We start from the raw sequence: 40,954 nt of genomic DNA on the forward strand, positions 1-40,954 counted from the left end.
CGCCGCGCAGTTGAGGGCAACGAAGGGCTTGCCGGCGCGCGGGCCGAAGTCATGCAGGCAGCGTGCGACCTGCTCCTTGCCGCTGCCGGTTTCGCCACGAATCAGCACGTTGACCGGCAGGTTGGCCAGGTCCAGTACCTGCTTGCGCAAGTGCTGCATGCCCTGGGACACGCCCAGCAGGTTCGCCTCCAGGCGCGCCTTGAGGTCGGCCTGTTCATGCAGGCGGCGGTTCTCCAGCACCAGCTGGCGTTTTTCCAGGGCCCGGCGCAGGCTGCCGAGCAGCGCTTCGGGGCTGAAGGGTTTTTCCAGAAAGTCGTAGGCACCATTGCGCATGGCCTCGACTGCCATCGGCACATCGCCGTGACCGGTGAGCAGGATCACCGGCAGGTCGGCATCACTGGCCTGCAGTCGCTCGAGCAACTGCAGGCCGTCCATGCCGGGCATGCGCACGTCACTGAGGATCACCCCGGGGAAGTGCATCGGCAGTTGCTGCAGGCAGTCTTCGGCACGGCTGAACAGTTGCACGTTGAAGCCGGACAGGCTCAGCCATTGCTCCACGGCTGTGCGGATGCTGGCTTCATCGTCGACGACCATCACTGAGTTCAACATGCGGGTTCCGGGTCCATAGGCAAGGTCAGGCTGAAACGGGCGCCGCCGGGCTGGTTTTCGACCTGCAGGCGGCCGCCGGCTTCGTGAATGATGCCATAGGAAATCGCCAGGCCCAGGCCCAAGCCTTCGCCCACCGGCTTGGTGGTGAAGAACGGGTCGAAGACACTGGCCAGGTGTTCGGCAGGGATACCGCCGCCGCTGTCGAGCACGCTCAGGCGCCAGTGCTCCTGTTCGGCATCGATGCGCACCTCAAGGCGTTTGTAGCTCTTTTCGGCCATGGCATCCAGGGCGTTGCGCAGCAGGTTGATCAGCACTTGCTCAAGGCGTATTGCATCGCCGCGTACCCAGGCCGGGCGGGCCAGGTACAGGGCGACGCTGACGTCCTCGGCGCGAATGCGCGCCTCGAGCAGTTGCAGCGCCTGGTCGACCACGGTGGCCAGGTCCAGGCGTTCGCGCAGGCCGCTGGGGCTGTTGCGGGCGAAGGTTTTCAGGTGCCCGGTGAGGGCCGCCATGCGCGTGAGCATCTGCTCCAGCGGCTCCAGGGCCTGGCGTGCTTCATCCAGGCGTTGGTTATCGAGCAGCAGGCGCAGGGTTGCCAGCTGCATGCGCTGGGTGGTCAGCGGCTGGTTGATCTCGTGGGCCAGCGCCGCGGACATCTGCCCAAGCGCCGCCAGCTTGGCCGATTGCACCAGGCCCTCCTGGGCGGTGCGCAGGTCGCGGGTGCGGGCTTCGACCAGGCGTTCGAGTTCTTCACGGCTGCGCTGGCGCAAGCGTGCCAGGCGCAAGCGCTGGCTGATGAACAACAAGGCGAAGACCAGGCTCAACCACACTGCGGCGGCAGCCAGCGCGGCGTTGCGACCGTCTTCGCTGACCTGCGGCTTGCGCAGCAGGTGCAGGGTCCAGCCCTCGGCCTCCAGTGGCAGGCTTTCCCACAAGTAGTCGGTGTTGCCCTCCGGGCCCTGCACACGCATCAGGTGGCTGTTGGTGTCGAAGCTGCTGAGGATATGGTGCTGTAGCGGCACCAGCGGTTGCTTGTCGTACTGGCGGGTGGCGGCAAGCTCGGCGCGGTCGGCGCTGGTCAGCGGTTGCAGCTCGCGGTAGCGCCAGCCGTCCTGGTTGGCGATGAAGATGATCCCGCGGGCGTCGCTGACCAACAGGATATCGCTGCCCTGGCGCCACTCGCGCTCAAGCTCGGGGAACTCCAGCTTGACCACCATGGCACCGAGGAAGCGGCTGTTTTCATCCTGCACCGCGCTGGACAAGAAATACCCCGGCACGCCGCTGGTCACGCCGACCGCATAGAAGCGGCCGCTGCCCTGGCTGCGGGTTTGTTTGAAATACGGCCGGAAACCATAGTTGGAGCCAACATAGGTGCTGGGCAGGCGCCAGTTGCTGGCGGCCACGGCCAGGCCGGTGCGGTCGAGCAGCTCGAGGGTCGAGGAATTGGCCGCACCGTTGATGCGCTCCAGCTTGCGGTTCAGGGCATCCTGCACCGGGCCTGCAACCGGGCCGCGCAAGGCGCTGATCAGTTCCGGGTCGAGGGCCAGCACCGCCGGCAGGGCGCGGTAACGTTCGATCAGGGTGTGCAGCGAGTTGGCATACAGCCCCAACTGCTCACTGGCCCGACGGGCATCCTCGACCATCGACTGACGCTTGGCGTGGTGCATGGCCCAGCCTGCGGTCAACAGCGTGCCGGCGAGGATGAAGAACAGAATCAGGCCCAGACGCAGGGCGCGAAAGGAAGAAGGCATGGTGCAAGTCCCGGCAGTGGGGAAGGCCTCCTGGCCTTCCCTTGGAGCATGGCAACGTTGTTACAGCAGCTCGAAGCTCTGTTGTTGCACGGCCTGCGAGTCGAGGCCGACCTGGACCCGGAACTCACCCGGCTCGGCTGCCCATTGCAGTTGGCCGTTGTAGAACTTCAGGTCGTCGGCCTTGATGGTGAAGTGCAGGGTGCGTTCCTCGCCGGCCTTGAGCATGACTTTGTGGAAGTTCTTCAGCTCCTTGATCGGGCGGCTCATGGACGCTGTCACATCCTGCAGGTACAGCTGCACCACGGTCTCGCCGTCACGCTTGCCGGTGTTCTTGACCACGATGCTGGCGTCCAGGTCCTGGCCCTGTTTCACGGTTTTGCTCGACAGGCTCAGGTTCGAGAGGCTGAAGTCGCTGTAGCTCAGGCCGTAGCCGAAGGGGTACAGCGGGCCGTTCGGCTCTTCAAAGTACTGCGAGGTGTAGTTGCCTGGCTTGCCCGGGGTGAAGGGGCGGCCGATGCTCAGGTGGTTGTAGTACATCGGGATCTGCCCGACCGAACGCGGGAAGGTGATGGCCAGCTTGCCCGACGGGTTGTAGTCGCCGAACAGCACATCGGCGATGGCGTTGCCGCCTTCGGTGCCGCTGAACCAGGTCTCCAGGATGGCATCGGCCTGTTCGCGCTCCCAGGCCAGCGACAGCGGCCGGCCGTTCATCAGCACCAGCACCAGCGGTTTGCCGGTGGCTTTCAGGGCCTTGATCAGCTCGCGCTGGGCTGCGGGGATTTCCAGGGTGGTGCGGCTGGACGATTCGTGGGACATGCCACGCGACTCGCCGATCACCGCGACCACCACGTCGGACTGCTTGGCGGCCTTGACCGCTTCGTCGATCAGCACCGCGGCAGGGCGTGGGTCGTCGACGATTTCCGGGGCATCGAAGTTGAGGAAGTTCAGGTAATCGAGGATGGCCTTGTCGTGGGTGACGTTGGAGCCCTTGGCGTAGATGACCTTGGCCTTGTCACCGAGGACCTGGCGCATGCCTTCGCGCACGGTGATCGACTGATGCGGGCGGCCGGCGGCGGCCCAACTGCCCATCATGTCGATCGGGGCATCGGCCAGCGGGCCGACCAGGGCGATGGTGCCGGCTTTTTTCAGTGGCAGGGTCTGCTTGCGGTTTTCCAGCAGGACCAGGCTGCGGCGTGCCACGTCACGGGCTTCGGCACGGTGCAGGCGGCTGTCGGCATAGGTATCGGCCGGGTCGTCGCTGGCCTTGCCGATACGCCGGTACGGGTCTTCGAACAGGCCCATGTCGTATTTGGCACCGAGCACTTCGCGCACGGCGTTGTCGATATCGGCCTGGTCGACTTCACCGGCCTTGAGCAGGCTGGCCAGTTCTTCGCCGTACAGCGAGTCGTTCATGCTCAGGTCGATGCCGGCCTTGATTGCAAGCTTGGCGGCTTCGCGGCCATCGCGGGCAACGCCGTGGCGCACCAGTTCGGTGATTGCCCCGTGGTCGCTGACGGTCACGCCCTTGAAGCCCCAGTCCTTGCGCAGCAGGTCGTTCATCAACCAGGTGTTGGAGGTGGCCGGCACGCCGTTGATCGAGTTCAGCGCAACCATCACTCCGCCGGCACCGGCATCGATGGCGGCGCGGTAGGGCGGCAGGTAGTCGTTGAACATCTTGGTCGGGCTCATGTCGACCGTGTTGTAGTCGCGGCCGCCTTCCACCGCGCCGTACAGGGCGAAGTGCTTGACCGCGGCCATCAGGCTGGTCGGTGCGGCCGGGCTCTGGCCCTGGAAGGACTCGACCATCACTTTGGAAATGCGCGAGACCAGGTAGGTGTCTTCGCCAAAGCCTTCGCTGGTGCGGCCCCAGCGTGGGTCACGGGCGATGTCGACCATCGGCGCGAAGGTCATGTCGATGCCGTCTGAGGCCGCTTCAAGGGCGGACACCCGGCCGACCTTGGCAATCGCGTCCATGTCCCAGCTGGCGGCCAGGCCCAGGCTGATCGGGAAGATCGTGCGGTGGCCGTGGATCACGTCGTAGGCGAAGAACATCGGGATCTTCAGCCGGCTCTTGGCGGCGGCGTCCTGCATCGGCCGGTTTTCCGCACGGGTGATCGAGTTGAAGGTACCGCCGATACGTCCGGCGGCAATTTCCTTGCGGATCATTTCGCGGGGCATTTCCGGGCCGATGCTGATCAGGCGCAACTGACCGATCTTTTCATCCAGGGTCATCTGCTTGATCAGGTTGGCGATGAACGCCTGCTTGTCCTGCAGCGGGGCGGCAGAGGTATCGGCATAGGCCGACTGACTGGCCAGGCTGACAACCAGACCCAGCAAACACAGCTTGTTCATGAATTCTGTTCTCAAGGCTTACGGCAGTGTTCACGGTGATACTGCCCAGCCGAAGTTGGGGAAGCGGCTATTGTTGTAGTTTGCTGGGGCATCTTTTAGCCGATTGGGCGATTCCGATCCAGCGGCGACGACGGATTATGCCTCAAGTCCGGTGCATCACGGCGATCGAGGAGCGTAGCAACATGCAGGTAATTCATTACAAGGGCGTACGCCTGTGGTTGCTGCTGATGCTTGGCAGCCTGCTGGCCGGTTGCGGGATCAACAACATCCCCAACTATGACGAGCAGGTAAAAGCCGCCTGGGCCCAGGTGCAGAACCAGTATCAGCGCCGCGCCGACCTGATTCCCAATCTGGTCGAAACGGTCAAAGGCTACGCCAAGCAGGAGCAGGAAACCCTGACCGCGGTCATAGAAGCCCGGGCCAAGGCGACCTCGATCCAGGTCGATGCCAGCACCCTGGACGATCCCGAGAAGTTGCGCCAGTTCCAGCAGGCCCAGTCGCAGCTGACCGGGGCGCTGAGCCGCTTGATGGTGGTGTCCGAGCGCTACCCGGACCTCAAGTCCAACCAGAACTTCCTCGCCCTGCAGTCGCAGCTTGAAGGTACCGAGAACCGTATCGCCGTGGCGCGCAAGGACTTCATCGCCGCCGTGCAGCGCTACAACACCGAGATCCGTACCTTCCCTGGGCGCATCTGGCACAGCGTGATGTACAGCGACATGCCGATCCGGGAGAACTTCGAGGCCACTAGCGCCGATGCCGACAAAGCGCCTGAAGTGAAATTCTGATGCGGCTGTTCACGCTCGGGCTGTTGTTGGCGCTGTTGTTGACTACGCCGCTGCGCGCCGAGTTGAGCTTTCCGGCGCTGAGCGGGCGGGTGGTGGACAACGCCGGCCTGCTCGACGGTGCCAGCCGCAGCCAGCTCGACAGCATGCTCAAGGCCCATGAACAGGGCACTGGCGAGCAGGTCGTGGTGGTGACCCTGGCGGATTTGCAGGGGCAGAGCATCGAAGACTACGGCTATCAGCTCGGCCGCCACTGGGGCATCGGCCAGAAGGGCAAGGACAACGGCGCACTGTTGATCGTCGCCCCTCAGGAACGCAAGCTGCGCATCGAAGTCGGCTACGGCCTGGAAGAGCGCCTGACGGATGCGCAGTCCTCGGTGATCATCAATCGCATCATCACCCCGGCGTTTCGCCGTGGCGAATACAGCCAGGGCATTGTCCAGGGTACGGCGGCGATCCTTCAGGTACTCGGCGGCAACCCGTTGGCCGAACCGTCACGGGCGTTGGGCAATGATGCCGAAGACGGGGCGCCGGCCTGGGCCATCGGCTTGTTCATCCTGTTGATCGTTGTCGTGTTCGCCCTGCAGTCGCTTGGTCTCGGTAGTAGCGGGCGCGGCGGCATGGGCGGCGGTTTCGGCGGTGGCTACGGCGGCGGTGGCTTTGGCGGCGGCGGGGGAGGCGGTGGGGGCTTCAGCGGTGGCGGGGGCGGCTTTGGCGGTGGTGGGTCGTCGGGTGGCTGGTAAATGATCAACAACGAGAACCGCAGCACATGACTTTGCTTACTGAACATCAACAGCACCAGGTCGCTGAAGCCATTGCCCGGGTCGAGCGTCACACCGACGCCGAACTGGTCACGGTGTTGGCCAGCCGTGCCGACGACTACGCCTATATCCCGTTGCTGTGGGCAAGCCTGCTGGCCCTGGTGGTGCCAGGCATCATTCATTACCTGAGCGGCTGGATGAGCGTGCACAGTTTGCTGATCGTGCAGTGGCTGACGTTTATTGCCCTGTGCCTGCTGTTCCGCATCCCGGCCCTGACCACCCGCCTGATCCCCCGTTCGGTGCGCCACTGGCGTGCGGCGAACCTGGCCCGGCGGCAGTTTCTCGAGCAGAACCTGCACCATACCGTGGGCGGTACCGGCATGCTGATCTTTGTCAGCGAGGCCGAGCGCTATGTCGAAATCCTCGTCGATGAGGGCATATCCCGGCACCTGGACAACCAGGTCTGGGAGGCCATCGTCAGGCGCTTTACCCAGCAGGTGCGCCAGGGCCAGACGTTGCAGGGCTTTGTCAGCTGTATCGAGGCCTGCGGCGAGCTGCTCAGTACCCACGTGCCGCTGACCCACGAGCGCAACGAGCTGCCCAATCGCCTGGTGGTGCTCGGTTAGCCGCGGCGGCGGTCGACAAAAGCTGTGCAGGGAAAGCGCATCCACGTAAAATTCCCGGCACTGCGCCTACCTGCGCCCCCTCCGCAACCCGAGGCACCCTTTCCCGATGTCCGATTCCTCCACCGCCCAGGCCGCGCCGGATGCGCGTGCGCAGTTTCTGAGCCTGCTCGCCACCAGCCTGGAACAGAACGCCCTGATCAAGCTGGTGCTGGCGCGCCCTGTCGGCAACGAAGAAACCCTGCAGCGCATCATCGCCAAGCCGCTGACGGTCAAGGGCCAGGCTTGCGTGTCGTTCGTCTACCGCTACAAGACCCGCGACATCACCCGCAACCTGGGCAACGACGAAGCGCTGGCGCTGGTCGACGAGTTGCTCCCGGCCTCGTTTCGCAACGCCCACCTGCTTAGCCTCAGCGACGAAGCGCAGCTGGAATTCAGCAAGAAGGGCAAGCCGATGCTCCACCGCAGCGCCGTGCAGCAGGCGCGCCAGGTGCCGGCCGGTGAGCATGACCGGGAGAAGAAGCGCTACCTGGAACTGAGCCGGCCGTTCTTGCAGGACCTGGGCGTGACCGACAAGCAACAAGCGTTGATCCCGGCGATGTCGCGCAAGTGGAAGCAGATCAACAAGTTCATCGAAGTGTTCTCCCACGCCCTGAATTCGGCGCCGCTGGCCGCCGACCAAGCGCTGCGGGTGGCCGACTTCGGCTCGGGCAAGGGCTACCTGACCTTCGCCATCCACGACTACCTGCGCCATACCCTGCAGCGTGAAGCGCAGGTGACCGGCGTCGAGCTGCGCGCGGACATGGTCGAGCTGTGCAATGCCGCGGCCTCGCGCCTGGAGCATCCGGGCCTGGTGTTCGAATGCGGTGATGTACGCAGCGTGGTGCCCAGCGCCATCGAGGTGATGATCGCCCTGCATGCCTGCGACATCGCCACCGATTACGCGATCCACACCGGCATCCGCTGCGGCGCGGCGATCATCATGTGCTCGCCGTGTTGCCACAAGCAGATTCGCCCGCAACTGCACAGCCCGGGCCTGCTCAAGCCGATGCTGCAGTACGGATTGCACCTGGGCCAGCAGGCCGAAATGCTCACCGACAGCTTGCGCGCGTTGTACCTGGAAGCCTGTGGCTACGAGACCAAGGTGTTCGAGTTCATTTCGTTGGAGCACACCAACAAGAACAAGATGATCCTGGCGGTCAAGCGCCAGGCGCCGGTTGAGGCGTCAGCGCTGCTGGAGAAGATCCAGCAGCTCAAGGCGTTCTATGGGGTCAAGGAGCATTGCCTGGAAACCTTGCTGCGGGCCGATGGCTTGATCCCTGCCTGATAGCATCGCGGGGCAAGCCCGCTCCCACAGAGATCATCACCATCCTGTGGGAGCGGGCTTGACCCGCGATAGCGTCAGCCCAGCCCCCGCACAGGCGCAGGATGCACCCGCGTCTTGCGCCCCAGCACCACTGTCGCAATCACCCCGGCGGCAAACACCCAGGTAATCGGCTCGACCTGTTCGCCAAAGAACAACGCCGACAAGGCGATGGTGAAGAAGATCTGCAGCAACTGGATCTGGCTCACCCGGGCAATGCCGCCCAAGGCCAGCCCGGCGTACCAGGCAAAGAAGCCGATGAACTGCGAGAACAGCGACACGTAGCCGAAGGCCCACCAGGCTTTTGCACTCACCGGCCCCTGATGCTGCAAGGCCAGGTAGAGCACCGGCCCGAGCAACAGCGGTGCCGACAGCACCAGCGCCCAGCAGATCACCTGCCAGCCGCCCATTTCCCGCGCCAGGCGGCCGCCTTCGGCATAACCCAGGCCGCCCACGGCAATCGCTGCGAGCATCAGCAGGTCACCGGCCTGGATCTGCCCGGCGCCCATGATCATCGCGTAGGCCAGCACCAGCGCACTGCCCAATGCCGCGCAGGCCCAGAAAGCCTTCGACGGTCGCTCATGGGACAGCCAGGCGGCGTACACCGCCACGCATAAGGGCTGCAGGCCGTTAACCAGCGCGCCGTGGGACGCCGGCACGCTTTGCATCGCCCAGGCCGAGAGCACCGGAAACCCCAGGATCACCCCCAGCGCCACCAGGCTCAGGCCCTTGATCTGTGCCCAGGTCGGCCATTTTTCCCGACGCCAGAGCAGCAGCGCCGCTGCCGGAATCGCCGCCAGCAACGCACGGCCCAGGCCATTGAGCAAGGGGTGCAGTTCCTGCACGACGATGCGGGTCATGGGCAGGGTCAGGCTGAAAATAATCACACCGAGAAGGCCAAGGACCATCCCGGTGTTTTCGCGGCTGGACATACAGGACGCCTGTGGCAGAGAAGTCCACTCATTGAGCCACAGGCGCGGCGGATGATCTTGTTACAGTTGCTAACAAGTTCATCCGTACAGTTGCGTCAGAAGAAACGGGTGATGCTGACCTTGGCATTCCGGCCCTGGCTGTAGGCATATTCGCCACTGAGCTCGGAGCGGTAGTCCTTGTTGAACAGGTTATCCACCGTCAGGTTGACCTCGGTGCCTTTGAGGTAAGGCTGCTGCGGCTTCCAGTTGGCGAACAGGCCGTGCAGCTGATAGTCGTCGTTGGCGTAGTGGTCGTAGTAGCGGTCACCCAGGGCACTGGCCGGGCCTTCACGGTAGTTGTCGCTCGGCAGGCGGTCGGTCTTGCGTACGAACTGCGCCTGCCAGCCGACCTTGGCGTCCCAGCCGGGGATCTTCACCCCCAGGGTGGTGATCCATTTCGGCGCCGGAATGTCCTTGGCCCAGACGTCCGGCCCCCAGGGGTTGGTGTAGGCGCCTTCATGGCGGCCGGTCATCCACGAGTAGGACACCGAGCCGAACAGGTAGGTCGAGTCGTAGAAGCTTTCGACCTCGAAGCCCTTGATGGTCACGCCCTTGAGGTTACGGTAATTGGACATCAAGCCTTTACCGCAGGCATCGGAGATGTTTTCGCCCTTGGCCAGTTGTGCTTCACAGCCGATACCGGTGGCCTTGAAGATCTCGTCCTTGATTTCATTGCGAAACAGCGTGGTGCGGATCTGCATGCTGTCGTCGGCAGTGAAAACGTTGGCAAAGTCGGTAACGTTACCGGCTCGCAGGGCGGTGATGCGTTCCGGGTCGAGGTTGCGGCTGCTGGCGGTGCGACTGCCCAGGCCCTGGACTTCGTACTGTTCATCCAGCACCGGTGCGCGCCAGGTCTTGCTGTAATCGGCAAAGAAGGCGGTGTTGGCGGTGGCTTTCCAGAACAGCGACAGGCGCGGTGACCAGCCGGTGTAGGTTTTCTCGCTGTAGTCGTGGCCGTTTGCGACAACGTTGTAATACGGCGCCTGGTTTGGCTTACCTTTGTTGGCGACATGGTCGTAGCGCAGCGACGGGGTGATGGTCACATCACCAAGGGTGATGGCGTCCTGGATGAAGTAACCCTGGCTGTCGACGGTGCCGCTGGGCATGAAGTACGGCTGGTAATGGCCGTTGTTGTATTTGGGGATCTCGTAGCTTTTGCCGGGCATCCACATCTGCGTGTCACGGTCGTGGTGACGGATCTGCAAGCCACTGGTGAAGGCGTGTTCCAGCGGGCCGGTGGCGAACAGGCTGGTGTTGCGTACATCGAGCATCTGGTCCTGGTACTCGGTGTCCATCTTGCGCCCGCCGGTGGACGGCTGGAAGAACGCGGTGGCGTCACGCTCGTCGGTCTGCAGGGTGTCGGACTCCGAATACTTAACCTGCAGGTCGATCAGCGGGTTGTTCACTGGCTGGTACTTGTAGGTGGTCGACCAGGTGGTGTCGGTGGTCGTGCGGTTGGCCAGGAAGCGCTTGAGGGCATTCTTGTAGCCGAACCGGTTGATGTCCGACTGGGTCGGCGGGGTCGGATAGGCGGTGGAGGAGAACGGCGCCCAGCGCTCACTCTCCGAGCGCGACCAGGAGAACCCCAGGCTGTGTTCGTCGTTGAAGTGCAGGTTGGCCTTGAGCAGCGCGCCGTCCAGGTCCAGGGCACTGTTGGGCAGGCGCTGGGGGTTGATCGGGTAGCGGCCTTCGGGGTCGGGCAGGGTGCCGGCCAGCTTCATGTCGTCGCCGTCGCGCTTGGTCAGGTACACCAGGGCGTCCATGCGGCCATCGTCGGTGCGGCCGAATAACGCCGAGCTGTAGACCTGCTGATGGTCGTTGCTGGCGTAACCATACTTGAGCATGGCGCCGCTGTTGCGCCCGTCCTGGAGCAGGTCGGGGGCGTCCTTGGTGGTCATGTTGACGCTGCCGCCGAAGCCGCCGTTGCCGGTGTAGATCGAGTGCGGGCCCTTTTCCACCTCGATGTTCTTGATCAGCTCCGGCTCGATGAAGACGGTGCCTTGCTGGTAGCGCTCGAAGCCGCTCTTGGTCGCGCCATCGACGGTCATCGGCACGTCTTCGGCATCACCCAGGCCCCAGATATTGATGGTCTGGCCGCCGGGTTTGGCCGAGCCGCCCATGTTCACCCCGGGCAGGGTCGAGAGCACGCTGGGGATGTTGCTCGGCTGGTAGCGGTCGATGTCTTCCTGGGTCAGGGTCGAGCGGCCGACGGTGCTCGGGTCGACCTGCTGGCCGTCGCCTACCACGCTTACCGCGCCGAGCTGGATGCTGTTGTCGGCGGTGGCGTCGTCTTCGCGCAGGCGCACCACATAGGTGTTGCCGACCTTGACCAGGGCAAAGCGGCTGTTGTGCAGCAACTGGCTGATCGCCTCGAGCGGTTCGTAAGCACCTTGCAGGGCCGGGGCCTGGACGCTGTTGAGCAAGGATTCGTCAAACAGCAGCTGCAGTTTGGCCTGCTGCGCCAGTTGGCTCAGCGACGCTGCCAGCGGCTGCGCCGGCAGGTTCAGTTGCAATGGTGCGGCCTGGGCCTGCAGGCTCAGGGCCAGGCACGCGGCCAGCAGTGAAGGACGAACAGACAACGGCTTGAACGGAGCAAACGCACGCAAGATGAAACCCCCCAATATGGCAACAAAGGCCAGAAAAGGCCTGCAGTGATTACGCAGACGGGAGGAAGACGCAGGGCTGCGGAAAACCCTCATATGCGAATGAAAAATATTCTCAAATTACTCTTTGCGTTCGATCCGCAGGCGGCCGTCGGCCAGGTTTACCGCCTTGATCGGCAGCAGCGCCGGCAGGGCGTTGAGCACGGCATCCGGGTCATTGACGTCGAGGTTGCCCGAGACTTTGTAGCGGCCCAGCGCCGGGTCGGCGAGCAGCACCGGCGCCGAGCGGTACAGCGACAGCTCATCGATCAGGCTGGCCAGCTCGCGGTTGCGAAAGCTCACATGGCCGCTGCGCCAGTCGGCCACCTCCTGAGTACTGAGGTTCTGGACGTTGAGGCTGCCGCGGGCCAGGTCGTAGATGGCCCGTTGGCCGGCGCTCAACAGCACTGGCGGGCGATTCTCGCCGGGGGTTTCCAGGGCCACCTGGCCGTGGGCGACGCTGAGCACCAGCTCCTGCTGGCCGCGGCGCAGATCGAACCCGGTGCCGACCACCCGTACCCGCGCATTGCCGGCATCGATGAACAGCGGGCGCTCCTTGTCGGCGGCCACGTCGATGTACAACTGGCCCTGGTCGAGGCGAATCAGCCGGCGCTCGTTGTCGAAGCTCAGGCTCAGCCGGGTGCGGGCGTTGACCTCCAGCTGGCTGCCATCCGGCAGGGCCAGGTGCTGCGGGCGTTCGCTTTGCACGGCCAGTTGTTGCTGATGATGGCGGCTCGGCAGGCCGAGGTTGGCCGCCAGCACGGCGCACACCAGCCCGGCGGCCACGGCCAGCGCCGGACGCCAGCGCAGCGGTTTGCGGCTGGGCAGGGCGACCGGTTTGTTCAGGCTCTTGAGCGCGGCCAGGTCATCCCAGAGTTGTTCGAACTGGGCATAGGCGCGGGCATGCTCGGGGTGCTGCAACCACTGGGCGAAGGCCCTGCGTGATTCGCGCGAGCGGTCGTTGCGGTTACGGGTAAACCAGCTGGCCGCCTGGGCATCGATGCTGCGCTTATCGATTTCAGGAGTGGGGGTCATTCTGGCTGCTCCATGCCGTTGTCACTGTCCAGACGTTGCTTGCAATGCAGCAGGGCCGCGGCGATGTGCTTTTCCACCATGCTCACGGAAATGCCCATGCGCGCGCTGATCTGCGCCTGCGTCAAACCTTCGAAGCGGTGCAGCATAAGGGCTTCGCGGCGGCGCGGCGAGAGTTCGGCGAGGACAAGTTTCAATTGTTCCAGGTGTTGTTGCTGCTGGGCATGCTTGAGCGGGTCGCTGCTGGTGTCGGCCGGTGTCTGTTCGCTGGCCTGGGCTTGTTCGTCGAGCACACTGTGACGCACCTTCTGCCGGCGCCAGTGATCGCTGAGCAGGTTGCGTGCCATCTGGAACAGGAACGCCCGTGGTTGCTCGACCTGCGCGCGGTCGCGATAGCCCAGCCACTGGGTGAACACGTCCTGGGTCATGTCTGCGGCATCGTTGGCATTGTCCATGCGCTTGCGCAAAAAATGCAGGATATCGGCATAGAACCCGCGACAGGTTTCGTGGGTAAAAGGGTCGGGTTTGGGGCGCGGCATGCAAGCTTTCCAGGACGGACCGGAGAGAAAGGTTGCAAATGGTATCGATAATAATTGCTATTTACCATGCCTGTTTTTGTCGCCCATCAACGCCGCTTGCGGATTGGAACCGGTACCGGGACGTCCAGCCCGGGCGCGCCCAGCGGGTGGCTGCTGGCGTCGAAAAAGTACAGTGGCAGCTCGGGCATGTCGGCAAAACGCTGCAGGTAGTGCTGCTTCTGGCTGATGATCGAGGCGTCGCTCAACGGCCGGATGGCGATGGCCAGGTGCGTCGGGCGCGCCTGCTTGAGCGCCTCCAGCAGATGGCGGTCAGTGCTGTCCAGGTGCTGGCCGAAGATGCACAGCCCGCCCCGGTGCCCCGCCAGCTCACCGAGGGCCCAACTGAGGTAGTCGGAACTGCGGATGGCCTTGAGCTTGTCGTCGCTGCTGCTCTCGTTGACGAACAGCGGCACATCGCCCGGGGTGTTGACGGCAAAGCCATCGAGCAACTGGCTGTCGGTGGCACTGCGCTGGCGGGTGCTGCCATCCTGCTGCTTGAGCAAGTGCAGGCCGCCGTGCAGGTACAGCAGGCGTGTGCCGGGGCTGCGGGTGCGGCGGATATCGAAGTCGCCGTCTTCATCGAACAACTGCTGAAAGCCTTCCGGTGCCTGGCTGGCGGCCCAATGGCAGATCAGGTCGTAGTTGCTTGAGTAGACGCTCTGGTAATTGCCCAGCTCGCGGTTGATCAGCAGTAACGTCTGGCTCGGCAGCATGCGCCAAGGGATGTGCACACTGCGAATGGCATGGATCAGCGCTTCCTTGATCGCGTAGTAGCGGTTCAGCGGCGCCGACGCGCTGATCGCCAGCGCGGCGTTGATCCGTACCGTAGTGTTCAGGGCACTGAGCACCGGTTCGAACAGCTCGCTGCCCAGCGACTTGAACAGCGCCTGGTCAGTCAGGCTCAGGGGTTTGTGCCGCACCCGCTGGGCTTCTTCGAACAGCGAAAAATACGTGAAGGGTCGCCACAGCGCACGGCTGGCGCCGTTGCCCAGCAGCAGGCCGCTGCACGGCTGACTGGCGTTCAGGTCTGGCCAGGGGTGGAGGCTGGCGTCGAGGTCGGCGTGGGGCATCGGGCATCTCTGTGGCAGGGCAGGCAATCGCCGGCGACTTTAGCATGCAACCGGTCTGTCATCAGCGTTGGCGACTATGCTGGATTCGCTGTGCACCAAAGGAAGGCTGAAAATGTTGAACGCAATTGGACGTGTGTGTTGCCTGGCGTTGTTGCCGCTGGCGGGGCTTGCCGAAGCCGGGCAGGGCGCCGAGTTGGCCAGGGCTCAGGATATTCCCTACCCGGCGGTGATCGCCCATCGCGGCGCGTCTTATGATGCGCCGGAGTCCACGGCACCGGCCTACCGGCTGGCGCGCGAGTTGGGCGCCGACTACCTGGAGCTGGACCTGCAGCGCTCCAGCGATGGTGTACTGGTTGCCGTGCACGATGACAACCTGCTGCGTACCAGTGATGTTGCCGAGCGCTTTCCCGAGCGCAAGAACAGCCCGGTCAGCGCCTTCACCCTGGCCGAACTCAAGTCGCTGGATGTCGGCAGCTGGTTCAACAAGGCTTACCCCGAACGTGCCCGAGCAAGCTTCAAGGGCCTGAAGATCCAGACCCTCGATGAGGTCATGGCCATCGCCGCGGCTAACCCGCAACACCAGCCGGGCTTGTACATCGAGACCAAGGTGCCAGGCCTGTTTCCCGGCATCGAAGCTGACCTGAAGAACAGCTTGCAGGCCAAGGGCTGGCTCGCGCGGCCGGGCAAGGTGGTATTGCAGAGCTTCGACCGTAGCAGCCTGGCGCTGCTGCACCAGCACATGCCCCAGGTGCCCAAGGTGCTGTTGCTGTGGATCGGCAAGGGCAGCATGGAACCGGCCTCGCAGCAGACCTTTGCCGAGTCCGGCGAGCGCGACAAGGCGGCGTTCTATGCGCGCCAACAACCCAAAGACAAGGCCGAATTCGAGCGCTGGCTGGATTACGCCAAGGCCGATGGGGCCATCGGCACCGGACCTTCAGCAGCGCTGACCGAGGGCGGTGCCCAGAGTTACGCCGACCTGGTGCAGCCGTGGATGAACCAGCTGACGCACGACAAGGGCCTGTTGGTGCACGTGTACACCGTCGATGAGCCGGTGGATTTTCGCAAGGTGCTGGACGCGGGCGTGGACGGCATCTTCAGCAATCGCAGCGGCCAACTGCTGCGTTACCTGGCCCGGCCCAGTGCCCGCAGCGAGGCGCAGATTCTGCGCGCCGAGGGTTATTGACAGGCGGGCTGGCGCTGCGCGCCTGCCGTAGACTTCGCGCCTTGCACGGACTTTCAGGACACTGCCTCGATGACCTTTTCACTGCTGCTGGCGGTAATCGCTTCCGGTTTTATCTACGGCATTACTCCGGGGCCCGGCGTGCTGGCGGTACTCGGCATTGGCGCTGCGCGCGGCCGACGCGCCGGGGCGGGGTTTCTCTGCGGTCATTTGCTGGGGGATGTGCTGTGGTGCAGCACGGCATTGGTGGCCATCGTCGGCGCACGGCAGATCGGCAACTCGGTGTTCGACATTCTCGGCGTGCTCAGTGGCCTGTACCTGTTCTGGCTGGGCATGCGTGCCCTGCGTAGCCGCCCGGGCAATGGCGAGGGCGAGCAGGGGCCGGTACGCAAACCGTTCTGGCACGGTGTGGTGTTCGGCCTGACCAATCCCAAGGCCTATCCGGTGGCCGTGGCCACGTTCACCGCCTTGCTTTCCAGTCGCGCCGAAACGCTGGACTGGTCAATGCTGCCGGCGCTGATCGCCTTGAGTTTTGTCGGTGGCCTGCTGGCTTATGCGATTCTCGTCGGTGTGGTCGGTGCCCGCCATGTGCGTACCCTGTACACCCGTTACGAGCTGTGGATCACCCGGGCGTGCGGGGTGATGTTCATCGGCTTTGCCGTCAATGCCCTGGCCCACGCCTTGCCTGGCCTGTTGCCGCGCAACAGCTGAGGGCTGGCAGAAGGCTATACCGATATGTGAGAATGATATGAATTCCTATTCATGTCATTCTCGCACGCCGGACCTTCATGACTTCGCTCTCCACGCCCTGGACCGCTGCTGCCCCGGCCTTGCAGGCGGTCGTCCACGATCTGCTGGCCAACTATAGCGACCTGCGCCGCTACCTGAGTGGGCGCTTGCGCAATCCGGATGATGCCGCCGACATTGCCCAGTCAAGCTTTGCCCAGGCCTACGCCCATGCCTTGAACGCCCCGGTGCTCAACGCCCGGGCCCTGCTGTTTCAGGCGGCGCGTAACCTGTGCATCGATCAGTACCGGCGACGCAGCAACGAGCTGGCGGCGCTGGAAGACTGGCTGACCCGGGCCGATGCGCTGAGCCCGAGCGTTGAAGAAATCATCATCGCCCGCGAGCAGCTGCAGCAGTTGATCGAGCGTATCGAACGCATGCCGCGCCTGCGCCGTGAAGTGTTCGTCCGCGTGCGCCTGCACGGCCAGCCCCATCGCCAGGTGTGTGCCGAGCTGGAACTGTCGGCCAAGGCAGTGGAGCTGCACATCGCCCGGGCGGTGTTCGATTTGTCCGAACTGAGCCTGGCGGCGCGGCATGCCTGAGTCTTCGCCGGTATCAACGCGCAAGGTGCAGCAGGCCCTGACCTACCTGGCCGCACTCAATAGTGACGACCCCGGACGGGTACAGCAGGCGCGTGGGCAACTGGAGCGCTGGCGCGGTAAAAGCAACGAGCACGAAAAGGCCTGGCAAGAGGCCGAACAACGCTGGCAACTGGTGCATCGGTTGACCCCGCAACTGCGCCCGGCAGTGGCGCCGGAGCCGCTCAACCTCAGCCGTCGGCGCCTGCTGCGTCAGGGCGGCGGCCTGCTGCTGGCGGTGGTGGGGGCCAGTTGGCTGGGCTGGTTGTGGCGGCGTACGCCGCAGTTCGATCGCCTGCTGCAAACCGTGCATGCCGAACCGCCACGCGGCGAAACCCTGCCCGATGGTAGCCAGTTGCTGCTGGCCGCCGAAACCAGCCTGCGCGTCGAGTACAGCAACGGTCTGCGCCAGGTGCGCCTGCTGCATGGCCACGTCTATTTCGACGTGGCGCGCGAGCGCTTGCGACCGTTTGTGATCAGCACCCGGCTGGGCGAAGTGCAGGTGCTGGGCACGGCGTTCAGTGTCAGCGATCGCGGTGCTGAGATTCAGGTCGCGGTGGCGCGCGGGCGGGTCGAGGTGCGTGGCTTGCGTGACGGCTCGCAGGTGTTGCAGGCCGGTGAGCGGATCAGCCTCGATGCGCAAGGCCGATTGCTCCGGCTCAGGTCCGATCCGCATGCCGCGCCGGATATCCAGCATTGGCAGCGCGGTTGGTGGTCGTTCACCGAGACGCCGCTGGCCGAGGTGATTGCCGAGGTCAACGCATATGCGCTGCAACCGGTAGTGCTGGAGCCCGCCGCGGCACGCCTGCAACTGACCGGCAGCTTCCCCAGCGACCAGCCGGAACTGCTGCTGCAGACGCTGCCGAAAGTCCTTCCGGTGAGCCTGGTTCAGCAGGGGCAGCAGCGCACCCTGCGATTGCGCTGAAAAAGTTTTGAGGGGTAACGGCGAAGTGGCCCGTCTTCATCGCTGAACTCACCTCTGCAAGGACAGATCATGTCGCTTCCCCATGCCCGCCCGGCACCCCCTGCGGCTTTCCCCGGTACCCTGCGTCGGCTGGTGCTGGCCTGTGCCCTGGGCAGCGCCAGCCTGTTGCCACTGACTGGCGTTCACGCCGCCGCCCTGGCTGCTGACGCGCCGGCCCTGAGCTTGAACCTGCCGGGTCAGTCCCTGGAAGCCGCAGTGCATGCCCTGGCCCGTGAAGCCGGGGTGGCTATCGCTGCCGACAGCCAATTGCTGGCGGGTCGCAGCGCACCGGCATTGCAGGGCCAGTTCACCTTGCAGCAGGCCTTGCAGCGCGTGCTGGCCAACACTGGCTTGGTCGCCAGTGAAGAGAACGGTGTGATCATCCTGCGCAGCCTGAACAGCGACGGCGCCCTGACCCTCGGTGAGCTGAACATCAATGCCAGCAGCAATCCCGATGGCCTGCCCGAGGCCTACAGTGGCGGCCAGGTCGCCCGCGGCGCACGCTTGGGCATGCTGGGTAATCGCGATGTGATGGAGACACCGTTCAACGTCACTTCCTACACCGCCCAGCACATGGAAAACCAGCAAAGCGGCACGGTTGGCGCGGTGCTGCGCAACGATCCGTCGATCCGCTTCAGCACCGGCGAAGGTCACGCCTACGAGAACTTCATGATCCGTGGCTACTCCCTTGACTCCACCGAGCTTGCGCTAAACGGGTTGTACGGCCTGGCCCCGGATGGCCATGTGCCGACCGAGTTCCTTGAGCGGGTGGAAGTGCTCAAAGGCCCCGGTGCCTTGCTCAATGGCATGGCACCCAACGGCGGTGTCGGCGGGGTGATCAACCTGGTGCCCAAGCGCGCCGGCGAAGCGCCGCTGACCCGCCTGACCAGCAGCTACGTGTCCGACGGTTATGTCGCTGAACACATCGATCTGAGCCGTCGCCTGGGCGACGAGCAACGCTTGGGCATTCGCTTCAACGGTGTATATGGCAGCGGCGAAACCGGCGTCGACCAGCAATCCAAGGACCGCACCCTGGCATCGTTGGGCATGGACTATCGCGGCGACGGCTGGAAGCTTGAACTGGATGCCTATGAGAGCCACGAAAAACTTGAGGACGGCAGCCCGATGATGGCCGGCTTCAGCAAACTGGGCCATGTCACCAAGGCGCCGAAACCGGACACCAACATCCTCGATGGCATTTCCGCCAAGCAAATCAGCAAGGCCGTGGTGCTGCGCGGTGAATACGACCTCAACGACGACTGGACCGCCTACGCCAGCGTCGGCAGCGCCCGCACCCGCTACAAGGGTTTTCTCAACGGCACCCGGGTGATCGTCACCGGTGCCAACGGCGATGCCAGCGGCGAGACCTATAACCAGGCGGGCTACACCCATAGCCTGTCCACCGAAGCCGGGGTGCGTGGCAACTTCGTCACCGGCCCGGTCAACCACCAGGTGGTATTGAGCACCACCTTGCTGCATCAGGACATCGGCCGCGCCGCCACGGTGACCGGCAAGAAGTACGTGACCAACATCTACCATCCAGGCAAGCCGATCATTGCCGGTGACATCGGTTCCAGCGACAAGACCGGCGATAACACCCTGTCCAGCTTCGCCGTCGCCGACACCCTGGGCTTTATCGACGACAAAGTACTGCTGACCCTCGGGGTACGCTCGCAACGAGTGCGGCAGAAGATGAGCAAGCCGGCCTATGACGAGCGCGCCCTGACCCCGGCCCTGGGCCTGGTGCTCAAGCCCTGGGATGCGCCGGTGTCGCTGTACGCCAACTACATCGAGGGCCTGACCCAGGGCGGCATGGTCACCGACCTTGCCGCCGCCAACTACGGCGAGCAGTTCGCCCCGTACAAGGCCAAGCAGATGGAGGCCGGGGTCAAGTGGGACCTGGGCGATTTCACCCACACCCTCAGCGTGTTCCAGATCGAGAAGCCGAGCATGCTCCTGGACCGTGCCAGCAACCGTTACACCGACGATGGCGAGCAGCGTAACCGCGGCGTGGAATGGAACCTGTTCGGCGCGCTGACCCCGAGCGTGCGCCTGCTTGGTGGCGTCACCTACACCCGTGCCGAACTGACTCGCACCGCCGGCGGTACCTTCGATGGCAACACCGCCCGGGGTGTGCCGGCCTGGTCGGCCAACCTCGGCGCCGAATGGGACACCCCCTGGGTCCCGGGCCTGACCCTGACCGCACTGGGCATCCACAGCAGCTCGCAGTACCTCGACAGTGCCAACGACCTGAAGATCCCGCAGTGGACCCGCTACGACCTTGGCGGTCGCTACAGCACGCGCATCCTCAGCAAGGATATAGTGCTGCGTGCAAGCCTTGAGAACGTCGAGAACCGCGCCTACTGGGCCGGGGTGTTCAACGACGGCTATGCCACGGTCAGCGAGCCACGCACGCTGAAACTTTCCGCCAGCATCGACTTCTGAGGTGAACATGCGGACTTTCAGTCAGTGGAGCTGCGCCGTGGCGCTGGCCCTGTGTGTGAGTGGCAACGCGATGGCGAACGCCGACAGGCCTCTGCAACCGGGGCAAACCGTCAGCGCCAGCGTTGCCCAGGGGCAACAACCGGTCTGGAGCTTGCAGCTCAAGGCCGGCGACCTGGTCCAGGGCCGGCTGCAGGGCGATGTCAGCCTGCGCCTGCTCGATGCCCGGGGCCAACCGCTGCGGCTGTTGATCGATGGTCAGGACCAGCCGCGCGAGTTCATCTTCATCGCCGAGCGCGATGGCGCCTACGGCCTGCGTGCCGAGGTGCTGGCCAACCGGCCGCAGGCAACCTACGCGTTGAGTCTGAAACAGGTGATTGCGGCCAGCGAGCAGCAGCGCCGCGCCGTACCGTTGCCGAGCCCGACCCTGCGTGCGCTGCAACAACAGTTGGCCCGGGGGGCGAGCACCGATGCGTTCTGGAAGGCGCGTCAGCAACAGGGCACGCCCATGGTCGAAGCCGTGGCGGACAAGCCGGGCATGAGCCTGGTGACCTTCCTCTGGCGCGGTGCCGAGCACAATGTGCGGGTGTTCGGCGCGCCCTCGGGCAATCACGATGAGCTGCAACGTCTCGGCGACAGTGACGTGTGGTTTCGCAGCTATCTGCTGCCTTCGTCTGCACGCTTGAGCTATCAACTGGCCCCGGACGTACCGGCGTCGGATGATCGGCGGATGATCCTCGCCAGCACCCGGCGTGACCCGCTGAACCCGAACAGCTTTGCTGATGGCAGTGGCGACCCGTACCTGTCGCGCTCGCGCCTGGAACTGCCGGCTGCGCCCGCGCAACCCTGGGTGGCCGAGCGCAAGGATATTGCCCGTGGCAGCCTGGAGCGCAAGGTGCTGAGCAGCACCTTGCTGGGCAACCAACGCGATGTCTACCTGTACCGCCCGGCACAGTGGCAGGCGGGGGCTGAGGGGCAGGGCCTGCTGGTGCTGTTCGATGCGCACGCCTATACGCGCCAGGTGCCGACCCCGACCATTCTCGACAACCTGATCGCCGATGGCTTGATCCCGCCAACCGCGGCCTTGATCATCGCCAACCCCAGCGACCTCAGCCGCCAGCAGGAGCTGCCGCCGAACCCGCAGTTTGCTCGTTTCATGGCTGAAGAACTGATGCCCTGGGCACGCCAGCAAGGCCTGGCGGCAGCGGCGCAGCGCACCGTGGTCGCGGGCTCCAGCTACGGAGGCCTGGCCTCGGCCTACATGGGCCTCAAGCACCCGGAACTGTTCGGCAATGTGCTGAGCCTGTCCGGTTCCTATTGGTGGGGGCAAGAAGGTGAAGAGCCAGGCTGGCTTACCCGCGAGTACGTCAAGGCGCCCAAGCAACCACTGCGCTTCTACTTGCAGTCGGGCTTGTTCGAAGGGCCGAAAATCCTCGACACCAACCGCCATTTGCGTGATGTATTGCTGGCCAAGGGATACCCGGTGGAGCAGGTCGAGTACCCGGCCGGGCATGATTACTTGCAATGGCGGGGCAGCTTGCCGTGTGGCTTGATCAGCTTGATCGGCAAGGCTGCGCAACTGCCGAAAACCTGTCAGCCAGGCTGACAACGGGGCTGCTTTGCAGCCCATCGCCGGCAAGGCCGGCTCCCACAATGGCTCTGCATGCACCGAACTTGTGGGAGCTGGCCTTGCCAGTGCTAGAGCGTTTGTTCCTTGCGACTGCGATTGCGCCACAACCGATACGCCCTGATCCCCGAACGCACCGAACCAAACAGCAAGCCGTTCTCCATCTCCCGTGCGATCCCCGAACGCACCAGCATGCGCAAAAAGCGTCCGCGCGCCCGGGCGATGCCGAAGTAGATACCGCGGGCTTTCAAGGTGTCGCGCACCTCGCGCAGGGCCGCAATGCCGCTGACATCGATCGAGCTGACCGCCTCGGCATCGAACAGCACCGCGCGCGGTTGCTCCTCGCGATGCACCGCCTCGAGCAAACGCATTTTGAAGTAGTCGGCATTGAAAAACAGGATCGCGTCGTCAAAGCGGTACACCACCAGCCCTTGTACCGTGCGCGCCTCCTTGTAGCGGCGGATGTCGACCTGGCCTTCGATGCCCGGCACCCAGCCGAGCACCGCATCGGTGGGCTGGTAGATGCTGTAGAGCAGGCGCAGGATCGCCAGGGTCACGGCGATGATGATGCCCGGCAGCACGCCGACCCCGAGCACGCCGACGGTGGTCAGCACGCACAGCCAGAACTCGAAGCGGCTGAGCGTGTAGATCTTTTTCAGCGACTGCACATCGATCAGCCCCCAGCCGGCCATCAGCAGTACCGCGCCCAACGCCGCTTGCGGAATCCACGCCATGGGCGTGGTGAAGGCCAGCAATATCAGGGCGATGACCAGGGCGGCGATGATCCCTACCAACTGGCTTTTGCCGCCGACCATGTCGTTGACCGCGGTGCGCGAGTCGGCGCCGCTGATGGCAAAGCCCTGGGAAACCCCGGCGGCAATGTTGGTGACCCCCAGGGCCAGGAACTCATGGTTGGCGTTGATCGCATAACCATGACGGGCAGCAAAGCTGCGGGCGGTAAGCATGGCGCTGCAAAAGCTGACCGTGGCGATACCCAGGGCATCACGCAGCAGGCTTTTCATTTCTTCCAGATTGGTGTGCGGCCAGGCCAGTTCCGGCATGCCGGCCGGCACCGGGCCGAGAACCGCCACGCCAAAACGGTCCAGACCAAACAGCCCGACCACCAGGGTTGCCACCGCCACTGTCACCAGCGCCGCCGGCAGGCGTGGGTAGCGGCGCGGCAGCCAGATCAGCAAGCCCAGCCCGGCGACGCCGATCACCAGGGTCAGCCAGTGGATTTCCCCCAGGCGCTGTAGCAGGTTGATCAGGCTGAGAATGAAGCCGTTGCCCTCGATCTGGAACCCCACCACCTTGCCCAGTTGCCCGGCCAGCAGGCTCAGGCCGATACCGTTGAGGTAACCGATGAGGATCGGCCGCGAGAAAAAACTGGCAATGAACCCGGCCCGCGCCAGCCCGGCACCGATCAGCATCAAACCGACCAGGATGGTGACAATCACCGACAATTGCGCCAGCCGCGCCGGGTCGCCCAAGGCCAACGGCGCGATCGCCCCGGCGACCATGGCGCAGGTGGCGGCATCCGGGCCGACCATCAACTGCCGCGAGCTGCCGATCAGGGCATAGACCATCATCGGCAGGATGCATGCATACAAGCCGTACTGCGGCGGCAGGCCGACGATCTGCGCATAGGCAATGGCGATAGGGATCTGGATCGCGGCCACCGACAAGCCGGCCTGCAGGTCATGGCGAAACCATTCACGGCGGTACTGCAACAGATTGGCCAGGCCAGGCAGCCAGCGGGAGAGAAACATGCACGGATCCTTTCGAGTGTTTCGCGGTGGGCTATTAAAGCGCAGCGCGTAGAGCCTGGGCAGGGCGTCAAATCAAAAACACCGCTGTTAAGTCTGGTGCAAGCCGTGGAAAATGCCGCCCGAATATTTGGATCAGTGAATGGAAGCCGATGGAACGCATACTCAATAGCTGGAAAAAACCTGCAGGCCTGCTGTGCCTGGCCTGGTGCTGCACCGCCCAGGGCATGGGCGACATCTTTGGCGATGGCACTGGCAATGTCGATGGCATGCTGACCCTGGGGGCCACGGTGTACGTGCCCTTCATGCTCACCGGGGCAACCACCTTCGGGCCAACCATGGCCTCCGATGGGACTTCCGACAGCGATGGCAAGCGGGTGCTTGCGCAAGCCCGCGACGATGCCGCGGCGTTCATTGCCAGCGACGGGGCTTACCGGGGTGTCTATCTGCAATCGGCACTGCACTGGTTGCGCAGCAAGGGGCATGCAACAGGGGCAACGGACAGCGAGCTGGCCCAGCAAATACTGGTGTTGGCGGTGGTTGAGGCGAAGGGCAATTAGCAAAATAGCCACCAGGGCGGTGGCCAAGGTCTCAGCTGCGCTGGAACCTGGAAGAAGCTGGAGCGGGTGAAGGGAATCGAACCCTCGTTATCAGCTTGGGAAGCTGGAGTAATGCCATTATACGACACCCGCTTTCAGGGCTGACTTTGTACCAGAACTTCGCCGCGATTTGAAGCTCTTTGTTGCTGCAGAGCCATCGGCCGGTGGCCGCTAGCGCAAGGTCGTGCATCTTCTTTCTGGCCTTTGGGGCCGTTGATGCAGGAGGCTGCGCTACCGGTCACCGTGTCGCTCAGATAGCCAGTGCATGGTGCTCCTGGGTGTAGCTGTAACGGGGACGCGATTCTTTCAGCGCAGGCTTGAGGAAACCCAGCAGCACTTCACGGGTGTCGCGGCAGGCGGCCTTGTGTTCCATGTCGAGGAAATGGCCGGTGGCGCGGATCTCGCGAAAGTGGCTGTTGCGCACATGCTGACCGAACTGGCGGGCATCCTCGGTGGTGGTGTATTCGTCCCACTCGCCATTCATGAACAGTACCGGAATGTCGATCACCCGCGCCGCCCGCAGGGCGTTGCCCAGGTCGTGGTCGAGTACCTGGTTGATGTGAAAGTGCATCTGCGCGTATTCGTGGTTGTCCAGGCTGCTGACGTGCCGGTAGTTGAAGCGCTTGAACAGCGACGGCAGGTGCTTGCCGATGGTGTCGTTGACCAGGTTGCCGACCTGATAACGGTCGCAGGCGCTCAGGTACTGGCAGCCGCGTTCGAGGTAGTCGCGCATCGGTTCGTTGATTACCGGCGAGAACGAACTGACCACCGCCTTTTCGATGCGCCGTGGTTTGTGCGCCAGGGCCAGCAGGGTGCAGGCGCCGCCCCAGGAGAAGGACATGACGTGATCGGCGCCAAAGTGGTCGATCAGCTCCAGAAGGATCTGCCCTTCGGTTTCCTTGGTCAGCAAATGCTCATTGCGGTTGTGGGGCTTGGACTTGCCGGCGTAGGGCTGGTCATACAACACCACGTTGAATTGCGGGTGCAGGTTGCGCACCGTCTGGGCAAAGGAGGCCGTCGTGGCCAGCGAACCATTGATCAGGATGATCGTCTTCTCAGCGGCGTCTGCTCGATAGAACTCCGTGTAAACCCGATACTGACCTTGTATATCAAGCACAGCGATTTCTGGCCTCATGTCGTCGACTCCTGGCGCAAAAAAGGGTGTTCGCACATGCAAGGATGCGCGTTCTTTATGACAGGTAGGCATACGCCTTGAAGAAGCTGAGGGCCCTGGTCGATCCCTGTGGCACGCGGGTCGACCGGTATTGTTCTAGGAGGGCAATCTGCCGGACGCCAATGCTTCGAGGCATGGGTCGCCGGCAAAAAGGTGTCTTGGACTACAACTGTGACTGGTGAGTCACAAGCAGACCGACGATTGGATTCAAGCAGGCACTCAGCCAACCCGCAAGTGCCTTTGGGGTAATTGGCGAAAATTTTCCGCCAGGCGGTCGCAGGCTCAGATTGCCTGGATTTCTTCGGGATAGAGCGCCCGGTACTGGCCGGGCTGCAGGTTCGGGTCCAGTTGCAACGGGCCCATGCGTTCGCGGTGCAGGCGCAGCACCTTGTTGTCGAAGTGGCCGAACATGCGCTTGACCTGGTGGTAGCGCCCCTCGACGATGCTCAGGCGTGCGCTGCGCGGGCCCAGCAAGGTCAGTTCGGCGGGCAGGGTGGTGAGGTCTTCGAAGGCGAAGTAGAAACCCTGGCGGAACTTGTCGATGTAGTGTTCGCCAATCTCCTGCTCGGTCTCGACGTAGTAGACCTTGGGCAGTTTGGTCTGTGGCTGGGTCAGGCGCCGCGACCACAGGCCGTCGTTGGTCAGCAGCATCAGCCCGGTGGTGTTGAAGTCCAGGCGCCCGGCGATATGCAGGTCCTGGGTGTCGGGCTGGTCGATCAACTCGATCACGGTGGGGTGCTGCGGGTCCTGGGTGGCACTGACGCAGCCCTGGGGCTTGTGCAGCATCAGGTAGCGCAGCGGGCGCCCGGCCTGCAGCAGTTGCTCGTCGACCTCGATACGGCTGAACTCGCGCACGTCCAAGCGCGGATCGCTGACGCACTGGCCATCCACGCGCACGCGCCGTTCCACCAGCAGCAGGCGAACGTGCTGGCGGCTGAAGCAGGGCAGGTTGCTGAGGAATCGATCGAGACGCATACAAAGCCAGGCGCAGGGCGCGACAGTTTAACCTTCGGGCGCGGCCTTGGCTGCCTGCAATTGCGCCTCGACCTTGGCGCAGCGTGGGCACAGGCAGGCCTGGTTGCGCAGCTCGCAGGGCAGGGCTTGGAGCACCTTGGGGTCGATGCTCACGCCATAGCACCAGCAGGCCTGGGCGGCCGTGCGCGGGTCGGCCAGGCTGCAATCGTTGCTGGCGCCACAGGCGGGGCAGCGGCGGGTGTCATTCATGGTCAAGGCTGTTCATGGTCGGATCGGGGCATCTCGCTGCAGACGCGGTTGCGTCCACTCTGTTTGGCCCGGTAAAGGGCATGATCGGCACGGGCGATCAGGCTGTGCAGGGTATCGTCGGCCTGCAGGTTGCTCAAGCCGATACTGGCGGTCAGATGGATCGGCTGCCCGGCATAAGTAAAGGCCAGTGCTTCGGTCTTGCTGCGAATCTTCTCGGCGACGGCCAGGGCGCTGTGGCTGTCGGTGTCCTTGAGCAGCACGATAAATTCCTCACCACCCCAGCGGCAGATGATATCAGCATGGCGCAGGCAGTCTTCCAGCACCTGGGCGAACTGGCACAGTACTTCGTCGCCGGCCAGATGGCCATGGGTGTCATTGAGCGCCTTGAAGTGGTCGAGGTCGATCAGCAGGGCGATCAGCGGCTTGGGTTCGCGCTGGGCTTCCTGCAGCGCTTGCGCGGCCAGCAGGTCGAAGCCGCGGCGGTTGGGCAGGCCGGTGAGGCTGTCGAGGGTGGCCAGGGTTTCGATGTTGTCCTGATGGCGCTTGACCATGGCATTGAGCAGCGACAGCACCACCAGGGTGATCATCGCGCAGATCGCCAGGTTCAGGTACAGCGACTGGCGTATGGCGTCCATGGCGCCGTCTTCGCGCTTGTCAACGAACAGGAACCAGTTCAGCTCCGGTACCAGGCGCACATTGAGGAAATGGCTGTGGCCGTCGCTGCTGCGGTACTCATGACTGCCGCTGACCGGGGTGGGCATCTGCTTGAGCAGGTTGTGCAAACCGTCCAGCTCGGTCAGCGACTGGCCAGACCGGGCGCCATGGGGGCCGCCGCTGGAGCCGGTCAGCACCACGCGGCCATGGCGGTCGACGAAGAACACCCGGCGCTGGTAGCGCTGTTGGTAATCATCGATCAGGCGAATCACCGCTTCGACCGTCAGGCCGATACCGGCAACGCCAATGAACTTGCCGTCGTAGTCGAACACCCGATAGTTGATGAACACCGTGAGGCGATCCTGGTTGGCCATGTCGAGGTCGACGTTGATCTCGTAGGGCGTGTTCAGGGTCAGCACCCGTTGGTACCAGGCATCGCGGGGCGCCTGCGGGTCGATCTTCTTCAGCACGCCCTTGGCCTGGTAGTAGACGCCGGTAGTGTTTGAGACGAAGAACGCCGTGTAGGCGTGGTGCTGACGCATGACCTCGTTCAGGTAGCGGTTCACCTGAGCAGGGTCCCGTTCGCCGGCCAGCGCCCAGTCACGCAGAAAGGTGTCGTGGGCCATCATCGAGGAGACCAGGATCGGCCGCACCAGGTCCTTCTGGATTTCCGAATACACCGTATCGGAGGTCAGCGGCAGTTCGGTGTTGACGATGTTGTCGCGGATCGAGCTACGCGAGGCGAAGTAACTCAGCAGGGACGTCGCCAAAAAGCCGCAGGCGAGCAAGAGCAGTAATGTCAGGATCAGCGAGCGCTGCGAAAACAGGGCGGAACGAGGCGGCATGACATTCCCGGTCTGTGGGCCAATGGCCTTCATTCTAGTGGTCTGGCAGAAAAATAACTTTACGATTTTTAAGGGTATCGGCCTTGTATCAATTTATTGCAGCAATGGCACCGGACCTGTTTTTGGCAGTCTTATTTCATGTCGATGCACGCTTGCCGATCGACGCCGACCAGCGCCGCTGGGATGGGCAGTTTCGCGGTCCAGGAGGCCGCCATGAATCGCCGACTTTTGCTGATTGTAGTGCTGGGTTTGCTGACTACCGCTTGTGTCCCTTATGGAGGTCACGGTTATTACCGCACTGAAATCTATACCGCCGATAGCTACGGCTATCCGGGTTACTACCGGCCGTCCTATCCCTACAATCGTGGTTATTACGTAGCTCCGCAGCCGCGCTACTACGTGGCACCACCCCCGCGTTACTACGCGCCACCACCGCATTACTACCGTCCTGCACCCCACGGCTATTACCGGGAAACTCCGCATAACTACTACAAGCCGTATCCGGGCCGCGGCCATGACCGCTACCGCCAGGGTTCGTCACGCCACGAGCGCAACCGTGACGGCTGGCCGGATCGCAACTGGCGCCGCTGAGGCGCCGTTCAGGCCAGGTCCGCCAAGGGGTGACGTCCTTCCCACGCCTTGCTGAAATGCGCGTCGACCACCGCCGTTGGCACTTGGGCGATATCCGCCCAGTGCCAGCGCGGTTTCTGGTCTTTGTCGATCAGCCGTGCGCGCACCCCTTCGCTGAACTCCGGATGCTGGCAGCAGTTGAGGCTCATGGTGTATTCCATCTGGAACACCTGGGCCAGTGACAGATGGCGGGCGCGCTGGATCTGCTCCCACACCAGGTGTGCAGTCAACGGGCAGCCTTCGAGCATGGTCTGCGCGGCCTTGGCCAACAGCGGGTCGGCGTGGTTGCGCAACTGGGCGATGGCGCGCCAGGCGCACACTGGGTCGGCGACATCGAGCAGGGCGTCGATCTGCTGGCGCCTGGGCAGCCACTGGGGTTCGGGCCGTTCAGCCTGGGCGCCATGCTGCTGCGCCTTGAGCAGGCTGTTGAGCTGCAGGGCGGTCTGCTCCTGCCAGTTCAGTTGCAGCAGGTCATCGAGCAGTTCTTCCTGCTGGCTTTCGCCCAGCAGACGGTCCGCCAGGCCCAGGTCCAGGGCATCGCTGGCGTTGATCGGTGCGCCGGTCAGGCCCAGGAACAAGCCCAGCTTGCCGGGCAAGCGGGACAGGAACCAGCTGCCACCGACATCCGGGTACAGGCCGATGCTGATTTCCGGCATGGCCAGGCGGCTGCTTGGCGTTACCACGCGCACATTGGCGCCTTGCAACAGGCCCATGCCGCCGCCCAGCACGTGGCCATGGCCCCAGCAGATCAGCGGTTTGGGGTAGGTATGCAGGTGGTAATCGAAGCGATACTCGGCGCTAAAGAATTGCGCCGCCAGGGGCGGTACCCGGCCGGGATGGTCGCTGCAGGCCTGGGCCAGGCTGCGCACCTCACCGCCGGCACAAAAGGCTTTGGCGCCACTGCCGCGCAGCAGTACGCAGACGATGTCCGGGTCATCGGCCCAGGCCTTGAGCTGTTCATCGAGTACCTCGATCATTGGCAGCGACAAGGCATTGAGGGTTTGCGGCGCATTGAGCGTGGCGACACCGATGCGCGCGCCGTCGACGCCGGTGAGTTCTTCGCACTGTACTGCAGCCATGGGCGACCTCGTGGTTGATCCGCACAAGTATGGCCGCTGCTGGTGATTTCGGCGGTCGCCGGTCGGATCGATTGACAAGCGCAGGCAGCTTTCCTAGTGTCGCGCCATTGTTTTACGGACCCGACCATGACTGACGACGACCGCATCAAACTTGAACCGAGCTGGAAAGAGGCCCTGCGCGCCGAATTCGACCAGCCCTACATGCACCAGCTGCGCGAATTCCTGCGTGAGGAACACGCCGCCGGCAAAGAGATCTACCCGCCAGGCCCGCTGATTTTCAACGCCCTCAACTCCACGCCGCTGGACCAGGTCAAGGTGGTGATCCTCGGCCAGGACCCGTACCACGGCCCGGGCCAGGCCCATGGCCTGTGCTTCTCGGTGCAGCCGGGGGTGGCGCCGCCGCCGTCGCTGGTGAACATCTACAAAGAGTTGCAGCGTGACCTGAACATCGAGATCCCCAAGCACGGCTGCCTGCAGTCCTGGGCCGAGCAGGGTGTCTTGCTGCTCAACACCACCATGACCGTCGAGCGTGCCAATGCCGCGTCCCACGCCAACAGGGGCTGGCAGTTCTTCACCGACCGCATCATCGAGGTGGTCAGCGAACACCAGCCCAACAGCGTGTTCCTGCTCTGGGGTGCCCATGCGCAGAGCAAGCAGAAGCTGATCGATGCCACCAAGCACCTGGTGCTCAAGTCGGTGCATCCATCGCCGTTGTCGGCCTACCGGGGCTTTCTCGGTTGTGGGCATTTCAGCCAGGCCAACCGCTTCCTCGAGCAGCGCGGGCTGACCCCGATCGACTGGCGTTTGCCGCCGGTTTGAGGCCGGGTACCTAGCATTTTTGTCAGTTTCGGCCGATTTGAAATAGGCATCTAATACTTCCAGGTTTTCCACGGCAGCCGGCGACTAGCGGGCTGCCACGGTCCTCTTCTCTGGAAGGAGCTGTCGCCATGGCTCACGATGCTGATGATCCTGTAAATCCCCGGGAACGCTACGCAGCGCCGGTCATCCCGGCCGCAATGGAGCTGACGGACGATGACCTATTGGGGCATTTGGTCCGCAAGGAAGATCAGCTACGCCCATTGGACATCAGGATCGAGGAGATCTGGGCTGATTACAGTGCCGCTCCTCCGAACGTGGATACGAAAGTTGAGTTTCTCTGGCGAAGCAATGTGGTTGAAACATTTACCTTCACTCAGCCAGTGATTCCGGAAGATGTGATCCCGGTTGTCTGCAAGATGCCCTCGGAGTACATGGCGGCGCCTGGCCCCGCCCGGGTCGAGTACCGCGTTACGGTATCGTTTAACCCGTCCACTTCTCACGCAACGCACCTGTTCATCGATAAGCAGGCGCCCAATGGCGACGAAGAAGGTACACCCCTGCAGTTTGACCAGGAAGTCCTGATCAGCGGCGTTACCGAGGATTATCTCAGCCGGCACGACACGGTCGATGCCCGGGTCGAGCCTTGGCCAGATATCAGGGGGGGCGACCTGCTGACCTACTACTGGGAAAAGTTGCCCGTTATCGATACGGATGAGCAATCACGCGAACTGCCCTATGCCGGTGAGTTGCGCATCACCGATGTCAATGCGCCGATCATCGTGCAATACGATGCGATGCTGGTCCGTGAGAGCGGTTCAGGCCCGCATGAAGCCTACTATCGCCTGGAAGATCGAACCGGTAACCGCGGGCCAAAATCCGAGGTCCAGCCAATTGAGGTAGTGCTGGATGAATTGCCGGGCGACCTGCCTGACCCTCGGGTGCCCAGGTTCGATATCGATGGGCTGATTGACCTGGAAGATGCCCGCGCAGGTGTCGAGGTTCACATCGACGTCATCAGCGATGCACAGCAAGGCGATCAGGTTCAGGTCTACTGGCGTAGTTTGGCGCTTCGCCTTATCACCATTGCCGAGAACCAGCAGTGGCCTTTGAGGGCCCCGGTCAGTTGGGCAATCCTCGCGGCGGGAGGCTTTGCTGCACCTTTTGTTGATCGGGTGCACTATACCTGGCGACGTGGCGGGGCTTCGCTCACTTCTACGACCCTATGGGTGGACGTCGACCTGACGGTGGCCGGTCCGCCTCCGGGTCCAGGCCCGGTCAACCCCTTGTTGCTACCGGCTGTGGTCAAGGGCCTGACAGCCGATGATGTACTCACAGGCGCCGATGCCGGGCAGGACGCGCGCGTCGAGATCCTTCTATACGACAACCCGCAAGACGGCCAGGTGCTGGAATTGTTCTGGGGGAGCCATCCGCAGGCGGTAGATCGCTACGAGGTGAAGGCTGAGGATGTCGGCGGGCAATTGATCGTGCTGAGCGTTCCTTGGGCGATTATCCATAGTGTCGGCAATTCACCTGCCCTGCCGATGCAGTACACCACTTTCAACGGGGTTAACCGGCAACGGTCGCCCATTACATCCGTGCGTGTCGAGGTGCGAGTCATCGAAGGCCTGGCACCCGCCACTTTCCCAGACGCCGATCGAAACCAGTGGATCAACTGCAGCAACGAACCGTGGCTGGGCGTGCGGGTTGAAATTCCGAAAGACTCGCAATTTCAGGTAGATGACAAAATTACCCTGCACTGGGAAGGCGACTACGGCCAGATAGGCAATAACCCTATTCCCGGGACCCAGGCAAGTTTCGAACATGTGCTGACGCGTGAGGATCTTGAGTCCGAGCAGGGTTACATCTTTACCGTGCTGCCCTACGACCCGTTGATCAAGTTGGCAGCACGGGAGGACGGGCGTGGCGGCGGGAATGTCCGTTACCGACTTGATAAGGCTGACGGAAGCGGTGCGGGCAACTCTGGATTAGCGCGCGCGCGACTCTCTGTCCTCGATCTGAGCACGGGTTTGTACTGTGATCCGGAAACTTGAACAGTGTTGTGCATGAGGTTTTGTTCAGCACGGTGAAGTGCTGAACACCCGTACTTAGGGTGACGTTCTGCTTTTAACAATGTTTGGCTTTGTTACCACTTGGCTGCTGGACGGCAGAGTGGCGGCTGGGGCCGACGGTGTGGTGCTGATGGTGTTCCAAATCTATTTATATTTTCAGGAGATACCAAGATGACCAAGTTTGAAACGACAACCAATGTATCGGCCGCAAAAGCCAAAACGCGGGCCCCGAAGCCTAGAAACTTTCGAAACTTGTATAATCCGCCGGTGCCTATTAACACAGAGCCGAATATTCCCGGGGGGCAAATTAATTTACTGCGAACACCGAAAATTCCAGAAGGGCTCAAGGTGGAAATTCCGGCTTTCCCTACCGTGGGGCCGCCTACATCGATCGATACGGTAACCGTTTATATTAACGAAAGGTCGGTTTATACCTTTGATAAACCTGTGCCCCATGCAGACTCGAACCCCACTCCCGTGACGCTACAAGACCCGGTGCTTGAGTCACACGGTGAGAAAATTGTCTATTTTGAAGTCGTCAACTCCAGAAACCCCAATAAGGGGGCTTCGCAGAGTCTTAGGGTAACAGTAGACAGGCTCAATCCGACTCATGGTGGTTTCCCGGACGCCATCATTCTTCCGCTGGATCTGGAGGATGCTACGGTGACGCCCGAGTATCTGGAAGCGCACGACAATAAGTTAGTGTTGCAGATTCCAGGCTACCTTGACCCGCAAGTGGGTGACTATTGGGCAATCCTCTTTGGCGATGAGCAGTCCCAACCCAATAAGGGTGGGGTGGTCAGCGAAAGACCTATCATTGTAGAAATGACAAAGGACGAGCTGCTCCTTGCCGGGCCTGGCCTCAAGCGGGTGACCTATATACTGGAAGACCGGGCCGGCAATCCGACTAGCCTGGCGCACCGCCAGCAAGTGTTCGTCATCCTTGAGCCAACACCCATCGACTTGCTGGCACCCAGGGTGGATGCTGCGCCCATTGATATTGTCGAGGCACGTGAGGGCGTACTGATTGAAGTGGATGGATATACCAATGCGCTGGCGGGTGATTTGGTGCGCGTCTACTGGAATAATAATTATGTGGATCAGATTACTCTGCCGCCTACCCCCAATTGGCCTTTACCGTTTACCGCACCGTGGGCAGTTATCTCCAGTGGGGTCGAGGGGACCGCGCATACGGCCCAGGTGCGCTATGAAGTCATCCGTACCAAGACCTATCCCTCCCCAGTACTGGACGTGGAAGTAGATCTGGAGTTGATTGGGCCACCTAATCCAGACGAACCCGAGCCGGTCAACCCGACGTTGGATGTGCCGCTACTGACCTCGTCGACGGATGAGCTGAATCTTTTGCGTCCAGAGGATGAAGGCCAGCCTGCCGATGTCAGTTTTGCTCTTTATGACCCTGCGCAAATGGGAGAGGTTATTCGGCTTTATTTCGGTACAGAAAGTCTGTTGGTGGCCGAATACACAGTGAAGGACACAGACAATCCCGGTGACTCGATCCCGTTGCAAATCAGCTGGGACGATATTGTCACTGTTGGTAATGGAACAGACATTCCGCTGTTCTACAAAATTTTTGCCAATGCCACTACCACCAATTATCAGTCGTCGGGTAGTCAGTTGGTGGATGTCAGTGCCATTCCATTGGCAGAGGTCAACGAGCCAACGTTAACCGTGAAATATCCCGGCGCTATTGCTTGCGAGGACGCGCCGTGGAATGGTGTAACTGCCAAGATTGTTGATGCTCAAAATCTTCAAGTAGGCGACACCGTTACGGTGTACTGGATAGGTCTGGAAGGCTTTGTTGACAAGCTGCCTGTCGAATCGACGCGTTCGTCATTTTCACGGGAGGTGCTCAATCAGAACGAAATTGATACTGGGGTAAACCTTACTATCCCGTGGGTTCCCTGCATGGAGCCGCTGCGCAGCGGATATGTCGAGTTATATTGGATTCAGGAACGTGGTGGCCAGGCTATCGGCCGTTCTCCAGTGAAATCTTACGATTACTATGGCGAACAGGGGACCGGGCTTTGCCCAGGAAGGCCATAAGCTGAGTGTTTGATAACGAATGAAGCCGAGCAATGCTCGGCTTCATTTTTCTATATGGGCGCGACACTGCCTGTTGATTGCGCCTACTTCTTATGAGGAATATTCCTACATAAGATTCTGTCAGAAGTTTCTATTCTGCGCTCCGAACAAACGGGGCTTGAACTAGTTGGCTCTGTTTAATCCGGAACTGAATAGTCTCAATGCTGCGGAGTAGAATCTCATGACCAAGCCAAGCATCTTCAAACCCTCGGCGCTTTCGTGCGCCCTGCAGGCAGCCCTTGTCGCCCCCTTGGTGATGGCATCGGCTCAGGCCCTGGCTATCACCAAGGTTGTCGAAAGCAACCAGACCTTTACCGCTACCTCGGGGACGCCGTCCTACAACTATCGCGTATTGGAAAATGCCACTCTGAATGTACAGGGTGCGCGTACCGAGCACATTCAAGTGCGCAAGGGCCAACTGAACATCGAAGGTGGCACCGTCACTGCCGGCGGCTCGAACAACGCTGTTGCCCTGGTGAGCAGTACCGCCCGTATCGCCAACGCACGTATCGATAGCGCCCAGGGCAACGGCCTGACGATTGGTCGATTGCTCGATGGTTCGGCAACCGGTTCTGAGGTCCAGGTCCAGAGCAGCGAAATCAACGGTGGCCGATTTGGTGCAACCCTCAGCGCCTATAGCAATCTGTCGCTCAAAGACTCGAGCCTGACCGGTGCTACGGCTGATGGTCTGTTGATGATCGGCGGCCAGGCCCAGGTGCACAACAGCGTGATCAAGGGCGCCGAGAGCGGTGTACGTTTGTCTCATGAATACTATGGCTCTGAAGCCAACGAGCAGGCCCCGACGTTGCTCCTGGACAATAGCAAAGTGATCGGGGGGACTGGAGCGGCCCTGGTGGTGGACTCTGCAACTACCGCCCGTATCGACGTGCTCAATGGTTCGAGCCTGGAAGGCGCCAACGGCAACTTGCTTGAGCTCAAGAACGCCGGCTCGGCGGATATGCAGGTCAGCCGCAGCACCCTGGCCGGTAACATCCTGGTTGGTGAAGGCAGCACTGCAAATCTGGACTTGAGCAACGCCAGCCTGGAAGGTGACGTGATCGTCGCCGCGGGCGGCGCGGCGCAACTGAGCCTGAACGATCAATCGCTGTTCAAGGGGCGCCTGGAAAACGTCGACGCATTGGCGCTCAATGGCGACAGCACCTGGGCGCTGATTGGCGACAGCCAGGTTGAGCAGTTGAGCCTGCAGGGCGGTCATGTGCAATTCGGCGAGCCTGGCCAGTTCTATCGCCTTGACCTGGGAGAGTTGTCTGGCAACGGCACCTTTCATATGTCGGCTGACTTCGCCACTGGCGAAGCCGACCTGCTCAATGTCAGCGGCCAGGCCAACGGTCAGCACACCCTCGCCATCAGTGCCAGTGGTCACGACCCGGCTAACGTTGAACGGATCACCGTGGTCACTACCGGCGGCGGCGACGCCGAATTTAGCCTGTTGAACGGTCCTGTAGACCTAGGTGCGTTTTCCTACGGCTTGACCAAGGAAGGCAACGACTGGCACCTGGACACTGAGAAAAAGGTCATCAGCCCAGGCACCCGTTCGGTCCTGGCGCTGTTCAATACCGCACCAACCGTGTGGTACGGCGAGCTGTCGTCGCTGCGTACCCGCATGGGCGAGTTGCGCTACAACGAAGGTAAAAGCGGCGCCTGGGGCCGGGCTTATGGCAGCAAGTACAACGTTGCCGAGTCGTCTGGCACCGCCTACAAGCAAACCCAGCAGGGCTTTACCCTGGGTGCCGATGCCCAGGTGGGCGACAGCCAATGGCTGGTCGGTGTGCTGGCCGGTCATAGCAAGTCCGACCTGGACCTGAGCCGTGGTACCAGCGGTACGGTCGACAGCTACTACGCCGGTGCCTACACCACCTGGCTGGATCAGGACAGCGGTTACTACTTCGACGCCGTGGCCAAGGTCAACCGCTTCGACAACAAGTCCAAGGTAGCCATGAGCGACGGTAGCCAGGCCAAGGGCAACTACAAGACCAACGGTGTGGGGGCGTCGGCCGAGTTCGGTCGCCACATCAAGCTCGATGACGGCTACTTCGTTGAACCCTTCGCCCAGGTGTCGGCGGTGAGCATCCAGGGCGCGTCCTATGACCTGGACAGCGGCCTGAAGGCAGAAGGCGACCGGACCACCTCGGTGCTTGGCAAGGCCGGTGCCACGGTGGGTCGCAACTTTGATCTGGGTGAGGGCCGCTTTGCCCAGCCATACCTGCGGGCTGCGGCGGTGCATGAGTTCGCCAAGAACAACCAGGTCAAGGTCAACGACAACGTGTTCAACAATGACCTGTCAGGCTCGCGTGCCGAGGTCGGTGCCGGTATCGCCGTGTCGCTGTCCGAGCGCCTGCAGCTGCATGCCGATATCGACTACAGCAACGGCGACAAGATCGAGAAGCCGTTCGGTGCCAACGTCGGGGTGCGTTTCACCTGGTAAGCGCGTAAAGAAGAAGAGGAAGCCTTGGCTTCCTCTTTTTTTGTTTCAGTCGCAGCGTTTGTCCCAATGCCTGAACAACGGCTCGGCCAGAAACAGCACGAACAGCAAACGCATCACCTGCAGCGCCGTGACCAGCGGTACCGACAGTTGCAAGGTTTCGGCGGTCAGGCTCATTTCGGCGATGCCGCCGGGCATCATGCCCAGGGTCAACGAGCGCAAGTCGAGGTTGGTCATGACGCTGAGCACGCAGGCGGCGATACCGGCGATCAGCATGGTCAAGGCCGTGGCGATCAAGGTGCGCCCGAGAAACGACGGCGCCCGGCGAAAGAACGCGCGGTTGAAGTGGCAGCCCAGGCCGCTGCCGATCAGCCATTGGCCGATCTGGCTGGCGCCGTCGGGCAGGGCAACCTGCAGGTTGGCGCTGACACTGGCCACCGCCGCCACCAGCAACGGCCCGAACAGCCACGGGTTGGGTTGTTTCAAGCGCTGCCAACCCAGGGCCAGCAACACGCCCAGCGGGCAGATCACTACCAGCCAGCTCCAGTTGACGCTGCCGGTGTGGGTCAACGGCACGCCATTGCCGAGCAAAAACTTGAACAGCGCCGGCACGCACAGCACCACCGCCAGTACCCGCAAACTCTGCGCTGCCGCCACCTGGCTGAGCACCGCGCCGTTGCGGGCGCCGAGGTTGACCATCTCCCCGGAGCCGCCGGGCATGCTGGAAAAGAACGCCGTGGCGCGGTCTTCACCAGTACGGCGCAGCAACCACACCCCGACCACACTGGAGACGCTGGTGATCAGTGCCCCGCAGAAAATCAAACCGAAGTTGCTCGCCACCTGCTCGACCACCGCCGGGGTGAAGTGCAGGCCGATACCGATGCCGATGATCCACTGCCCGCATTTGCGCCCACCGGGGATCTCGCTCAGTTGCCAGGGCGTCAGGCAACGCACCAGGATGATCGCCAGCAACGAGCCGACCATCCATGGCAGTGGCCAGCCGACCCTGCTGGCGAGGTAACCGCCAGCCAAGCCGACCAGGCCGGTGGCCCAGTACAGTTTCAGGCGCCCATCAGACATCGGCCAGGGCACGGCGCTGAAGGCTGCGCTTGCGCCAGATGCGCAGCAGCGGCAGGAGCATCATGGCGATGGTCAGGCCCCACACGCTGACGCTGATGGGGCTCGACCAGAGGATGTCCAGGGCGCCGTTGGAGATCGACAGCGCACGGCGCAGGTTCTGCTCCATCAGCCCACCGAGGATGAAGCCGAGGAGGATCGGCGACAGTGGGAAGTCCAGCTTGCGCAGGATGTAGCCGAAGATGCCGATGCCGATCATCAGGAACAGGTCGAAGGTGGTGGCATGCACTGCGTACACACCGATCGCGGTGATGATCGCGATCACCGGCACCAGTGCCCAGTTCGGCACGGCGAGGATGCGGGTGAAGATGCGGATCATCGGGATGTTGAGGATCACCAGCATGATGTTGGCGATAAACAACGAGGCGATCAGGCCCCAGACGATGTCTGGCTGCTGTTCGAACAGCATTGGCCCCGGGGTGATGTTGTACAGGGTCAGGGCACCGATCATCACCGCCGTGGTGCCCGAACCCGGTACGCCGAGGGTCAGCATCGGTACCAGGGCGCCGCAGCAGGAAGCACCGATGGCGGTTTCCGGCGCCGCCAGGCCGCGTTTGTCACCCTTGCCGAAGGTGCCGCTGGCACCGGCAATGCGCTTCTCGGTCATGTAGGCCACGGCGCTGGCCAGGGTTGCGCCGGCACCGGGCAACACGCCCATGATGAAACCGAGCAGGCCGCAGCGAATGTTGACCAGGAACACCGAGGCCGCTTCCTTGAAGTTGAACAGCATGCGTCCGGTGGCTTTCACCGCTTCGTGGCCGTGATGGGTTTTTTCCAGCAGCAGGAGGATCTCGCTGATGGAGAACAGGCCCAGGACCAGCACCACGAACTGGATGCCGTCGGCGAGGTGCACGCTGTCACCGGTAAAACGGTACACGCCGCTGTTGGCGTCGATGCCGACGCTGGAGAGAAACAGCCCGATCAGCGCCGCGATGAAGGTCTTCAACGGCCGGTCACCGGCCATGCCGCCGAGGCAGACAATGGCGAACACCATCAGCACGAAATATTCCGCCGGGCCAAAGGCGATCGCCCATTTCGCCAATAGCGGTGCGAACAGCACCATGCCACAGGTAGCGATTAAGGCGCCGATGAACGAGCTCCAGGCCGACAGCGACAGCGCCACTCCGGCCAGGCCCTGGCGGGCCATGGGGTAGCCGTCGAGGGTGGTCATTACCGTCGAGGCTTCACCGGGGATGTTGAGCAGGATCGAGCTGATCCGCCCACCGTATTCGCAGCCCAGGTACACCGCTGCCAGCAGGATCAGCGCCGACTCCGGCGGCAGGCCGAGGGCAAAGGCAATCGGGATCAGCAGCGCCACGCCGTTGATCGGGCCCAGGCCCGGCAACAGGCCGACCACGGTGCCGATCAGTGTGCCGGTGAGGGCAGTAACCAGGTTGTAGGGGCTCAGGGCGACGCCGAAGCCCTGGCCGAGATAGCCAAGCGTATCCATGTCAGTTCTCCAGAACGTCGAGCAGGCCGAGGGGCAGGGGCACATCCATCACACGGTCGAACAGCCAGTACAGGGCGATGCTCATCAGGCCGATGATCACCACGCTGGGCAGCCAGCGTCCGCCATACAGGCGCGCCATCGGCACGCCGATGAGGATGCTGCTGACAATGAAGCCCAGCGGCTCGAAGGTAGCGGCGAAGACCAGCAGCAAGGCGACGCAGAGGCCGATCTTGTTCAGGGTTTCGCGGTCCAGTTCGGGCTCGTCATCCTTGCGGACGATGGGCGTGGGGCGAAAGGCCAGGTACACAAGGCCCGCAGCCATCAGGCCGAGCATCAGCAAGGGATAGGCGCGTGGCCCGACCGGTTCGTAGGAAAAAGCTGCCTGGTAGGGCCAGGCCATCACTGCCAGGGCGGCGCACACCGCCAGCAAAAACAGGGCGAAGAGGCGTTGCAGGATCATTGGGGAATCCTCTTTTCGCGGGGCAAGCCCGCTCCCACAGGTCAACGCTGCGTCTGTGGGAGCGGGCTTGCCCCGCGATGCGTTCGAAAGGGGAGAGGCTTACTGAATCAAGCCAAATTCCTTGGCCAGGGCCTTGTAGTCAGCCACCTGTTTCTTCACGTAGGTGTCCAGCTCGGCGCCGGTCATGGCGAAAGGGAACAGCTCGCGCTGGTCGCGCAGCTTGGCGAACTCTTCCGAGGCCAGCAGCTTGTCGAACGAGGCTTTCCACCAGTCGTACTCTTCATCGGTCACTTTCGGCCCGAGGTAGAAACCGCGCACCACCGGCCAGACGATGTCATAGCCCTGTTCCTTGGCGGTGGGGATGTTCTTCATTTCCGGCTCCTCCAGGCGG

Annotated in this window: 33 protein-coding genes, 1 tRNA gene and 1 pseudogene (1 of these 35 only partly in view); 16 read left to right on the top strand and 19 right to left on the bottom strand. The window is 62.7% G+C overall.

The features are described 5' to 3' along the window. The 3 genes in view from UW3_RS0103685 to bglX are tightly spaced (at most 60 nt apart) and all read right to left on the bottom strand, a layout consistent with a single transcriptional unit that may run on beyond the window. Positions 1 to 609 carry the 5' portion of a sigma-54-dependent transcriptional regulator gene (locus tag UW3_RS0103685; protein ID WP_010220927.1) on the bottom strand. Its footprint begins 726 nt before the window's first position, so 609 of the gene's 1,335 nt are visible here — the first part of the coding sequence; it begins with the start codon at positions 607 to 609; its stop codon lies off the left edge, out of view. Further along, a complete protein-coding gene (locus UW3_RS0103690; protein WP_010220928.1) occupies positions 603 to 2,360 on the bottom strand; it encodes an ATP-binding protein in 1,758 nt (585 codons plus the stop codon). The genes UW3_RS0103685 and UW3_RS0103690 overlap by 7 nt, the downstream gene beginning before the upstream one ends. A gap of 60 nt (positions 2,361 to 2,420) precedes the next feature. Then, positions 2,421 to 4,712, bottom strand: coding sequence for a beta-glucosidase BglX (bglX, locus tag UW3_RS0103695; RefSeq protein ID WP_010220929.1), 2,292 nt, complete (start codon positions 4,710 to 4,712; stop codon positions 2,421 to 2,423). A gap of 182 nt (positions 4,713 to 4,894) precedes the next feature. On the opposite strand from bglX, the gene UW3_RS0103700 reads away from it, so the two are divergent. From UW3_RS0103700 to UW3_RS0103715, 4 genes are all read left to right on the top strand, one after another. Beyond that, on the top strand, positions 4,895 to 5,497 hold the full coding sequence (locus UW3_RS0103700; protein WP_010220930.1) for a LemA family protein: 603 nt from the start codon (positions 4,895 to 4,897) through the stop codon (positions 5,495 to 5,497). After that, positions 5,497 to 6,237, top strand: a complete 741-nt coding sequence (locus UW3_RS0103705) for a TPM domain-containing protein (protein WP_010220931.1) — start codon at positions 5,497 to 5,499, stop codon at positions 6,235 to 6,237. The genes UW3_RS0103700 and UW3_RS0103705 overlap by 1 nt, the downstream gene beginning before the upstream one ends. Before the next feature lie 26 nt (positions 6,238 to 6,263). After that, complete coding sequence (locus UW3_RS0103710) at positions 6,264 to 6,881, top strand: TPM domain-containing protein (protein WP_010220932.1); 618 nt, start codon at positions 6,264 to 6,266, stop codon at positions 6,879 to 6,881. A gap of 106 nt (positions 6,882 to 6,987) precedes the next feature. Next, positions 6,988 to 8,205: a class I SAM-dependent methyltransferase gene (locus UW3_RS0103715; RefSeq protein WP_010220933.1), complete on the top strand. Its 1,218-nt coding sequence runs from the start codon at positions 6,988 to 6,990 to the stop codon at positions 8,203 to 8,205. A 74-nt stretch (positions 8,206 to 8,279) separates the two neighbouring features. Here the strand turns inward: UW3_RS0103715 and UW3_RS0103720 are convergent, their stop codons facing one another. The 5 genes from UW3_RS0103720 to UW3_RS0103740 all read right to left on the bottom strand — a co-directional run bounded on the left by UW3_RS0103720 (position 8,280) and on the right by UW3_RS0103740 (position 14,534). Further along, positions 8,280 to 9,173: a DMT family transporter gene (locus UW3_RS0103720; protein ID WP_010220935.1), complete on the bottom strand. Its 894-nt coding sequence runs from the start codon at positions 9,171 to 9,173 to the stop codon at positions 8,280 to 8,282. 95 nt (positions 9,174 to 9,268) lie between these two features. Next, positions 9,269 to 11,821 carry a TonB-dependent receptor gene (locus UW3_RS0103725; RefSeq protein ID WP_420220023.1) on the bottom strand — a complete coding sequence of 851 codons (2,553 nt, stop codon included), beginning with the start codon at positions 11,819 to 11,821 and terminating at the stop codon, positions 9,269 to 9,271. Between the two features lie 114 nt (positions 11,822 to 11,935). Beyond that, positions 11,936 to 12,889 carry a FecR family protein gene (locus UW3_RS0103730; protein WP_010220937.1) on the bottom strand — a complete coding sequence of 318 codons (954 nt, stop codon included), beginning with the start codon at positions 12,887 to 12,889 and terminating at the stop codon, positions 11,936 to 11,938. Then, on the bottom strand, positions 12,886 to 13,425 hold the full coding sequence (locus UW3_RS0103735) for an RNA polymerase sigma factor (RefSeq protein WP_010220938.1): 540 nt from the start codon (positions 13,423 to 13,425) through the stop codon (positions 12,886 to 12,888). The genes UW3_RS0103730 and UW3_RS0103735 overlap by 4 nt, the downstream gene beginning before the upstream one ends. Positions 13,426 to 13,511: 86 nt before the next feature. Beyond that, positions 13,512 to 14,534 carry a DUF4917 family protein gene (locus UW3_RS0103740; RefSeq protein WP_010220939.1) on the bottom strand — a complete coding sequence of 341 codons (1,023 nt, stop codon included), beginning with the start codon at positions 14,532 to 14,534 and terminating at the stop codon, positions 13,512 to 13,514. A 112-nt stretch (positions 14,535 to 14,646) separates the two neighbouring features. Between UW3_RS0103740 and UW3_RS0103745 the strand changes: the two genes are divergently transcribed. The 6 genes from UW3_RS0103745 to fes all read left to right on the top strand — a co-directional run bounded on the left by UW3_RS0103745 (position 14,647) and on the right by fes (position 22,090). Next, positions 14,647 to 15,717 (top strand): glycerophosphodiester phosphodiesterase, encoded by a 1,071-nt coding sequence (locus tag UW3_RS0103745; protein ID WP_010220940.1) that lies wholly within the window; start codon positions 14,647 to 14,649, stop codon positions 15,715 to 15,717. A 69-nt stretch (positions 15,718 to 15,786) separates the two neighbouring features. Beyond that, positions 15,787 to 16,425, top strand: a complete 639-nt coding sequence (locus tag UW3_RS0103750; protein WP_010220941.1) for a LysE family translocator — start codon at positions 15,787 to 15,789, stop codon at positions 16,423 to 16,425. 77 nt (positions 16,426 to 16,502) lie between these two features. Then, positions 16,503 to 17,042: an RNA polymerase sigma factor gene (locus tag UW3_RS0103755; protein WP_010220942.1), complete on the top strand. Its 540-nt coding sequence runs from the start codon at positions 16,503 to 16,505 to the stop codon at positions 17,040 to 17,042. Then, the gene (locus tag UW3_RS0103760; protein ID WP_010220943.1) at positions 17,035 to 18,003 is read left to right on the top strand and encodes a FecR family protein; all 969 of its coding nucleotides are present in this window, start codon (positions 17,035 to 17,037) and stop codon (positions 18,001 to 18,003) included. The genes UW3_RS0103755 and UW3_RS0103760 overlap by 8 nt, the downstream gene beginning before the upstream one ends. A 69-nt stretch (positions 18,004 to 18,072) precedes the next feature. After that, entirely contained in the window at positions 18,073 to 20,487 is a 2,415-nt protein-coding gene (locus UW3_RS0103765; RefSeq protein ID WP_010220944.1) for a TonB-dependent receptor, read from the top strand. 7 nt (positions 20,488 to 20,494) lie between these two features. Further along, a complete protein-coding gene (gene fes / locus UW3_RS0103770; RefSeq protein WP_237716719.1) occupies positions 20,495 to 22,090 on the top strand; it encodes an enterochelin esterase in 1,596 nt (531 codons plus the stop codon). 92 nt (positions 22,091 to 22,182) lie between these two features. On the opposite strand, the gene UW3_RS0103775 is transcribed toward fes, so the two are convergent. Further along, positions 22,183 to 23,880: a SulP family inorganic anion transporter gene (locus tag UW3_RS0103775; protein ID WP_010220946.1), complete on the bottom strand. Its 1,698-nt coding sequence runs from the start codon at positions 23,878 to 23,880 to the stop codon at positions 22,183 to 22,185. 149 nt (positions 23,881 to 24,029) lie between these two features. On the opposite strand from UW3_RS0103775, the gene UW3_RS26455 reads away from it, so the two are divergent. Next, positions 24,030 to 24,437: a DUF2388 domain-containing protein gene (locus UW3_RS26455; protein WP_010220947.1), complete on the top strand. Its 408-nt coding sequence runs from the start codon at positions 24,030 to 24,032 to the stop codon at positions 24,435 to 24,437. Positions 24,438 to 24,495: 58 nt separating this feature from the next. Here UW3_RS26455 and UW3_RS0103785 read toward each other — a convergent pair. From UW3_RS0103785 to UW3_RS0103805, 5 genes are all read right to left on the bottom strand, one after another. Continuing rightward, positions 24,496 to 24,569 (bottom strand) — tRNA-Gly (locus UW3_RS0103785). Between the two features lie 157 nt (positions 24,570 to 24,726). Then, on the bottom strand, positions 24,727 to 25,611 hold the full coding sequence (locus tag UW3_RS0103790; RefSeq protein WP_010220948.1) for an alpha/beta fold hydrolase: 885 nt from the start codon (positions 25,609 to 25,611) through the stop codon (positions 24,727 to 24,729). A 321-nt stretch (positions 25,612 to 25,932) separates the two neighbouring features. Further along, complete coding sequence (locus UW3_RS0103795; RefSeq protein ID WP_010220949.1) at positions 25,933 to 26,625, bottom strand: pseudouridine synthase; 693 nt, start codon at positions 26,623 to 26,625, stop codon at positions 25,933 to 25,935. Positions 26,626 to 26,652: 27 nt separating this feature from the next. Beyond that, entirely contained in the window at positions 26,653 to 26,874 is a 222-nt protein-coding gene (locus tag UW3_RS0103800) for a cysteine-rich CWC family protein (protein WP_010220950.1), read from the bottom strand. 2 nt (positions 26,875 to 26,876) lie between these two features. After that, positions 26,877 to 28,373 carry a sensor domain-containing diguanylate cyclase gene (locus tag UW3_RS0103805; RefSeq protein ID WP_026001186.1) on the bottom strand — a complete coding sequence of 499 codons (1,497 nt, stop codon included), beginning with the start codon at positions 28,371 to 28,373 and terminating at the stop codon, positions 26,877 to 26,879. Positions 28,374 to 28,586: 213 nt separating this feature from the next. On the opposite strand from UW3_RS0103805, the gene UW3_RS26460 reads away from it, so the two are divergent. Beyond that, the gene (locus UW3_RS26460) at positions 28,587 to 28,964 is read left to right on the top strand and encodes a hypothetical protein (RefSeq protein WP_010220952.1); all 378 of its coding nucleotides are present in this window, start codon (positions 28,587 to 28,589) and stop codon (positions 28,962 to 28,964) included. Between the two features lie 8 nt (positions 28,965 to 28,972). Here the strand turns inward: UW3_RS26460 and UW3_RS0103815 are convergent, their stop codons facing one another. After that, a complete protein-coding gene (locus UW3_RS0103815; RefSeq protein ID WP_010220953.1) occupies positions 28,973 to 30,082 on the bottom strand; it encodes an enoyl-CoA hydratase/isomerase family protein in 1,110 nt (369 codons plus the stop codon). Between the two features lie 126 nt (positions 30,083 to 30,208). Here UW3_RS0103815 and ung point away from each other — a divergent pair, with 126 nt between their 5' ends. From ung to UW3_RS0103835, 4 genes are all read left to right on the top strand, one after another. Continuing rightward, entirely contained in the window at positions 30,209 to 30,901 is a 693-nt protein-coding gene (gene ung / locus UW3_RS0103820) for a uracil-DNA glycosylase (protein WP_010220954.1), read from the top strand. A 128-nt stretch (positions 30,902 to 31,029) separates the two neighbouring features. Then, on the top strand, positions 31,030 to 32,952 hold the full coding sequence (locus UW3_RS0103825) for a hypothetical protein (protein ID WP_010220955.1): 1,923 nt from the start codon (positions 31,030 to 31,032) through the stop codon (positions 32,950 to 32,952). Between the two features lie 189 nt (positions 32,953 to 33,141). Continuing rightward, entirely contained in the window at positions 33,142 to 35,034 is a 1,893-nt protein-coding gene (locus tag UW3_RS0103830; protein WP_010220956.1) for a hypothetical protein, read from the top strand. A gap of 220 nt (positions 35,035 to 35,254) precedes the next feature. Beyond that, positions 35,255 to 37,519: an autotransporter outer membrane beta-barrel domain-containing protein gene (locus tag UW3_RS0103835; protein WP_010220957.1), complete on the top strand. Its 2,265-nt coding sequence runs from the start codon at positions 35,255 to 35,257 to the stop codon at positions 37,517 to 37,519. Positions 37,520 to 37,564: 45 nt separating this feature from the next. On the opposite strand, the gene UW3_RS0103840 is transcribed toward UW3_RS0103835, so the two are convergent. The 4 genes and pseudogenes from UW3_RS0103840 to UW3_RS29210 all read right to left on the bottom strand — a co-directional run. Then, on the bottom strand, positions 37,565 to 38,596 hold the full coding sequence (locus UW3_RS0103840; RefSeq protein ID WP_010220958.1) for an AbrB family transcriptional regulator: 1,032 nt from the start codon (positions 38,594 to 38,596) through the stop codon (positions 37,565 to 37,567). Then, the gene (locus UW3_RS0103845) at positions 38,589 to 40,103 is read right to left on the bottom strand and encodes a tripartite tricarboxylate transporter permease (RefSeq protein ID WP_010220959.1); all 1,515 of its coding nucleotides are present in this window, start codon (positions 40,101 to 40,103) and stop codon (positions 38,589 to 38,591) included. Before UW3_RS0103845 ends, UW3_RS0103840 begins: the two co-directional genes overlap by 8 nt. A 1-nt stretch (position 40,104) precedes the next feature. Then, on the bottom strand, positions 40,105 to 40,563 hold the full coding sequence (locus UW3_RS0103850) for a tripartite tricarboxylate transporter TctB family protein (RefSeq protein WP_010220960.1): 459 nt from the start codon (positions 40,561 to 40,563) through the stop codon (positions 40,105 to 40,107). 99 nt (positions 40,564 to 40,662) lie between these two features. Beyond that, positions 40,663 to 40,954 (bottom strand): annotated as a pseudogene (locus UW3_RS29210) (tripartite tricarboxylate transporter substrate binding protein); the annotation flags it as partial.

Source organism: Pseudomonas donghuensis, from assembly GCF_000259195.1.
Taxonomy (GTDB): Bacteria; Pseudomonadota; Gammaproteobacteria; order Pseudomonadales; family Pseudomonadaceae; genus Aquipseudomonas; species Aquipseudomonas donghuensis.

Coding starts and splice junctions, on each gene's coding strand:
- UW3_RS0103690 (WP_010220928.1), bottom strand. CDS start 2,360: ATGCCTTCTTCCTTTCGCGCCCTGCGTCTGGGCCTGATTCTGTTCTTC.
- bglX (WP_010220929.1), bottom strand. CDS start 4,712: ATGAACAAGCTGTGTTTGCTGGGTCTGGTTGTCAGCCTGGCCAGTCAG.
- UW3_RS0103700 (WP_010220930.1), top strand. CDS start 4,895: ATGCAGGTAATTCATTACAAGGGCGTACGCCTGTGGTTGCTGCTGATG.
- UW3_RS0103705 (WP_010220931.1), top strand. CDS start 5,497: ATGCGGCTGTTCACGCTCGGGCTGTTGTTGGCGCTGTTGTTGACTACG.
- UW3_RS0103710 (WP_010220932.1), top strand. CDS start 6,264: ATGACTTTGCTTACTGAACATCAACAGCACCAGGTCGCTGAAGCCATT.
- UW3_RS0103715 (WP_010220933.1), top strand. CDS start 6,988: ATGTCCGATTCCTCCACCGCCCAGGCCGCGCCGGATGCGCGTGCGCAG.
- UW3_RS0103720 (WP_010220935.1), bottom strand. CDS start 9,173: ATGTCCAGCCGCGAAAACACCGGGATGGTCCTTGGCCTTCTCGGTGTG.
- UW3_RS0103730 (WP_010220937.1), bottom strand. CDS start 12,889: ATGACCCCCACTCCTGAAATCGATAAGCGCAGCATCGATGCCCAGGCG.
- UW3_RS0103735 (WP_010220938.1), bottom strand. CDS start 13,425: ATGCCGCGCCCCAAACCCGACCCTTTTACCCACGAAACCTGTCGCGGG.
- UW3_RS0103740 (WP_010220939.1), bottom strand. CDS start 14,534: ATGCCCCACGCCGACCTCGACGCCAGCCTCCACCCCTGGCCAGACCTG.
- UW3_RS0103745 (WP_010220940.1), top strand. CDS start 14,647: ATGTTGAACGCAATTGGACGTGTGTGTTGCCTGGCGTTGTTGCCGCTG.
- UW3_RS0103750 (WP_010220941.1), top strand. CDS start 15,787: ATGACCTTTTCACTGCTGCTGGCGGTAATCGCTTCCGGTTTTATCTAC.
- UW3_RS0103755 (WP_010220942.1), top strand. CDS start 16,503: ATGACTTCGCTCTCCACGCCCTGGACCGCTGCTGCCCCGGCCTTGCAG.
- UW3_RS0103760 (WP_010220943.1), top strand. CDS start 17,035: ATGCCTGAGTCTTCGCCGGTATCAACGCGCAAGGTGCAGCAGGCCCTG.
- UW3_RS0103765 (WP_010220944.1), top strand. CDS start 18,073: ATGTCGCTTCCCCATGCCCGCCCGGCACCCCCTGCGGCTTTCCCCGGT.
- fes (WP_237716719.1), top strand. CDS start 20,495: ATGCGGACTTTCAGTCAGTGGAGCTGCGCCGTGGCGCTGGCCCTGTGT.
- UW3_RS0103775 (WP_010220946.1), bottom strand. CDS start 23,880: ATGTTTCTCTCCCGCTGGCTGCCTGGCCTGGCCAATCTGTTGCAGTAC.
- UW3_RS26455 (WP_010220947.1), top strand. CDS start 24,030: ATGGAACGCATACTCAATAGCTGGAAAAAACCTGCAGGCCTGCTGTGC.
- UW3_RS0103790 (WP_010220948.1), bottom strand. CDS start 25,611: ATGAGGCCAGAAATCGCTGTGCTTGATATACAAGGTCAGTATCGGGTT.
- UW3_RS0103795 (WP_010220949.1), bottom strand. CDS start 26,625: ATGCGTCTCGATCGATTCCTCAGCAACCTGCCCTGCTTCAGCCGCCAG.
- UW3_RS0103800 (WP_010220950.1), bottom strand. CDS start 26,874: ATGAATGACACCCGCCGCTGCCCCGCCTGTGGCGCCAGCAACGATTGC.
- UW3_RS0103805 (WP_026001186.1), bottom strand. CDS start 28,373: ATGCCGCCTCGTTCCGCCCTGTTTTCGCAGCGCTCGCTGATCCTGACA.
- UW3_RS26460 (WP_010220952.1), top strand. CDS start 28,587: ATGAATCGCCGACTTTTGCTGATTGTAGTGCTGGGTTTGCTGACTACC.
- UW3_RS0103815 (WP_010220953.1), bottom strand. CDS start 30,082: ATGGCTGCAGTACAGTGCGAAGAACTCACCGGCGTCGACGGCGCGCGC.
- ung (WP_010220954.1), top strand. CDS start 30,209: ATGACTGACGACGACCGCATCAAACTTGAACCGAGCTGGAAAGAGGCC.
- UW3_RS0103825 (WP_010220955.1), top strand. CDS start 31,030: ATGGCTCACGATGCTGATGATCCTGTAAATCCCCGGGAACGCTACGCA.
- UW3_RS0103830 (WP_010220956.1), top strand. CDS start 33,142: ATGACCAAGTTTGAAACGACAACCAATGTATCGGCCGCAAAAGCCAAA.
- UW3_RS0103835 (WP_010220957.1), top strand. CDS start 35,255: ATGACCAAGCCAAGCATCTTCAAACCCTCGGCGCTTTCGTGCGCCCTG.
- UW3_RS0103840 (WP_010220958.1), bottom strand. CDS start 38,596: ATGTCTGATGGGCGCCTGAAACTGTACTGGGCCACCGGCCTGGTCGGC.
- UW3_RS0103845 (WP_010220959.1), bottom strand. CDS start 40,103: ATGGATACGCTTGGCTATCTCGGCCAGGGCTTCGGCGTCGCCCTGAGC.
- UW3_RS0103850 (WP_010220960.1), bottom strand. CDS start 40,563: ATGATCCTGCAACGCCTCTTCGCCCTGTTTTTGCTGGCGGTGTGCGCC.